This window comes from uncultured Veillonella sp. (genome assembly GCF_963522475.1).
Classification (GTDB): Bacteria; Bacillota; Negativicutes; order Veillonellales; family Veillonellaceae; genus Veillonella.
Map to the genome: position 1 here is coordinate 57,672 of NZ_CAUQYW010000005.1, position 57,671 is coordinate 115,342.

Genomic DNA, 57,671 nt, shown 5'->3' on the forward strand with positions numbered 1-57,671 from the left:
TACTCGTATCTTGAATCCTGATGTTATGATTACTGATGATCCAGATGTGTACAAGAAAAATCTTAAAGCACAATGTGTTATTGATGATGCTTTCACAATCTGTATGGAATGTGGTTTCTGTGAAAAACATTGCCCAAGCCGCAATTTAACATTGACTCCTCGTCAACGTATCGCTTTATTGCGCGAAACTAAACGTCTTGAAAACGAAGGCAACTTCACATTGGCGTCTGAACTTAGAAAAGGTTACGAATACTTTGGTGTTGAAACCTGTGCAGCTTGCTCTATGTGTAAAGGCCTTTGCCCACTTAGCATCGATACTGCTCAAATCGCATTATCCATGCGTCGCATCGATCCACCTGCACCAGAATTGGCTAAGAAAATTTATGATAACTTCTCCACAACACTTCAAATGTGTCGTGCTGGTGTGAGCCTTGAAGGTATTGCAGGTTCCATCATTACACAAAAAGCAATTTCTAAGATTACTGAAGGCTTACATGGCGTAACTGGTGTTACACCATATGTTCCTAAAACAACACCTAAGGCTAATCGCTACAAATTGAAAAACCGCATTAAACCTACAAACTTTGAAAAGGTTGTATACTTCAGTACATGTGCAAACCGCGCATTTAAACCTAACCAAGGTTATGACGATGATCGCAGCTTACAACAAGTTGTAGAAAGCCTCTGTAACAAGGCTCATATCGATATTATCTATCCAGAACATATCGAAAACCTCTGCTGTGGCTTGAGCTTTGAAAACTACGATGACGTTCATGAACGCGCTGTTAAAGACTTGCACGATGCATTGATGAAAGCATCTCAAAATGGTAAATATCCAATCGTGATTGACCATAGTGCGTGCTTCAATCATGCTTTCAAACACATGCCAGACTTAGAAATCAATGATATTTCTGAATTCTTGTGCAAATATGTAGTACCTCATCTCGACATCGAAAAATGCGATGAACGCGTAATTGTACATAAACAATGTAAGATTAAATCTTTAGGTAAATCTCAATACATTGAAGACTTGGCTCGTCTATGCACAGATCATGTATTCAATATCAAATCCTTCGCATGCGACGGCTTTGCTGGTCAAAAAGGTTTCTTCACACCAGAACTTAACAAAGCGGCTACAAAAGACTTGGCTGGTGAAATTGCTGAATACGGTGCAACACTAGGCGTAAGTTCCAGTTCCACATGTGAAATTGGTCTTGGTGAAAACGGCGGCATACCATTTGTAGGCGTTGCATTCCTATTAGATCGTTGCTCTACAGCTAAAAAATAATATTACTTGAATAAGATTCTAGTATTATCTATTAGGGGTTTATTTTTCTATTAAGTATGATATACTATACGTAGGTAGTAGAGTGTATGAAATTACCTACAATATAACAAAAAAGGACGAGTGGTAGCTCGTCCTTTTTCTTATATCATTATGATATGCATCTTGGAGATATTATTTAAGAATGGAATATATAATATGAGAAGACTTTTATCCATCCTGGCTTTACTTATATTTATTAGTGGTTGTGGATTAAATCAGAATACAAATAATAGTAATACAGAAAATAATACTAAGAGTTCCAGTACATCCAATCAAGACAGTAGCAAAATGACTAATCTAGATAGCCATTTAACTGCCGCTAAGCAAGCTCTATCCTCTGGTGATTATGCGAAAGCTATCGAGGAGGCAACAGCTTCTATTAAGGATAATCCAAATAATGCAGACGCTTATTCGGTTCGTGGCTTTGCTACGGCTTTAAATGGAGATACTACTAAAGGTTTAGCAGATACTAAAAAGGCCTATGACTTAGATCCAAATAATGTAGCTAATTACTACAATATGGCCATGGTGTATAAACTACAAGGCCAATTAAATGAGTCTAAACAATGGTTTGAAAAGGTATTAGAAAAGGACCCTAGTAACACCTGGTCCGTCTATGGCATTGCTACCATTTATGCAGACCAAGGGGACGATACTAAGGCCCTTGATTGGCTTGAAAAAGCAATTAAAATTGATCCATCTGTGAAAGCTGTAGCCGCTGAACAAGACCATTTCGAACGCTTTCACAATAATGCGCGATTTAAAACATTAGTAGGCTTATAGATATGGATGTAAAACAGATGATTCGCCTTGTTATAAAGGTGATAGGATTTATATATTGGTTTGTTTTTTTATACCTTGGTGGTCGAATGGTCGTAGACTGGGCAGGGTTTATGTCCCAATATAATATAGAAACACCTCTATTCCTTACATATTTAGTGTTTGTAGGTTGTTTTGTAACGCCGTATATTATGCTGTACTGGAAGAAGCTGAATCCTAATGGGAAAGCTCCATTTTGGGTGTGCTATCTCTCCGAATATATGGCGCGATTAGAAGATCGTCATAGTATATGGTTTGATGTATTATATGTACTAAAATTATTGCTCTATTTTATAATAATTCTGTGGATGCTTTGTATCATATTACTCACCTTAGCAGTTATTGCTTGGACAGTAGTCCTAATTTTGCTAAGCAATTGATGGTGTAAAGGCTTTGCTCAATGGTGAAGCCCAGTAGCGCGTAATAAATTTACATTGTCTTTTCTACTAATGCTTCTTGTAAAAGCTGAGAAAAATTAATCCCTTTAGCTAGTGCTCTATCGTTAAGCCACGCAGGAATAGTTAATGTTTTCTTTACAGACTTACTATTTTTAGCCAGATCTATATCTGTTTGTACTAATGTAGGATAAGTTGTATCTGTACATGGTAAGTTTCGAATAGATGTAGGGGTTGGTAAACTTTCCCCATCTTCTAATGCTCCTAAAATATATAGCTCCATTGCTTCTTGAGCATTGGTTACGAGCTCTGTTAGGGTTGAGCCAGTACTGCTAGTATATTCTAAGTCTGGAAACTCAGCCCAGAAACCATCAGCGTCATCATGGATTATGGCAGGGTATATAAATTTCATAGGTCCTCCTCATTTTAGTCCTGTACGTTTTAAAATTGCATTTAATAAACCGATAGGCACATCTTTTCCGTGTACGGCAATCACTTCAACTTGCTCATCCTTTTTCAAACGATGATGACTACCGCGTTGCCGTACATCCTTCCAGCCGTTTTTTAGTAGCAGTTTTAGTAGATCTTTATCTTTCATACGCTCTCCTTTTATGATAACACGTATACACGTATAAAACAATTGACAGGAGTTATATTTCTTATATTTCTAGTCTAACCGTATATAAAGGAAAATAGGGGTGACCATTGGTCACCCCTGACTCTATTAGTCACTTGACACACTAGATATATGATTTGTGCGATTCGTACCTATATGGGATAAAAACAAGATAACGACTATAATCGTATGATTGAGGCCTATAACCGTTACATTTCTAATATGAATACAACCAATATGAATGAATTGGATCAATAGAGTCAATAAGGCTTAAGAGAGATACGTTATATATGAGTTAATATAAGTGTAAGTGAGTTTAAATGTTATATATAAAAAGCTGTATCGAATGAGGATATCATTTGATACAGCTTTTTTGTGTTTATAGAATAGATGGTACAGTGGTTGTTGCTAGTTTGTTATATTTTTTTTATTGTTGTAATTTGATTGGATAGAGAGAACAATACGAGTGCAACCCAGATACAGCCAAAGGCAATGAGCTGTGTTGTACCAAAACTTTCACCAAAGTAGAAGATAGCCAAGAAGAAGCCCATAGTTGGAGATAGGTATTGCAAGAATCCTAGTACGTTTAGTGGCAATAAACGAGCACCATATGAAAAAAGGATAAGTGGTACGGATGTAGTGAGGCCTGAACCAACGAGTAGTAATCCGGTGAGGGTTATATTTTCAATAAAAGACCATGATGTAGTATCTACTGTTAGTACATACCATAGAGCTATAGGTGTGACTAACCATGCCTCAAAAGCGATGCTAGAAAATGGGTGGATAGTGAGGCGTTTTTTGACAGCCCCATAGAGACCAAATGACAAGGCTAAGACAATAGAGACAATCGGTAAAGTGCCGAGTTCATAGGTCATCATAGCGATACCTAACAGGGCAATAGCGATACTTAATTTTTGAGGCCATAGCAATGTTTCTTTGTAGATTATGATACCAAGTAATACGTTGACCAATGGGTTGATGTAATATCCAAGGCTAGTATCGAGTACATGTTGGTTTGTAACAGCCCAAATATAGGTGAACCAATTGATACTAATCAGCACAGCAGCAAGTAATAATAGCCCTAATTGAGTAAGGTTGGTGCGTAAATAGTGGATATCGATACGTAGTTGTTGACGACTGGTGATGGCAACAAGGAAAAGCATCCAAATGCCGGACCAGATGATACGATGTGCCAATACAGAAAAGGAGGATACTTGGTTGAGTAGGGCCCAGTATAGAGGGAGTAACCCCCAAATTAAACAGCACAGTAAGGTGGAGCTAAGCCCCTTTTTGTTTATATCGTTCATAATGCGACCTCCTCGTACTAGAATTATTATATCATGGTAACAGATTTGTTAGTTAGCGTTACTTTTTCTGTTCTTTTTGTGATGGTTATGAGTTTTTATCATTATATATGTATTGTCTTTATAACCTAAAATTTGATAATTATGATTAACTGTCATGTTCATTGACTTTGTGCATAATCTTACACTATATTGGTCTTAGAACAACGAATATAGAGAATAGGTGTCGTAAGACTTAATAGAGAAATCGGTACAAGCCGATGCGGTCCCGCCACTGTAAGGACGAGCCTGCTTTCAAAAATGTCACTGGAGTAATCTGGGAAGGCGAAAGCAAGGTGATGAGCCCGAGCCAGGAGAACTGCCTATTTGATAATCACCGTTATGTACCTACGAGCGATAGGAAGGGGATTGGGGTATGCTGGTTTCAGTGTTTTTTTTGGGCGTACCTTTCAATAAGAAACCTTACGTGTCACTTTTGGGTGGCACGTTTTTTGTTGGTACGGTGCGCTGTTTCTCAGTATGGTTTCGAGTTGAAAAGGAGGCACACATATGTCTGACAAAAAGACTTCAAAGGATGCTGAACGCGATTTATTAGCTCCTGTATCCTTTGATGAATTTGAGAAACCTACGTATGAACGATGGCAGGAAGAGGTTGAAAAAGCTTTAAAAGGTGGCGATTTTAATAAAAAGATGTTCACCAAAACCTATGAAGGTATTACCTTGCAGCCAATTTACACACCTGCATTGCATGAAAAGGCTATTCCAAAGGGTGTATACCCTGGTGCAGGCGAGTTCTTACGTGGTACTAAGGCAAGTGGTTATATTAAAGAGTCTTGGGGCGTATCTCAATACGTAGATGATTCCTTACCTAAGGATGCCAATCATGCAAGTTTATACGAAATTGTAAAGGGTAGTACCATTCACAATATTCGTCTAGATGAAGCGACACGTCATGATCAAGATGTACAAGTAGGGGCATCTGTCGGTGTTGGTGGTACATCTGTATCTACTATGGATGACTGCAAACAATTAATTGACCGGTTCAATTTGAAAGAGAATCCTTTGTACATTGAAACTGGTGCTTCTGCAGCTATCTTACTTGGTATGTTGGCAGCTACTGTAAAGGGGGCTAAAAAACAAACATCTGACTTAAAAGGTCTCGTCGGTGCAGATCCTATCGGTGTTTGGTCTAAAGATGGTGCTTTGCACATTTCCTTAGATACAGCCTTTGATGAAATGGCACATACTGTTGTATGGGCTAAGGAACAAGCTCCAGAGCTTAAAACAGTGCTTGTATCTGGTGATGTATACGCTAATGGCGGTGCTAATGATGTACAAGAGGTTGCCTATGCTTTGGCAACAGCGGTTTGCTACGTGCGTCAATTGGTACAACGGAACATCGATATTCATACCATCGCTCAGAGCATGATGTTTACATTCTCTTTAGGGGCTAACTTCTTTATGGAAATAGCTAAACTACGTGCATTGCGTGTTATTTGGGCTCGCATTATGGAAGCTTTTGGTGCTGAAGAAGCGGACCGTGCTGTTCATGTACACGGCAGAACATCTGCTTTTACGAAAACGGTATACGATCCATATGTAAACTTGTTGCGTAACACAACACAAGCATTTTCTGGCGTTGTAGGTGGTTTAAACAGCCTTGAAGTGTCTCCGTTCGACCAACCAATTCGCAAGTCGGATGATTTCTCTCGTCGTATTGCTCGTAACATTCAAGTTATGTTGCAAACTGAATTCGAGTTGCGTCAACCTGTGGACCCTGTTGGCGGTTCTTGGTATGTAGAAACATTGGCTGCAGAGTTATGTGAAAAAATTTGGAAGGAGTTCCAAACTATTGAAGGTAAAGGTGGCATCATTGCTGCATTAAAAGATGGGTATCCACAAGCGCAAGTTAAGAAAATTCTTGATGAGCGTTTTAAAAACCTTGCATTCCGTAAGGATGTAGCTGTTGGTAACAACATGTATGCGAACATGACAGAAGAGCTATTAGATCCTAAACCAGAAAATCAAGAAACATTGCGTCAAAAACGGGTAGCTCAAATTGAAGAATACTTGGCGAGTGCGGAGCCAGATGCTGTTATGAAAGCACAGGCTACTCTGGAAGCAAGTACAACAGAACCAGGTGCATTGATTGGTCTTATTGAACTTGGGGCTTTACATAAATTGACAATGCGTCAAATTCGTAAGTCCTTAGATGCCGGTGATATTGCATCTGAAACTATTGAACCAATTACAGCGCATCGTTGGACTGAACGATTTGAAGCTCTTCGGATGCGTACTGAGGACTATAAACAACGTACAAAAGATAATGTTAAGGTATTCTTGGCCAATATGGGTCCTATTCCTCAACATAAACCTCGTGCAGATTTCTCTACAGGCTTCTTTGAAGTAGGTGCTTTTGAAGTTATTAAAAATGATGGCCACGAAACAACAGCTGATGCGGCAAAAGCGGCTCGTGAAAGTGGTGCAGATGTAGTTGTTATTTGTTCTACAGATGCTACATATCCTGAATTGGTACCACCACTTGCTAAAGAATTGAAAGCTACTATGCCGAATGTAACGGTCGTTTTGGCAGGGGCACCTTCTAAAGAGCTAGAACCTGTATACCGTGAAGCCGGTGTAGATGAATTCATTTCTGTTCGTGCAAATTGTTACGATATTCTAAATGCGTTACAAGATAAGAAAGGGATGTGAGCTCATGTTAAAAAATCCAGACTTCTCCTCTCTTGACTTGGGATCTCAGTCACCAACATCTCGCGATGCATGGCTTGCTGAACTAAAAAAAGAAACAGGGAAAAATTTTGAAGAGCTATATAATACAACGATGGAGCAAATCCAATTAAAACCTCTCTATACAGAGATGGATTATGAAGGAATGACACATCTTGACTATATGGCCGGTATACCTCCATTCTTACGTGGACCTTATTCTACTATGTACGTAACTCGTCCTTGGACAGTTCGTCAGTATGCTGGTTTCTCCACTGCCGAAGAATCCAATGCGTTTTACCGTCGTAACTTAGCCGCTGGTCAAAAAGGTTTGTCCATTGCCTTTGACCTTGCTACACATCGTGGCTATGACTCTGACCACCCTCGTGTAGTCGGTGATGTTGGTAAGGCCGGTGTTGCGGTAGACTCCATCCTCGACATGGAAATTCTATTCTCCGGTATCCCTCTTGATCAAATGTCCGTATCTATGACTATGAACGGTGCCGTATTGCCTGTTATGGCCTTCTACATCCTAGCTGGTGAAGAACAAGGTGTTGATAAAAAGGTTATGGCTGGTACAATCCAAAATGATATCTTGAAAGAATTCATGGTACGTAATACCTATATTTACCCTCCAGCTACGTCCATGCGTATTATCGGTGATATCTTTGCGTACACATCCCAGTACATGCCTAAATTCAATAGTATTTCCATTTCTGGCTATCATATGCAAGAAGCAGGTGCTACAGCAGATATCGAATTAGGTTACACATTGGCCGATGGCCTTGAATACATCCGTACTGGTGTAAATGCAGGCCTTCACGTTGACCAATTCGCACCACGCTTATCCTTCTTCTGGGCAATCGGCAAAAACTACTTTATGGAAGTAGCAAAAATGCGTGCAGCCCGGATGTTGTGGGCTAAGATTATTAAGAGCTTCGGTTCTGAAAATCCTAAATCCATGGCACTTCGTACGCATAGCCAAACATCTGGTTGGTCTTTGACAGAACAAGATCCATTCAACAACGTAGCTCGTACATGTATGGAAGCGATGGGTGCTGCGTTGGGCCATACTCAATCTCTACATACCAATGCGCTTGATGAAGCTATCGCGTTGCCTACGGACTTCTCTGCTCGTATTGCCCGTAATACTCAGCTTTATATTCAAGACGAAACTAAAGTATGTAAGGTTATTGATCCATGGGGCGGCTCCTACTATGTAGAAGCATTAACTGATGAATTGATTCGTCGTGCTTGGGGCCATATCCAAGAAATCGAATCCCTTGGTGGCATGGCGAAAGCAATTGACACTGGACTTCCTAAGATGCGTATCGAAGAAGCAGCAGCTCGTCGTCAAGCTCGTATTGACTCTGGCCGTGAAGCTATCATCGGTATTAATAAATATCGTTTAGATAAAGAAGATCCATTGGATATCCTTGACGTAGATAATACAGCTGTACGGGAAGCGCAAATTCGTCGTCTTGAACAATTGCGTGCCAACCGTGATGAAGATAAGGTTCAATCCTGCCTTGAAGCGATTACAAATGCAACAGAATCCGGGGAAGGCAACTTGCTTGCTCTTGCCCTTGAAGCTGCTCGTGCTCGTGCATCTTTGGGCGAAATTTCCTTTGCTGTTGAAAAAGTTTGTGGCCGTCATAAAGCCGTTATTCGTTCCATTTCTGGTGTATACTCCAGCGAGTTTGAAGATGACGATGTTATCAAAGAAGTACGTCGAATGGCGGATGACTTTGAAGAACTCGAAGGTCGTCGTCCTCGTATTATGATTGCTAAGATGGGTCAAGACGGTCATGACCGTGGCGCTAAAGTTATTGCAACATCCTTCGCGGATATGGGCTTTGACGTGGATATCGGACCTTTGTTCCAAACTCCAGAGGAAACAGCACAAGATGCGGTGGATAATGATGTTCACATCGTTGGGTTCAGTTCCCTTGCAGCGGGTCACAAAACATTGTTACCTCAACTTGTGGAAGAACTCAAGAAACGTGGTCGTGGAGATATTTTGGTTGCCATCGGTGGCGTAATCCCTGCTCAGGACTATGAATTCCTACGCGAACATGGCGCAGTGGCTATCTTTGGCCCTGGTACAGTCTTGCCTGTAGCGGCTAAGAAATTACTAGAAACATTGATTAGTCACATTCAAGACGAAGAGTTTAATGACTGATACTTACCGTCCCGATTGGGTGCCAGAAGAAGCTAAGAAAGATGATACTTATGCGTGTCGCGTAATGAAAGGCGTCAAAGAAATGCATGATGGCCTCTTGTCTAGCTCCGCTCATCTGGCTCCGTCGGTACGTCCCGTACAGCGGCGAAAGAAATTAACTGTCGCTGATTATGTACGCGGTATCGAGCAGGGGGACCGCGTTATACTTTCACGGGCTATCACATTAGTAGAAAGTAATAATAAGGAACACTTTAAATTAGCTCAACAAGTATTACAAGCTATATTGCCTCGCACAGGCAAGGCGTTACGCATCGGTATTACTGGTGTGCCTGGGGCCGGTAAAAGTACATTTATTGAAGCCTTTGGTAACATGCTTATTGAAGCGGGGTACAAGGTGGCCGTACTTGCTGTAGACCCTACGAGCCAAGTTACAAAGGGTAGTATTTTGGGCGATAAAACGCGGATGGAAACGTTGACGAAACATCCTGAAGCCTATATTCGTCCATCGCCGGCTGGTGGTACACTAGGTGGTGTGGCACGTAAAAGTAGAGAGACCATGTTACTTTGTGAGGCTGCTGGGTACGATATCATTCTCGTCGAAACTGTTGGCGTAGGACAAAGTGAAGTCACTGTGCGATCCATGGTAGACTTCTTTATGCTTATCGTATTAACTGGTGCAGGCGATGAACTACAAGGCATCAAAAAAGGCGTTATGGAGCTAGCAGATGCCATTGTGGTCAATAAGGCTGATGGGGATAATCTCAAGCGAGCTCTCATCGCTCGTAGCGATTACGATCGGATGTTACATTATATTCGTCCCGCTACTGAGAAATGGAAAACCCAAGCCTATACATGTTCAGCCGTTACAAAGGATGGTCTCGATGAATTGTGGGATGTAATCCAAGAATTTGCTGAACAAGGCAAAGAAAATGGCGTGTTCTTAAAACGCCGTCAAGAACAATCTCTTCGTTGGGTACGTGATATGATTGACGAACATTTGCACAACCTATTCTTTAACAATGTAGTCATTCAAGGGCGTATGGGCGAAGTCGAAGAAGCCGTCTTAGACGGTGAAATGAGCGAATCTCAAGCCGTTGAGGAATTAATCGGCGTTTTCGACAAGTCTATTAAATAAGTAGATAGCTACATATTTAATTGATAGGCTGGCATAACTTATCTATTAAGACACTCCAATTAGCTATCATACTGATTTAGGCATATAAGATATATCAATAAAAGGCATAGTATAAACATTACTATTGGGTTTACACCAATGAAGATGTATACTATGCCTTTTTATATGCCTATGAAAGTATATTCATGAAATAAACTTCATGATATTCATGCTTAATACTTTCGAAAAAATCATATATGATATATAATTTAATCATAGATTGTTACTTGTGTGTGATTAAAAAAGAGAGGGTCACTTAAATGAGCAAAAAAATGTTGTTACCGGTAGGTGTAGTAGTTTTAATTATTGGCATTGTTATCTTACTATTAAATCCAGATCCTGCTACAACAAATTTGGAAATTGCAAGAAATGCTACTAATGCACGAGAGGCAGCTAAAGCGATTTCTTCCAATAATCAAACTTATGCGTGGATGTATTCCATCGGTATGTTCTGTAGCGGTTTTGGTTTGTCCTTAACAATCGGCGGCATACTTGTAAAAATCCTTAAAAAAGATTAATAAACCATACGAATGCTGAGGCCATGCTATGATTACATCATGACAGAATTTAGGCAGAGTAAAGGCAAAATGGAAGTAGAGTAAAAGCAGAATAAAAGCAAAATAAAAGGTTATACTAATATGTGTATCATTATTAGTATAGCCTTTTTTTGCCCCATACATATTTTTAGATACCTTAAAACGTGATATAATGAATTTTAATAGGGCCTAGAGGGTAGAGGCTTTTGGAGGTTAGTATGAGTAGCATAGCGCATTTATTTGTGGCTGGTGGATTTGTTATGTATCCGCTAGTAATTTTTTTGCTCTTTGCGTTGATGATTGGCATTGAGCGCATCGTTTTATATCGTAAGTTTACAAAGGACTTGCGTCGCTTTAATAAGGCATTAGAAAAGAATCAAAGCTGGGTTATGTTGCCGAGTGTATTGGAACGTGACACATTGGAGCTAGGTTCTTTGTTTGCTCGTGCCATTCGTAGCGCTAAGAACTACAATAGCTTGGAAAATCGTTTGCAAGATATCGTATCCTATGCAGATGAACGCTTAAAACGCGGCCTTAGCTGGCTTAGTATGATTGTAACAATGGCTCCATTATTGGGCCTGTTGGGGACTGTGCTTGGTATGATTCGCGCCTTTGCTGTCGTAGGCGGCGATATTGGTGCTCCTACTATCATTACTGGTGGTGTATCCGAAGCCTTAGTAGCAACGGCGACAGGCTTGACGGTAGCTATCATTGCTCTTGGCTTTCACAGTTACTGTGCGGCTAAGGTGAACGATTCTATTGCTACATTAGAGCATGAATGTGGAAATATCCTCGATGCATATAACGAGGACCATGATCTATGAGACGACGCACATTAGGGGTTAAAAAAGAACCGACAATTATGATTATCCCTATGATTGATATCGTATTCTTTTTACTGGTATTTTTCATGGTGGGTACGCTGTATATGAACACAGAGCAGCAAATTCCGCTTAATTTACCATCTGCATCGACATCTACGGCAAAATCTATCGAGCCTATTACGATTACCTTAACCACAACACATACGTTGTATATTGATAATCAAGAGATTTCTTCGGAACGTTTGGCAGAAGAAGTGCGGTCTATCGTTAAACAAGCACCGCGACAAGCCTTTGTTATCCGTGCATCTAAAGATGTATATTACAGCGAGGTTATTGCTCTGTTAGATATGCTCAAGGTAAATGGCGCTAAATATATTAGTGTCGCAACGGAACGGAAGTGATTCTATGTTTGAATCGCATTATCTGAAACCGTTTATTGTGTCCTTGGGAATTACGACGATACTTATCTCTGGAATGGGGCTTTCTTTACGAGGTATGACAGGAACTGGTGCAGCTAATGATGCGGCTGAAATCAGTTTTGACTTGCCTGACGATAGTGAAAGTAGTGTAGAGGTGGCGGAACAAACTCCAAAACCTGAGGAGAAGGTGGCGCCAGTAGAAGCTGCGCCGGAAAGTGCAGCGCCAAAACCTCAACCTCAGTCACAAACTATACAGGAAGACGTGAAGCCCGATGATAGTGAACAAACTAAAACAATAGACGCTAATACTAACACACCAGAGCCACGAAGAGAATGGACTGTTCCTAAAGCAATCGAATCTGAAGCCACTGGTGGCGAACAGGCTGTAGTAGCTCATGAGAAACAATCAAAGCCTAAAGAACAACCTATAGGTAAGGATATTACATTAGACCCCAATGCAAATGGTAATGGTCGTACAGAATCGGCTGATTTGTCATTCTTATCGGATCTTGCATGGAGTTTATTGACCCCAGGTCAGCAAGAGTTGTTGCGCCAACCTGCGATTAATCCGAGTGCATATTTGCGCCGTGTACAAGAACAGGGGGCTGCGTCATCTGTAACAGGTACTGTTACGGTGAAGGTGAATTTTGGTGAAGATGGACATGTTATCGTTGCTCAAAATACACCGCGTATAGTCGTTGATGGCGTACCGCCTGATGTTATGGAAGAAGCATTGCGCATTGTTAAAACCAGTGGTAGCATTGTTAACAACTCTGGACGCATACAAACCTTAACCATTCCTGTCGTTATGGGACAATAAAGAGGCATATCACATACAATTGTATGTAAGATATGCCTCTTTTAGTTTTGTATTATTTTGTATTATTAGTTATTTGTAGAGTATTCTGTATTGTTTCTAGCTTATTAGTTGTAGGCTATTAATCCTGATTGGTAAGCATAGTTTTTGTAGAATTAAACACCGCAAGGTATACGATGGCACCACCGATAAATAATGTGACTTGCATAGATGCACTAAACTGATTGACACGCCATAAAGCAAAGGCGTAAAAGAACATAGTCACTAGCATGATAAGAAATGCAATAATAACGCGTACATTTGTGTTAACCACTAAGGAGGTAGTAATGCGAGACTTGTTGAGTAAGACATACATTAAGGATACGATAATATCTGCTGTAAAAATAGAGAATACATAATTGAGATCAAATTCTCCAAATAATACTATCGCCAATCCAATAAAGCTGAGTCCAAAGAATAAGCGTAATAGAATACCTATAGTGTTAGATTCGTTGCGCTGTGCACGACGCTCTTTGCGATTTAAATTTGCCATGAAAGCCTCCCTAATTTTCATAGTAGATTTGGTCTGTATGTTTATTATATATCACAATGTAGAGCTATGATACAGTATTAGTGAATTTATTTAGTACCTATCCAAAAATGATCAAAAGAGTTCAGTGTATCGATGAAAGTATAGAAGTGTACGATCTGCAAGAGAGCTTTATGTATAATAGACTATTAAAAATAGGCATTATAAATACGAACAATTAGTGAAATTAATATAATTATCATTCGGGAAACTTGGCTTCATTCATTGAATGGAGCTTTTACATATGGTACAATTATCGTATAGAAAATCTAGCTTTTATCATGCAAAGGAGACATCATGATACCACGTTATACACGAGAAGAAATGGGCCATATTTGGAGTGAACGCAACGAGTTCGACACAATGTTATTAGTAGAAACATTGGCATCCGAGGCGCAAGCTGAGTTGGGCGTTATCCCTAAAGAAGCGGCTAAAGCCATTCGTGAAAAGGGCAATTTCGACGTTGAACGCATTCATGAAATCGAAAAGGAAACAAACCACGATATCATTTCCTTCGTAACAGCAGTGGGCGAATACGTAGGCCCTGAAGCGGCTAAATACATCCACCTTGGCCTTACATCCACTGACGTTAAAGATACAGCGCTTGGTTATATGATGAAACAAGCATGCGATATCTTGATTGAAGATTTGAAACGTTTGCACGAAGTATTGCGTCGTCGCGCAGCTGAGTTCAAATATACACCTATGATTGGTCGTACTCACGGTATTCACGGCGAACCTACTACATTTGGCTTGAAATTAGCATTGTGGATGACCGAAGTAGAACGCGACATCGAACGCATGGAACATGCTCGTAAAAGCGTAGCTGTTGGTAAATTGTCCGGTGCTGTTGGTACATATTCCAACATCGATCCATTCGTAGAACAATATGTATGCGAAAAATTAGGTCTTGAACCTGTTAAAATCGCTACACAAGTCGTACAACGTGATCGTCACGCTGAATTGTTGTCCACTATCGCTGTTGTAGGCGGTACATTGGACAAAATCGCTTTGGAAATCCGTCATTTGCAACGTACTGAAGTGCGCGAAGCGGAAGAATATTTCAGCCCTAAACAAAAGGGTTCCTCTGCAATGCCTCATAAACGTAATCCTATTACATGTGAAAGAATCTGCGGCATGGCTCGTTTGCTTCGTGGCTATGCTCAATCTGCTTACGAAGACCAAGCGTTGTGGCATGAACGTGATATTTCCCACAGCTCTGTAGAACGTGTCATCTTACCAGATGCAACAATTGCATTGAACTACATGCTTCATTTAACAATCTGCACTATCGATAAATTGTTGGTATATCCTGAAACAATGCTTAAAAACCTTAACCTTACAGGTGGTCTTGTATTTAGCCAAACAATTTTAACTCACCTTGTAGACAAAGGTGCAGTACGTGACGAAGCATATCGTTGGGTTCAAAAATATGCTATGGAACGTTGGCTTGAAGGTAAAGATTTCGCCACAGGTCTTAAATCTGATGAAAATATCAAGAAATATATGACTGCTGAAGAAATTGATGCATGCTTCGATCCACATAAATTGTTGAAACATGTTGATACGATTATGGCTCGCTTTGGCCTATAATTGTAGGGTGATTCCCACATAACATATGAAAGATTAGGGTAGGTATAGACCAACAGCCTATGGTACATGCATTAGGAGTTGGCTGTGCCTACCTATTTTTTATTTAGGAGGTTATATGAAACGTATCATACGCGAATACGGACCACCTATTTTTCATTGTATTAATGACTTTGGACAAGGTTCTTTAGCGGCACTTATACCGTTTTTTATCGCTAATTTTGGGCTTAATTATTATCAATCGGCTTCTATTATTTTCTGTAACACCGTGGTAGCTTCTGTAGCGCAGCCTGTTTTGGGGTATGTGGCGGATCGTTGGCGCGTGCCTTGGTTCATTCCGGTAGGATTTTCCATAACATTAGTCTCCATTAGTGCTATTGCATTGGCTACGAGCTATGAAATGATACTTGCTCTATCGCTCATTGCAGGTCTTGGGGCTGCATTGTTCCATCCTGAGGCGGCGCTTCTCGTAAATCGCATGCAATCTCATGAACTGGGTAATGCCATGGGGCGCTTTGCGGTAGGTGGTAGCGCTGGCTTTGCATTGGGGCCCCTCCTTGCTGGGGGCGTTTATGTCTTTGGGGGACAATTTCTTTGGCTATTTACCGTTATTGCTTTGCTCGGTGTATTGCTATATCTCTATGCCTTTACGGGCGAGGCTGATACGACTAATGCTGGTGAAAGTAAAAGCTCTGCTATATCTACTCATACGGGTACGAATGATTGGGCTAGCTTTGGTAAGCTATTCTTTGTAATTGCTTCACGATCCATATTGTTCTCTGTACTATCTATCTTTATTCCTATCCTGTACATTACCGTTATAAACGGTGAAGCCAGTGCCTCTAGCTTGGCTCTCACTATGTACTTTGCGATGGGCGCAGTCCTTACCTATATGGGTGGGGATTTATCTGATAAATTAGGCTTCCTTAAAACGGTACGCTTAGGTAATCTTATCTTCTTGCCATCTGTTTTAGTGTTTATATTTGTACCTAATATATGGGGCTTCTTCGGTGCCATGATACCGATGGCTTTTGGTGTATTCTCACAATACGGACCGATTACCGTACTAGGCCAAAAATATCTTGCTAAAAATGCAGGTTTCGCGTCAGGAATTACCTTAGGACTTGGTATTACTTTAGGTGGCCTTGTAGCGCCTTATATTGGACACTTGGCAGATATCTATGATGTACAAACCGCTTTGATAACACTGATACCTGTAGGCTTGATGGGGCTCTTAATGAGCTTCTGGCTAAAGGAACCAAAATAACATCTTTAAAGACTTTACAGAAAATCACTCATGCATTTGAAAAGAAACTAAAGATTGAATTTGTATAAATACTTTCACAGAATCCGAACATTGTTGTATAATGTTAGTGAATTATTTAGACTTTCACATGGAGGATATAGATATGGCAACAAGTATGGTTATCGGCACTCAATGGGGTGACGAGGGTAAAGGTAAGATCGTTGACTGGATTGCGGAACGTGCGGATGTTGTAGTGCGCAGTCAAGGTGGTAATAACGCAGGTCATACTGTTGTGGTAGATGACAAAGCATTTGCTCTTCGCCTTTTACCAAGTGGCATTTTGTATGATAACAAGCAAAATATTGTTGGTACTGGTGTTGTAATCGACCCTAAAGTATTGTTACAAGAAATTGAAGGTCTTGAAAAACAAGGTAAATCTGCAAAATCCCTTCATATTTCTGATCGCGCGCATGTTATTATGCCATATCATATCGCTTTAGATAATGCAGAGGAAGCATCCAAAGGTGATGCTAAAATCGGTACTACTAAAAACGGTATCGGCCCTTGCTATGCTGATAAAATTAATCGTATCGGTATTCGTATTTGCGATTTGTATGACTTGGAAACATTTAAACAAAAATTAGCATACAATGTAGAATTCAAAAATAAAATGCTTACTAAGGTTTATGATGCAGAACCTGTTAACTATGATGAAATCTTAGCGGATTACATCAAATATGCTGAAGCATTGAAACCATATGTAACAGACACTAATATTGCTGTTCTTAAAGCTATTAAAGAGGATAAAAAAGTGTTGTTTGAAGGGGCTCAAGCCACTATGCTTGACCTTGATCATGGTACATATCCATTTGTAACATCTTCTCATCCAATCGCTGGTGGTGCTTCTACAGGTGCTGGCATTGGACCTAATTACTTGAAAAATATCTTCGGCGTAGTAAAGGCTTATGCAACACGCGTTGGTGCAGGTCCATTCCCTACTGAACTTCTTGACGAAACTGGCGATAACCTTCGTGAACTTGGTCATGAGTTTGGTACTGTAACTGGTCGCCCTCGTCGTTGTGGTTGGTTAGATCTTATGGTTGTAAAATATGCTGCAGGCCTTAACAGCTTAGATTATCTCGCTATCACTCGTTTGGATATTCTTGATACTTTCAAAGAATTGAAAATCTGTGTAGGCTATAAATTGAATGGTAAAGAGGTAGAGGGCTTCCCAGCTAACTTGAAAGATCTTGAAGCATGTGAAGCTGTTTACGAAACATTACCAGGTTGGGAAACTGATATTTCCGGTATCCGTGAGTACGATAAATTACCTGAAAATGCTCGTAAATATGTTGAACGTATTGCGGAAGTAACAGGTGTACCTTTGGGTATTGTATCTGTAGGCCCTAACCGTAATCAAACTATTGATTTAGTGAATGTATTCTAAGTTATACGGATTTGGTATAGTATTATTTATAGAAAAGAGACTGTGATTTATCATTATAAATTGCTAGATTTCTTTACTATACAATCGGTTTATAGAATTATACATATAAGACCCCTCAATGAGGGGTCTTTTGTATTGAAAGTAGTTAGTGAGCAAAATAGTGTGATTTATAGGGTGCCCCTTTAAACTGCTAATACAGTGCGCTATATCGAAGTATGCTGTAAGGTCATTATAGATTTAATATATCGAAGAATTTATGTAAAAAGATTTTGTGAAATTATTATATATACATTTTGGTGTATAACTAAATAAATCTATGAGATGAAAATTTATTTAAAATATTCATACCAAATAGCCTATAATGTGCTGAAATTAGTTTATAATATGGTAAAAATTACCCATATATGCTTATTTTGTATTCATAATAAATTATTAAGATACAAATATAAAGAAAAAAATAGATTTACATTAAGAAATAGTATATAATAGTATCCATAAGTAGATTGACATTTTTTGATACGGATCTGAGGAGTTAAAGATATGGTTGAAGTTTCTTATGAACGTTTGGCTACAATTTTTAAGGCATTAAGCGATGAAACAAGATTACACATCATCGACATGTTGTCTTGTAATGAATTATGTGCAGCTGATATTTTAGCTAGCTTCAATTTATCCCAATCTACGTTAAGTTACCACATGAAAATCTTAATTGATGCAGGTGTAGTTAACTCTCAACGTAATGGTTTATGGACTCGTTATTCTATTAATGAAGCAACATTTGGCGACATTTTAGAAATCATTCCTCAATTATATAAATCTAAGGATGAATGTATTTGTGCACAAATCAAATACTGTCGTATTTCTGATCACGAAAAAGAAGCGTAGCAATGAGACGTTGGATTATGCATGTTGATATGGATGCATTCTTCGCGTCCATTGAACAACTGGATCATCCAGAATATAAAGGCCACCCCGTTATCGTGGGTGGTCTTTCTTCACGTGGCGTTGTTGCTACCGCATCTTATGAGGCTCGAAAATTTGGTGTTCATTCGGCCATGCCCATCTCGAGGGCCAAAAAGCTTTGTCCCGATGGTATCTACGTATATCCGCGCATGGATCGTTACAAAGAGGTATCTCATCAGATTTTCTCTATTATGAAGGAATTTACTCCTTATATTGAGCCTTTATCTATCGACGAAGCCTTTCTTGAAGTGAGCGGTATGTCTACTATGTATAGCGGGCCTAAAGCGCTAGGACGTGCTATTAAAGACCGTGTGTATGAAGAAACAGGCCTTATTATTTCTGCCGGTTTGGCACCTAATAAATTCCTTGCTAAATTAGCTTCAGATTTAGATAAACCGGATGGGCTGGTAGTGATTCCCTATGGGCGTGAAAAAGAAATCTTAGCTCCACTGCCGATTAAACGTATTTGGGGTGTTGGGCCTCATACGGAAAAACGATTGAAATCAGGGGGCTTTCACTTGATGCGTCATATTCAAGAATTGACTGATGAAAGCAGTTTGATTCCTCTTGTGGGTAATCAGGCACGACGTATATGGGAACTAGCAAATGGTATTGATGAAAGGTCTATAGAGACAGATCGTAAAATACAATCCATTGGAGCTGAAGAAACCTATGAAGAGGACCTTATCAGTGGCAGTGCTATTGAATTAGAATTTAGATACTTTGCTAATCGTTTATCAAAACGGTTACGAAAACGTAATCTTTTGGGACAAACTGTATCAATAAAGGTGAGGTATGATGACTTCACTACAGTGTCGAGACAAAAGCGTTTAGATACGCCTTCAGACCATGAACATGTCTTTTATGAAACAGCTCTAATTTTGTGGAATAAGCTCATGCAAGATAAGATGAGCAAACAGCCTAAAGGTACAAAGAAAGATGTGGAAGTACTGGGGACTACTACAAAGGTAAAGTCTACACATTTTCAACCTAGTAGTTTTAAACATAATAGTTTTGATGGAATCACTTTTACGAATCCTCCAGGTCCTATACGTTTATTAGGCCTTACTATTAGTGGATTAGATGAAGAAGTACCTATGCAAGATAGCCTTTTTGAATCTCCTCAGAATGAAACGGAAAATAAGCTGGCTGGTGTACTGGATTCCTTAGAGTCTAAGTTTGGTGAAACTGCTATTATGAGCGGGGCTCTATGGCAGCGCTTTCACGGCGATAATGGGACGCGTAGGAAACGGTCGGAACTAAAGGCCTCAGTGGATGCACAATCTACAAAAGAGGATGTATAATCCACTAGAATAGATTTAGTTTAGGATGTAGATGAATAGGCTATATAATAGGATGGACAGTGCTATAAAATAGACTTATAAACTTTATATTGAATACTTTCGCTAATGTAATTATTCGTGTTACAATATGGATATAGTGTTTAGAAAATTACCGCAAGAGAGGTATAGATATGAGTTTATTTCGTGTAGCCATCCATTATGGCATCAACAGCAATGGTTTCTTATCTTATGATACAGAAGCAAAAACAGTGTCCGTAGAGTTACCAGAGCAAGAGTGGATCGATAAAGTACTCGCTTACTTAAACGATGAACACGCTATTGAGCATGCTACTAGTATTGATACGTACGAACGCTTGAATGTTAAACCTTTGGAATCTTTGGATAATCTTAAATTAGCTTTAACACGTATGTGGGACGCTATCGACGTACAAGTCGACTGGAGCCGTCCAGCGTAAACAGAACGACATAAATAAAATGCACCTTGTATCCTATTATCGTAGGAACAAGGTGTTTTTTATTTGTCTTATTTTAGTAGATCCTTATGCAGTAGATTAACCTAGTTAATCATAAGAGAGAGTGACCCACTAGTCAGATATGATAAATTGATTCTCGATTTCGTATTATAAATGATAACATGTATACACGATTTATACAGAATTAGGATTGTTTTGTTTGAAAATATATGATAAGCTAAAAATAGATTAGCGGATAATGATTATCCGTTATTGACTGTCTTCTAATAATCATTATTTTATTAAGATAACATGATGTAATGAATTACGTGAAGAAAACCATTGTTATATTTTTATTTCTAAGTAGGAGTTTATAACATGAGTGATGAAAAGAAATTAACAACAGCCTTTGGTGCTCCTGTACCAGATAATCGTAACTCTGCAACAGCAGGAAAACGTGGTCCTGTATTGATGCAAGATGTTTGGTTAATGGAAAAGTTAGGTCATTTTGCGCGTGAAGTAATCCCAGAACGCCGCATGCATGCTAAAGGATCCGGCGCATTTGGTACTTTCACAGTAACAAATGACATTACAAAATATACAAAAGCAAAACTTTTCTCTGAAGTGGGCAAGCAAACACCATTATTTGTACGTTTCTCTACAGTTGCTGGCGAACGTGGTGCCGCTGATGCAGAGCGCGATATTCGTGGCTTTGCTGTAAAATTCTATACAGAAGAAGGTAACTGGGACCTTGTAGGTAACAACACACCTGTATTCTTCATCCGTGACCCATTGCAATTCCCTGATTTAAACCGCGCTGTAAAACGTAATCCTAAGACAAATCTTCGCGATGCGACAGCAAACTGGGATTTCTGGACTAGCTTGCCAGAAGCAATCCACCAAGTAACAATCGTAATGAGTGACCGTGGTATTCCTAAATCCTACCGCACAATGCATGGGTTTGGTAGCCATACATATAGCTTGATTGATGAAAACGATCAACGAGTATGGGTTAAATTCCACTGGGTTTGCCAACAACCGATTGAAAACCTTTCTGATGCTGAGGCGGCTGAGCTTGTGGCAAATGATCGTGAAAGTCACCAACGAGATCTATTTGATGCTATCGAACGCGGTGATTTCCCTAAATGGAAACTATGTATCCAAGTAATGACAGAAGAACAAGCTAACAACATGCCGTACAACCCATTCGATTTAACAAAAGTATGGTACCACGATGAATTCCCATTGATCGAAGTCGGTGTCATGGAGCTTAATCGCAACCCTGAAAACTACTTCCAAGATGTAGAGCAAGCTGCATTTGCACCGTCTACTATCGTTCCTGGCATATCATTCTCTCCTGACAGAATGCTTCAAGGTCGTTTGTTCTCCTATGCGGATGCTCAACGTTATCGCCTTGGTGCTAATTACCATCAAATTCCTGTTAATGCGCCTAAATGCCCTGTAAATAGCTACCATCGTGATGGACAAGGCCGTGTAGATGGTAACCATGGATCTACTATTGGCTATGTACCTAATAGCTTTGGTGAATGGGCTGAACAACCGGAATTTAAAAATCCTGGTCTAGATGTATCTGGTGCAGCATACCAATACGATTTCTATGAAGACGATTCCGATTTCTACACACAACCAGGCAAATTGTTCCGTCTTATGAGCCCTGAAAAACAACAAATTTTATTTGAAAATACAGCTGCAGCTATGGATGGCGTGCCTGAATTTATCAAAGAACGCCATGCAAAACACTGCTACCAATGTGATCCTGCATATGGTGAAGGCGTAGCTAAAGCTTTGGGCATGAACATCGACTTTAGCGATGTAAAATAAACCAACCAATCTCTCAAACTAATAAATCCCTTATAAAACTCTCTCGTATTTACATAAATAGTTCTATAAACTAATACAAAAAGAATCCCTTAAACTTGCATATATAATTCTTATATATTTATGTAAATAAATTCCCAAAAGAGCCTATACAATTGCCTAAATCAAATCGATTTAAGGTATGTGTATAGGCTTTTTTGCTTTTAGCAATATATAAATACAAAGAGGACTTTAGTATAATTATGTAGAATTACATTGTGTATTGGATGTATACAGAGAGCAAATGTGGTTAGGAGGTAATTATGAAACGTAGTAGTTTGGTAAGGTATGTAGCAGTGGCTTGCCTTGGCGGTAGTCTTTGTATTGGTTCAGTAGTACAAGCAGATTCTTCGATGGCAGTGAAAGCAAATAGTGTAGTCCCTACATCAATAGTAACGCAAGCTCAATCGACTCAATCTGTTAATATTACAGCGGCTCAGACGACTGTAGCTAATAATGAAGGTGCAGATGATGTGGCAGCACAAGCAGCACTCAAGCAAAAACAACAGTATCAAGCTGAAACAGAAACGATGGGATTATTATGGATGCGCACCTCTGCGGAGTACAGAGCATTAGCATATCAAGGGTATAATGTGGCAATGAATGCCGTTAAGATGGCTGTTACTGATCCATCTCATCAAAGAAAACCTTTAGCTATCGTTCTTGATGCAGACGAAACGGTGGTAGACAATACAAAATTGATGGGTGATAGCATTGCTAACGGCAATGGTCGATTCGATGCACCTTGGTGGCGTCAAGCTGTGCATCAAGGTAAATCACAAGCTATGCCAGGTGCTGCTGAATTCCTGAACGAAGTACATAAACAAGGTGTAGAAATCTTCTATGTTTCAAACCGTTACGCACCTGTAAATCTTGATGTAACGATACAGAACTTTAAAGAACTAGGATTCCCATCTGTCGATAAAGACCATGTACTACTATTCGAAAAAGACTCTGATAAACAACCTCGCTTTGATATGATTGCTAAAAAATATTATGTCGTTGTATACATGGGCGATAACGCTGGTGATTTTCCAATCGGCACAAAAGGCAAGACCCTAGCCGAACGAAATGCTATCATTGACACTCATAAAGAGGATTTTGGTACTACCTTTGTAGTATTTCCGAATCCTGCTTACGGATCTTGGGTAAGTGCATTAGCAAAAGGTTACCAAAACCTAAGCCCTGAAGAACAAAAACGAGTAAATAACCAATACCTACAAAAATAAGGATGTCTTGCGTATACTTTATTAAAAACGATATAATAAAGTATACATGCGTCTATAGCTCAGTAGGATAGAGCAGCAGTTTCCTAAACTGCGTGTCACTGGTTCGATTCCGGTTAGGCGCACCAGTATAAATGCAGTAGGCATAAGGCTTTTAATGGCCTTATGCCTTTTAGCTTTTATGAAAATATTGGTATTATGCTAGCAAAAAGGGGCTGACTAGCATAAATAGAAGATCAGAATCAATACATTGTTATATGGAACGAACAGAAATTAATTGCTGTATACTGTAGAGAAATTTTATAACTGGTATGCTGTATAGATATAACGCATCTATACAATAAAAGTATATTTATTTAGTGAATAAAATAATTTTATATTTGTAGAAAAACAACTATAATATGCTATTTATTTAAGAAATTATCTTGTGTTTTCATGATTAACGTGCTATTCTTTTTTTATGGGTACATACCATCGTTTATACTTTGTTGAGTATGCGCTTTGCATATATTTACATGTTGTGATTTCGTATGTTTTAAATCTTGTATGTTTTATAATACAAATATTGATTTTACATATTAAGGCTATAAGTATTTACGTTATGTATTTGCTTTATTTTGTATATATATTATAAAATGCCTAACTGGTTTGGTTAGGCATTTTCTTTATTGTAGACGAAACAGGTATTTGCTACCTAACGATAGAGTTATAGGTCGTAACAGTTTCTATAGAAAGAAAATTTTATCTAGTAGCGTAATATCTATATTAAAATCTAAAGGTATAAAATGATGAAGTTTAAGACTAATTTGTGGATTAGTAGTATTGTTATTGGTATGTCTATTTTAATCCCTTTTTATACACCCTTTAAATTGGTTATACCACCTGCATCTTATATATTATTTAGCTATATTCCAGTTTTTCTGGCTCTTTATTACTCATGGCGTCTAGCATTAAGTGCAGTGCTTTGTATGGCTATTGCATTATATAGTGCACATTTTCCACTTAGCATAGTAGCTGAATGCCTTTCACATTTATTGTTAGCTATTATTGGTTCCACCTATATTAAGAACCATGCTGATGTATTGAACTCTGTTCGGTCATATATACCGTTTTGTATACGAATGGCCTGTTTGGTTGCATTGGGAGAAATGGGTGTATCCATGCTTATTTTCTTTATAAAGCATGATATTACTCCTAATACCGTTTTTGTAGCCTTAATTTTAGTTGGTGGAGTGGCTTTGGTTCATAGTTTTATTGAGGGCATGATTGGATATATCCTGTATAAAGTGATTAATAAAATATGGGGATCATGTTCGCGTAGAAATCACGCTAATACTTAGTACGGGAATCTTAAAAAATATAATTAGGTTATCATCGAAATTAGAAACAATATTCTTTACATGATTGGGCCTATAATTTAATTATAAAGAGATTAAATTTCTTGATTGAACAACTATATATATTATATTGACGTAGAAAGGGTACGCATATGGAACGGTATTTAAAACAATTTGCTACTTCAAAATGGTTTGATTTGGTGGGTGTGGTACTTGTTGTTGGCATAGCAATTTCTGCAGGTTATCTCAACTCACGACTTGAGAAATTTGTGGACTGGGGTCCTTGGACCGCTTTGGTTCCATTTGGGGTTATTTCTGTTATCAATGTTGGTATATCAATGTTGTCTACCCGTTTTACAGGTCAATTGAATAAATGGGGTAATTACTTAGGAATTGTTAATACTGTTTTATCAGGTGTAATTGATTTTATTTTAGGAAATAAAGCAGCTATCATCACGTATCCTGTAACATTCATTATTTATACTTTTGCTATAAAAAAATGGAAAGCCTCTCATGATGGGATTCCTAATACAATGAGTGTATCTCAAAAAAGATTGGTTGGCGTGTGTGTTACAGTGCTTGCTTTTATTTTTTCAATCATTGCTAATTTTGTAGGGTTTAATGGTCATATTAATTTCTTAGCTATTCTTACGACGATTGTGTTTGCCTTATCATTGATAGCTAATATTTTTAATGCTCTAAAATTAAATACACAATGGCCGTTTTGGATGATCTATAATATTATTCAGCTTATTAAGGCTTTAACACAAGGAAACTTTGCTAATGTTGGTAAATATATTTTTTATATTCTTAATGCTATAGGTGCCTTATTATTTTGGAATGATAAAAAAGAAGAGAAATAATGTTAGCTATATTCCTATAGTGAAGAAGCTTTAATTTAGCTGTTTCAAAACTATTGGAAAAAGCGTATTTTGATGTTGTTGTATTCTTGCAATTTGTAATGAGCAGAATTATAATAAAAGTAATATTCATACAATATTCATGTTTTAAAACGTAAAAAGTGTATAAAGAGTTGTAAAGAGATTCAGGTTTTACTAGATAAATTTGAATCTTTTTGTGTTTACAATTAGGGTGTGTCTTAAAAGGGATAAAATACATGAAAAAAGAATTACTTTTAACTGCTATGATTATCGCAAGTGTTACTACAACGGGCTTTGCAGCATCCAACTTAGATATTAGTGCTACAACTGCTGCTCCATTAAGCATGAAAAATTCTATTGCATATGGTGGGGATAATAAAATTGAGAGCGGTATTGGATCTCCTGTAGCAAATATATTGCTCGGTGGCGACAAGAATACCATTCGAGCTTCTGCTTCTAATAGTATCACTTCTGGTATTAATAATACTGCATCTGGTCCTGGTAGCATCGTAGCAGGCTGGTATAATCAAAACTCTGCTACTCACAGTTTGGTAGTAGGTACTAGCAATACTGTTGGTGGTACTAATAATATCGTAGGCGGCTTTAACCATGCTAATAATGATAATGCGATTAATTCTTTATTAGTTGGTACACATAATAGTATTGACGGACATGACTCTGTGGCTTTGGGTAAGAATAATACCATTAAAGGTAATAATGCTTTAGTAGGTGGTACTGGTGCCAATGTTCAAGGTAATAATGCTATTGCCTTTGGTGATGGTGCTAAAGCAACATACGATGATGTGTATGCGATTGGTCGTAATGCAGAAGCAACTGCTCAAAATACCGTTGCTATTGGTAACAATGCAACTGCCGCTGGCATTGATTCTATTGCTATCGGCAAAGCAGCTAATATTGCTAAAGCTGGGAGCATTGTAATCGGCAGAAAGACAACAGCTGGTGAACTAGCTGTGTCCGTTGGTACTGATTCTGAAGCAATGGGCTGGGGTGGTACTGCAGTAGGTACTATTTCTAAGGCAAGTGGAGTTCAATCTACAGCTATTGGTAACAATGCACAAGCATCTGATACGTATTCTACAGCACTTGGTATTTCTTCTGTAGCATCTGGTAGAGCAGCTAATGCAATTGGTCTTTCTAAAGCGACAGGCTATGCATCTAATGCTATTGGTTTTGTAGCGGAGGCTTCTGGTAAAAGCGCTACTGCCATAGGCGATACAGCTAAAGCGCTTAATGAAAATTCTATCGCTATTGGTACGAATGCGAAGGCTGCCACAGACAATAGCATTGCCCTAGGTGCTAAGTCTGTTACTGGTACAGCCGTATCTACTAGTTCCGGTGTCATCGGTGGTAGAACCTATAACTTTGCTGGTGGAAATGCAGTAGGTATATTGAGCATTGGTGATAGTGGTGCAGAACGTACCATTACAAATGTAGCGGCAGGCCGTGTATCTGCTACATCTACTGATGCAGTCAATGGATCTCAACTACATGCTATTAAAGATGTGGTAGATAATCATGAAAACCGTATCACTACCATCGAAGGCGATATTAATACGTTAAATAATCGTATTATTAATGGTGGAGCGAATAGCTTGAATGAAGCTAAGGCGTATACGGATCAACAAGTATCTAGCGTAGCGGCGGCTTCTGCAGCACTTGCTGGCTTGCATCCATTAGATTTCGATAAACATGACAAATGGTCCTACTCCGTTGGCTTTGGTAATTATAAAAATGCTAATGCAGCAGCTTTAGGTGCCTTCTACCGTCCTAATAAAAATACAATGTTTAATGCGGCTACTACCGTTGGTAATGGTCGTAATACAATTAGCTTAGGTGCTAATTTCAAATTTGGTAAAAGCTCCGAAGAGGTAACTACTGAAGATGCGGCACAACTCAAGAAAGATATGAAAGACCTATCTGAAAAGTATAATGAATTAGAACAAAAATATACTGAATTGGCAGCTAAATTAGAATCTAAATAAGAATCCAAATAGTGTGATTAATACCCCTATAAGACGTATCTTGTAGGGGTATTTTTTCTATTAAATATGAAAGTACAGTGTCTTTATAATATGTATTTCTTTTAAATGTAAAAGTGAGGTGCTTTTATTATAAGTATTCCTTAATAATGATATAATTAAGATACATATTCAGTTACATAGTCAGTTAAACATTATATGTAAGCAACAGTATATAGTGGAGAGTAGTATATGAGCTTTTACAATTGGATCCAAGAAAAACTATTTGATGATTACGAAGAATGGCATATGAAGTGCCCTGATTACAATCGGAACGGTTTTAACATAGTAGGTATCGATAATACATTAAAGGCTATGCATGATGGATATTTCATGTATGTTGAATTATACCCACCTCATGCCATCGATGGATGTACAGCCATGAAAGCACGTGTAGGTAAAAAGCAGGATGCAGTAGATTTATTCTTAGATATAGATGGCAAGACCTATCGTATGGTTGATGTAAGTTATCCTGACGCAGTGAAGATGATGCGGGCTTTTGTGAAAAAACGCAGAGTACCTGATTGTAGTTTGTGTGTAGAAGTAGCGTATCTAGATATCGATCAGATGCGATCTACATTTACAGAGTTAGCAACGTTGTTGCTAGGCGATGCTAAACAAGCCAAATCATTCATGTCCAAGGCAAAGTTACATTCCATGGAAGAACTAGAAGATAGCTGGTGGAATCTCTATGAGAAGTTGCTATCTACTGGTCGTGCTGTAGAGTTATCTTTGAAATTCGAATTAGAGGATTTTCTTTATAATGTGCAGAAGTTAATCCATAATAAAAATTTATCTACTGATGAAAATTTAGCTGAAGATGTATCTATTGATACAGCCGCATTTGATGATAGTCAATGTATTGGGGACTGGTGCGCACATCTTAATTCCACGTGGAAAAAATATAAGTTAGTAGGCATGGATATCGGTACAGATAGTTTGGTGCTTATGGTACTTTCAAATGAGGAATTCAAAAGAGCCAAAGAACTAGCGAAAGAATTATTACATAGAATAGATGTAGCTGAACGCTTGTGATGAATAGGAGAGAGTATTATGAGTATTGTACGTCTACCAGAATATGAAGCAGAGTTTGAGCCGGAAGTATTTGAAATCTATGCATTGCCGCGCAGTGATGCGCATGGGGCTAGTCCTTATTTGAAAACCCCTAAATACCTTCATACTGACAGGGGTGACTTCCTGTTAAATCGAGAGTATCAATATTACACAGCGAGAATTGATGATTATGCATTCACCCTTGATGTAGATGAGGGGTCTGATGAAAGCTGCACCATTGCATTGAAGGCTTTCAATAAGATTGAAAATTTCAAAGAATTTGAACAACGAATTAGTGCATACATTAGTGAACACTTACTAGACCTTGCTAACGATTGGCTCGACAATGATGACCAAGATCCGATTACGGCAGAAATATTTGCGAAGCGCATTACTATGGGCGAATTGGCGTTCCGCAATGATGGTACCATAGAGGTCTATTATGACGATGACGATATTTTCTGGGGACACTGCATCATAGCCAATATTGATGCGGAGGGGAACCCTGTACATGCGGATATTGCAGGATAATGAACTAGCGGAGAGAGACGATGGAAAATCTGTATAAAGAATTAAGAAGCTTTTTTACCAATGATATTGATCTAAATGATTTATTTGATTCCGAAGCTATTATCTGGATTGACTGGCGCGAGTATGACGAAGATGTGGTGAACTATTTCAATGATATGATGGCTGAGCCTATCGATATTAAAACGGTTAGTAATGGCAAGGCTTATGGTGACGATATTGTGTTACAAAAAGGCGATAAAGAGCTGCAAATTCCTTACGGTGATGAGTAAGATCGAGATGTGACCATCAAATATTTCAATGACTTTGTTAAGCCTGACTATGAGGTGCGTTGGTTTGCTGAAAGCCTTGGAAACGATACGCTTGGCTTTACCGAGCTTTCAGGGGTAGAATGGGCCAATTTAGAAGATGAATTTGGTGCAGATACAGTTCGTTACTATTTTGAGCCTATCAATCTTGAAAGTAACATGTTTAATCTCGACATGGATGAAGTTTCTGCATTATTAGAATTACGAGAAAATAATAGATGAAATAACCGGTAATGAGCTGATAGAATAAGAGGTTATTAATATGGACTATTTAGAAACATTACGAAATGACGCTAAACTAGCTGAAGAGTTTGATGTGCTGTTTGATTTCTGTCTATTAGACGGGCTGGAAGAGCGAGATACTGCTGAAGGGCGATGCACATTCTCTTTGCCTGGAAAAACTTTTGCTCGTGATGGTGCCGGTGGCGAATATCATCAATTAGAGGATGGCTCTATCGGGTATATGAGTAGCGAAGGGGGATGTGGTCGTATAGCTGAAAGTGTAGATGATTTAATCCATTTATTGGTGTATAGCATTTGTTGGCATGATTATTGTGACGCTAGCCAATATACGGACATATCTACTCTCGAAGCCTATGCCAATGAGCGTCATGATGAAATTGCTTCTTATACAGAAATGGATGTATGGGAAACTGTTGTTCAGGCGCTAGGCATGCCTTTAGAAGCAAATGTGGCTGCTGAATTACAAAAATTCTATGACTCTGCACATCGAGCTCCTTTATATATTTGTTATTTCCATGAAGATGATGGAACCGTTACAGAATCACAAAATCTATTTTTCTAGACGTATTGCTTAAAAGGAGAATTATATGGCTATTGATGGAGTAAAAATCATAGATAGTGATGATGGCCATGATATTTATAATTTGATTGTTGAGCGCTATAGAGATGGCACTAGTATTGATACCATTGTTTCAGAAATTTTGGCTGAAGAGCAGAATTTTTGTACTGACGAATTCTATACAGAAATTTATTGGACTGCCGTAGCCTATTCGCTGTGGAAGATAGGTTATCTGCCGCAGGATATCAAAGAGAAAGTATTAGATATAATCGCGAAGGGCGCTCATGAGTTTTGGCTAGAAATTGATAGTAAGGCGCTCAAACAACGTCAAAAGGTGTTAGAGAAGTTAGCCACACAACTACAAAGTGAAAATCCAAAGCCTCTAAAGGTTCGTAAATCTAAAACAAAGCGAGAACCTCATTTTAAGGTGGGAGACGTATCAAATTTCGGTATCGATACCGACTGTTGGTTTAATCATAAAGACCTAGGCCTATTGCTAGAGAATTTAGAAATCATTGGGGCTGTTGAGCTATATCCGTGCAAGCTGTGGAAATTAGCACCAGCAGGCACGTTGGAAGATATCTATGAGGAGATTGCAGATAGTCCTAGGCTAGGAAAACTGCGTCTCATAGACACCTATGAACTGGTGAAAGAGGTTATTCAGAAATAATTATGGGGTAAACACATTACTATATGGGCGTACTTATAAAGGTAAAGGTATAACTATAATGGATAAAGCGCGTAAAAAGGAATTATTGAAAGACTATAAAGCTAAAGAAAAACAGAATTTTCAAGATAGCTTACCTATGGACGAAGAATTATTTTGGAATCTTTTTGATTATGTAGACGAGAAATTAGAAACAAATGACGGTTGCGATCATAGTTTGACTTTCACAAGAGAGTTTTTAGAAAAACAAAAGGTAGATGTGGAAAGTGTATTAGACTGGATTATCAACGAAGGTGGCGGTTGTGATTGTGAGGTTCTCTACAATGTAGAGGAACGTTTTGAAGAGTACTGTTAATAGTATTTTTTATAGTTAACTCCTTTTATTTGCAGGTGTTACCATAAGGGTATATAGTATAGGCATGTGATGTATGTATTCACATGTCTATTTTTTTTTATAAGGAGGACGCTATGCAACACGTTCAAACCCGCAGTACTACATCCGCGTTAGTACTCACAGCCGTATTGATTGCCCTCGCTACATTGCTTACAATGTATACGAAAATTCCAGTACCTGGCATACGCGGCTATTTCAATGTTGGAGATGTCGTTATTATGACGTCAGCTCTGTTATTAGGTCGAAAATATGGCGCCTATATTGGTGCTATCGGCCCGGCGCTAGCTGATTTATTCCTCGGCTACGTAGTCTTTGTACCAATCACTCTCGTGGTGAAAGGCATTGAAGGTTATTTTGTCGGTACTGTCTATAACAATAAGACAACTACCTCTGCCTTGGTGGCAACCATCGTAGGTGGCATTATCATCGTAGCAGGCTACTTCATCGCTGAATACTTTGTATTCGATCCAGGCGTAGCCATTGCTAGTATTGTGACCAATACTATTCAAGCCGTTATGAGCGTTATTATTAGCATCATTCTCTATGCCATTTTGCGTAAACGATTAGGATAGGATTGGTGATTCACAATTCATATACAAATTATGATATAATTTGTATATGAGGAGGTGCTTTTATGGGGTTATTACGTGAAAGTATCCGACCATCGTCGGATTTAAGAAATAAATATAATGAAATCTCTACAGTTTTGAAAACAGGGGACGAAGCTTGTATTATGACGGTAAATGGTCGTGGTGATACGGTATGTATGGGATATGAAACCTATAATAAATTGAAAGCACAGATCGAATTATTAGAGGCTATTGCATTGGCTGAGGAAGACGAACGAAAAGGTAGAATGGGTCCTATTGAGGATACTTTTATCAGCATAGAAGAGTTGTTAGCTGAGGCGGAATAGTTATGGAAGACACTGCTTATCGTATCATTATTATGGCACAGGCTGATCAGGCATTGCATCATATTGTTCTGCATGTAAAGCAATCTTTTTCCAATAAAATTGCCAAGGCTGTTTATCAAGAGATTAAGGATAGAATTCTTTTATTAGCGGATAATCCTTATATGGGCATGATTCCAAGACATACTGTTTTACGTAATAAAAACTATCGTATGTTGATCATTAATAAAAATATTATTTTATATCGTGTTTTTGATGATGAAAAAGAAGTGCGCATATATAATATATTTAGTCAACGGCAAGATTATTTACAACTTCTGCAAGGATTGTAGATGTTTAGTTGATTTGGTATAGATGGATAAAGGGAGACCCCGTTGTGAGTCTCCCTTTTGTAGTTATTTCCTTTGGAGCATTGATAGTGCTGATTTGTCGTAATAACGACAAATAGCCCTTCGTTACCAACTGGTAGCTGAAAACGAAAGGCCATTTCTATATGTTTTATAATGTAATGTATATTGAGGGATTCAATCGGAACCCCTCTCTTTTTATTGCAGTTCACTCTTTAATTCAGTATATTCCGTTCCTCAAAGACCGTTTTTACCATAAATAGTGCATTCAGTACGCGTGGAAATCCCGCATAGGGGATGCAGTGGGTACAGACCTCTACGATTTGCTCGGGTGCAATACCGACATTGAGTGCCGCATTGGTGTGTACTTTCAGCTGTGCCTCGCAGCCGCCCAGCGTTAACAGGGATGCGAGCGTAATCAGTTCCCGTTCCTTGAAATCCAGGTTGGGGCGCGTGTAGATGTCGCCGAACAGCTCGACCAATAAATCGGCTATGGCCGGTGAAATCTCTTGAATTATGTTATACACCTCCTCGCCGTGCAGCCCGTCAATTTGTTTCAATGTGTTCATACCGATGTTAAAACGTGTTTCTTTCATAATTATTACCTCCGTCTAGACGTATGATATATGCTCGAGTATACTTGAGGTCAAGGTGGTGAAAGTATGAAAATCGGTGAATTTTCAAAATTAGTGGGACTGTCTATTCCCACATTGCGATATTATGAGGATCAAGGGTTCCTTCACATCGAGCGGCAGAACGGCATTCGCAATTACCATGCGGAGGATGTGGGTTTTGTGCAGTTTATTAAACGCTTGAAAGATATGGGAATGCCACTTGCGAATATCAAACGGTATGCGGATTTAAGGTATGCCGGATCTCATACGGTCCATGAAAGAATGACACTATTACAAGACCATTATCGGTTTATTGAGGCCGAAATTAAACGATTAGAAGGCTATAAGAATAATCTAGAAGATAAATTGAAGTTGTATGAAACTGTAATAAAGAAAAAGGAGATCTAAATGGCAAATTTACCTAACTGCCCTAAGTGTGGCGACGAGTACACATATGAAGATGGTCATATGTTTATCTGTCCTATGTGTGGCAACGAATGGACAGCGGCTGACGCACAAGCTGCAGCTGAAGCAGGTATCATTCGCGATGCTAACGGCAAAGAGCTAGCTGATGGCGATACAGTTGTTGTTGTAAAAGACCTCAAAGTAAAAGGTGCGGGCATCTTGAAACAAGGTACGCGCGTAAAGAATATTCGCCTCACCACTGATGCAAGCGATGGCCACGATATCGATTGCAAAATCGATGGTTTCGGTGCGATGGCATTGAAATCTGAAATGGTTAAAAAAATCTAATCTAAGGAATCCCTACTGATACATTTGGTAGGGACTTTTTTTGTGGTATATTCATGAATTGCATCGCATGAATTATGTATTGGTAGAGAAAAAAGATATATGACTACTGTTGATATTATTAGGAATTGAGAGTATAACTAATAATATAGTGAATATTAATGTATTCTATGTAGACTTTATACAGGAGGGACTATGCAAAAGGTTCTTGTAGTTATCGATATGCAAAAAGATTTCGTAGATGGCGCTCTTGGTTCAGCTCAAGCACAGTTAATCGTAGATAATGTACGCAAAAAAATTGAGAACTTTGATGGGCCTATCATTTTCACTCGTGATACGCATGATACTGATTATCTTGAAAGCCAAGAGGGGAAGTTCTTGCCTGTTACACATTGTGTTAAGAATACAGAGGGTTGGCATATTGTACCTGGATTAATCGAGGCAGCAGAAGGTCGTCCTATCATGAGCCCTGTATCCTTTATAGATAAGCCAAATTTCGGATCCCTTGAACTACTATCTCGTTTAGAAGGTATGAACTCGGTAAATCCTATCGAGTCGATTACACTTGTTGGCTTATGCACAGATATTTGTGTTGTTTCTAATGCCATTATATTGAAAGCTGGCTTGCCAGAAATTCCTGTTTATGTAGACTCTAACTGCTGTGCAGGCGTTACAGAAGAATCCCACCAAGCGGCGTTAACAACTATGAAAATGTGTCAATGTATTGTTGAGTAGTTATTTTGTTATAACTATATTAGAGTGCTTTATATTGATTAACAAATCTTGGCGACATCGCTAATGTACCAGAGGACATCCGCCAAGCGGTTATCAACAACGGCGGTGGTCACAAGAATCACACCATGTTCTGGGAAATTATGACAAAACCAGATACTTCTAAATTGGAAGGCCCTTTGAAAGAGACTATCGATGCTGAACTTGGTGGCTATGATGCCTTTGTTGAAAGCTTCTCCGCTGCGGCAGCTACACGTTTTGGTTCTGGTTGGGCATGGCTTGTGGTAAATAAAGATGGCAAACTAGAGGTTACATCCTCTGCGAACCAAGATAATCCTCTATTAGAAAGCAAAAAGGCCATCCTTTGTCTAGATGTTTGGGAACATGCATATTACTTGCACTACCAAAATCGTCGTCCAGACTATATCAAGGAATTCTTCCGCATTATTAACTGGGATAAAGTGTCTGAAAACTACGAAAAAGCATTGCAACCACACCATCAATAAGAAGAGAACTTGAAAACTTGTAACGTTCTCGCAACTAGCAAGTTTCTTATAACTAGTAAATCCTAAGAACTCTTAAAGCTCTTAAAAATAAATACACAATCTAATAGATAACGGATAGTTGATATACTTTTCATCATGCTTGCGTGGGAATATATCCTTTATCCGTTATTTTTGTATATAAAAAATATATCTCGGAAAAAACTTTCAAAAGTATTGCCATGGATACAGATTTTCTAATCGATATCATTTATCATGGTGTCATAGGTTATGTTAGATAAACCTTTCATAGTATATATTGCCTTGTATACATATTGGTACGTATAGAGGGCTACTTACATAAGTAATACACAATATTTTTGACACGAGGGGATCAAAATGGAAAAGAAATTAGATTTGTCCAAATCCGTATATGATTTGGTAACAGAATATCCTGAAGTAACAGAGATTATGAAAAGCTTAGGGTTCAGTGAAATCACTAATAAGGTGATGTTGAACTCTGTTGGTAAAATCATGACCATCCCAAAAGGGGCTAAAATGAAAGGCGTATCCATGATGGATATCGTGAGTGCATTTATGAAAGCTGGTTTTACCTTGGAAGGTGAAATGCCAAATTTACACGGTGATGAAGCAGCATCTGCTAAAGATGTTCCTGTAGAGACTGCTGCTACTCAAGTAGAGGAGCTTAAAGCTAGTCAAAATACAGAAACTAATGAAGAGGATACTGTTACAGATAGCGAACGTGTAGAACAATTGAAAGGTTTCTTGAAACGGTTAGGTACTGGTGAAGAACTTGGTGCTGTTCGTGAAGATTTTGCGAGCCAATTCAAACATGTTGAGGCTAGTGAAATCATGAAAGCTGAACAAGGTCTTATGCGTGAAGGTACACCTCTAGAAGAGGTACAACAATTATGTGACCTTCACTCTGCGTTGTTCCATGGTTCCACCATTCATGAACAAATGGATGCAGAACATGCTAAGGTAGAAGCGGTTCTAGAGGCTCAAGAAAAGAGTAAGAGCGTTGTGACTTTGGTAGAGACTGCAGGTCATCCGTTAAACCGATTAACAGAAGAAAATAAAGCGCTCGACGAGTTGATTGAATCTATTCGTCCAAAAGTAGCAGATAAAACTGCCACTTATGATGATGTGAATACAGTGCGTCAACTATCTGTGCATTATGCTAAAAAAGGTGATTTATTATATCCAAAATTGAAAGTGGATTATGCAATCGGTGGTCCATCTATGGTTATGTGGACTGTTGATGGTGATATTCGCGACCAATTAGGGGACTTAGCAAAATCTAGCCAAAGCGTAGATGACTGGTATAGACGTTTTGACGAGCTTCTTACACGTGCCCAAGAAATGATCTACAAAGAACAAAATATCTTGTTCCCAATCTGTGCAGAAAACTTCAGTAAAGAAGACTGGTATCAAATCTACAAAGATACAGCACAATATGAAGACATCTTTGGTGTAACACGCATTGCTTGGCCAGAGGCTGATGCAGCATTAGCTGCACAAACTACAAAACCAAGTGGTGATAATAATGCTATCGGTTTGATTGGTGGTACGCTAACTGTAGATCAACTAGATGCTATGCTCAACACAATGCCAATGGAGGTAACCTTCGTTGACCATGAAGATATTAACCGTTACTTCAACGATGGTGAAAAGGTATTCAAACGTCCTACTACGGCTATCGGTCGTGATGTATACTCCTGCCATCCGCCAAAGGTAGAACCGATTGTACGCGGTATTATCGATTCCTTCCGCAAAGGTGATCGCGATAATGTGGCAGTATGGCTTGAAAAACAAGGCCGTCCATTCTATGTAAACTACATGGCTGTTCGTGACCAACATAATAACTATATTGGTACATTAGAACTCGTACAAGACATGCAATTTGCAAAGGAACATTTCGCTAGAATTAAATAAAAACTAGTGTAATACTAGTTATGTGATACAGTGAAACTTTGATACAAAAAGGCTGCTCTAACATTGAATGATGCTAGAGCAGCCTCTTTTATTTGTACGAAATGAATTCTCTAATATGATTAATGTATTCCCTGAATTAATGTATTTTTTGATAAGAGGTACCCATTAAGGGTGTACGTACTTGATAATATTATGGGTAGCAGTCTTAATATTTTCAAGGCTAGTAGCCAAGTTAAGTCGCACAAAGGTGGCGTAGTTTTCGCCTCCAAACCATTCGCCAAAGCTTGGTGCGATGCGACATTTATTTTCGAATAATTCGTGCATATCTTCAGCCTTAACATAGGCACCAAAATCAATCCATGCTAAATAGGTGCCGTCCATAGGGCTGATGCGGATTTGTGGTAATGCCGTACAAAGCTCTCGGCACAGATATGCATAGTTTTCACGTATAATAGCCAGTACATCGGTGAGCCATGCTTCCGCCTCTGGATGTGTGTAGGCTACAGTGATGGCCGTTTCGGCAATAACGTCGGAGTCTGTGTGGTATACCTGAGTTTTATAGGCATTGTATTGGCCTCTCAGTTTTTCGTTAGGAATGATAACCTCTGCATGATGCAAACTAGCCATATTAAACGATTTTGACAGGGAAGACATAGCAATAATATTATCGGCATAGGCACCGCTAACTACCGTTAGAGCCGATGTAAATGCCGTTGAACCTGTGATGAGGTCCTGATGGATTTCGTCACTAATGATGAGCACATTGTGTTGCTTACAGATATTGAATAGTCGATCCATTTCTTTTTCAGTCCATACATGGCCTACAGGATTATGCGGGTTGCAGTGAATAAAAAGTTTAACATCGTATTCAACTATAGCCTTTTCAAAGGCTTTGTAATCGACGGTATAACGATGGTCTTCGCCGCGTTTCATAGGGACGGTGATAATTTGTCGTCGGGCGTTTCTGGCACTAGAATCAAAGGCACCGTATATAGGACTTAGTACCGCGATGGCATCATTTGGTTTTGTGAAAGCCCCAATACACCACATAATGTCTGTAATGACATTTGGAGCGCTGGTGAGCCAGTCCTTAGAAAGTATACAGTTGTGGCGCCGCTTATGCCAATCTATGACTGCTTCAAGATAATTGGGATTTGTCATGGTATAGCCTAAAGGTTGGGCTTTTACATAGGTACAAATAGCCTCTTGTATGCACTGAGGCGGCATAAAGTCCATATCGGCCACCCATAGGGGTAATAAATCGGTGCGGCTAAATTTTAAGTGTTCGCCGTCCCATTTGCGAGAATGGGAACCGCGGCGATCGATATAGTATGTTTCAGTAAAGTCTATTGTGTTCATAGTGAACCTCTATACGTGTATGTTAATGTGGTGGGAATTAATTACTCTATCTATTATCAGTATACATGCATAGATATATATGTAAATATACCCTTAAGAATTGCTGTTACAGTATCTTTTGTTTCTATGCAATCCTTGCATGAATAGGGGCTATATTCGTATACAAAAGGTGTTATATTTGCTTGACTGTTACGACTTTCACAATTTAGAATATACTATAGAATAGTGTGTGTCTGACCAGTGACCACACGTCTATCGAATGGTTACAAAAGATAAATCTTAGCAGCATGTGGCGGCATCCCTATGTGAGAGGGTTCATCGGATTGCTCAGGTACATGCAACGCTGTATAAGTATAGTACTGGATCCTTGTTAGGAGGCATGTGCCATGAGTAACGAATTAAAACCACTACATTTTGATGCGGATTATACAATGGAGGAAGCGCTCGCTGAGGCGAAACGTTGTCTAAATTGTCCAAAACCATTGTGCCGTATGGGTTGCCCTATTGAAAACGAAATCCCTCGTTTCATCCAAGCTATTGCGCACGGTAACTTCGGTTTAGCCAACGATATCTTGGCAGAACGTACAAACTTGCCATCCATTTGTGGCCGCGTATGTCCACGCGAAAACCAATGCGAAGGCAACTGTATCATGAATAAGGCGAAGAAACCGCCTATCAATATTGGTAAATTGGAACGCTTTGCTGCCGATTTTGAAAGTATCAATGAACTTCGTAAACCTAAGAAAATTAAACAAGATCTTGGTAAGGTTGCCGTTGTAGGTTCCGGTCCTGCAGGCTTATCTGTAGCCGGTGATATCGCTAAACTTGGTTATGATGTAACGGTATTTGAAGGCCAATCTGAACCAGGTGGCGTACTTTTATTCGGTATTCCTGAATTCCGTTTGTCTAAATCCGTTGTACGTCGTGAAATCGCTCGTCTTGAAGGTTTAGGCGTTAAATTCGTATGTAATACATTTATCGGTCAAGATAAAACATTGGACGAACTCTTTGCTGAAGGCTTCGACTCTATCTTTATCGGTACTGGTACACATATTCCTCAAGAAGTGCGCATGGAAAACGATGAAGTACATGGTGTATTCCAAGCTATGTATTTGTTGACTAACGTACAACTCGTAGAAAATGGTGAGCTTGATGAAGCTCAAATCCCTGTAAAAAAAGGGGACCGCGTAATCATTATCGGTGGTGGTAATGTAGCGATGGATGCGGCTCGTACATGTGTACGTTTAGGCTGTGAATCCGTTACTGTAGCGTATCGTCGTAGCCAAGAACAAATGCCTGCATTGTTGTCTGAATACGAAGAAGCACGTGCTGAAGGCGTTCAATTCCAATGGTTCGCTTCTCCAGTAGGCGTAGAAGGTAAAGACAAGGTAGAAGGCTTCAAATATGAAGTAATGGCTCTTAACGAAGATGGCGCAGGTATCCACGGTACTGGTAACTTCCAAGTTATGCCTGTAGATAAAATCATCATTGCTGCTGGTCACAAACCAAATGCACGTCTTATCGGTGAAGGCAATAATTTGAAAGTAGACGAAAAAGGCTATATCGTTACATCTGAAGATCCATATGGCATGACTAATCGGGATGGTGTCTTTGCAGGTGGTGACGTTGTACATAAACCTGCTACTGTAGTATTGGCGATGCGCGAAGCTAAAAAAGCTGTTGATGGTATGGTTAAATATATGGAAATTAAAAAAGCACAAGAGAGTATTAACAAATAAGATTATATCTTATGAGTTTATAACCTATCGTTTTATAGAGATGTGGAAAGCGGACTATACATTGTATAGTCCGCTTTTTTTTGCTTTATATAGTGACTGATAATATTACTATTCAAGTTTATTTATAATGTATGAATAATGTATAGAAATTATAAAAACTTATATAATATAAACTTTCTTTGAATAACAATAGTATATTTTTAGTACTAATAATTTCTATATATACAAAAATTACACGAAATGATGAAACTGTTCATAATATAATGTACAAAGAAACATGACTCTATAGAGCTAATTTATACCTTAGTTTTTACCATGTATTTTTTGTTATCGCATTTCAACTACTACTATTCAGGATGTTAAGCTAGACGTATAGTAGAGGCATAAGTATGTGTTAAGTGTGAAAGTAGACAGAGGTTGTCATGAATTCTATCGTATGTTGTAGAGATCTTCAAATTCGGCAAGAAGTCCATAAGCTCGGCATATTGATTTTATTATGGCGTAGGCAATTGGGTATGACTCAATATCAATTAGCTGATAAGTCTGGATTGGCTCAATCTTATATAAGCGATCTTGAAAGTGGAGCTGTTGACCCTAGATGGTCTACAATTTATCGTGTTGTTAATGGCTTCGGACAGATGAGTATTCAAGATTTTTTGAACGGACCCGAAGCTATTAGAAGCCTAAAACTTCATTAATGATAATAACCTCTATGGTTTGCATGTTACGCATTTTTTGTAGTAGATGGTTAAGGCGTTACAGATGTAAGAAATACATCACGGCCCATGGTGCGTAATGCAGTGTCACGGCAATGCCTGTTTCAAAATAATGGGCTAAGAAAATAAATTATACTTTTACCTATAGGTTGAATTTGCTATAATAATAGTATTGATATGGCATAAGCCAATGTTAAGGAGGCAAAAATCGTGGACTTAATTCAAAAATTAAAAGACCAAGTAAAACCATTAGGTAAAAAAATCGTGTTGCCAGAATACAAAGATGAACGCGTATTGAAAGCAACAGAAATCATTTTGAAAGAAGGTTTTGTAACACCTGTTCTTGTTGGTAACCCTGCTGAAATCGCTGCGGCTGCTAAAGCTGCTGGTGTATCTGTAGAAGGTGCTGAAATCATCGATCCAGCTAACTACGATCGTTACCAAGAAATGGTTGATACATTCGTAGAATTGCGTGCTAAAAAAGGTATGACTCCTGAAAAAGCTGACGCAACTATGAAAGGTGATTGCTTATTCTTCGGTGCTATGCTTGTTCGTCTTGGTGCTGTAGATGGCATGGTTGCAGGTTCCGGTTGCCCAACTGCTAATGTATTGCGTGCTGCATTACAAGTAGTAGGTACTAAACCAGGTCTTAAAACTGTATCTTCCTCCATGTTCATGTTCACAAGCAAAAAAGAATATGGCGATGATGGTATGCTAGTATTCTCCGATTGCGGCGTATTGCCTAACCCAACTAGCGAACAATTAGCTGATATTGCAGAATCCACTGTAGAAAAAGCTCGCAAAGTTGTTGGTATGGCTGATCCTCGCGTATCCATGTTGTCCTTCTCCACTAAAGGTTCCGCTTCCACTCCAGAAGTAGATAAAGTGGTTGAAGCTGTTAATATCTTGAAAGAACGTAATGTTGACTTCAAATTTGATGGCGAATTACAATTGGACGCTTCTATCGTTCCTTCCGTAGCAGAAAAGAAAGCTCCTGGCTCTAATGTAGCTGGTAAAGCTAACATCTTGATTTTCCCTGATCTTCAAGCTGCTAACATTGGTTACAAATTGGTACAACGCTTCTCCGGTGCTGACGCTCTTGGCCCATTGATTCAAGGTTTAGCTAAACCAGTTCATGACCTTTCTCGTGGTTGCTCCGCTCAAGACGTTGTAGACGTTGCAGCTATTGCTGCTGTTGAAAGCATCTAATTTCCACAATAACTTCATTTGAACGATTTAATGAAATATAAAAAAGCTGATTCTTAGGAATCAGCTTTTTTGTTTTATACAGATATTGTTTGATATCTTTTGTAAATATATCTATTGTAAATAGATTGGTGAAAGCATATCTTGTTTGTAAGTTAATTTAGAATATAGCTTGTCAGAAAAATATAGTAGTTGTTTTAACTTGTATAGAAGGTGTATGATTAAATTGATAGTATTTGATTAATATATTTAATCAATGCTTGCGTGAATACACTTGATATGTACAAGTGTAATTGTGTTTAGAGTCGTGAAAAGGAGAGGGCTATGATTTCTGTATTCGACACAAATCCTGTTATTTTTGAAAGTAATGATCGTACTTTAACAATTAGTTACAATGGTGTGCTCTGTAAAGATGCCAATGGTACGGTTATCACTGATATTGATTTTGAGGACCTAAATGAGTTATGTCTTATAAGATATTTAAATTCAAATGGTAATTATACTATTCTCTTTAGAGATCACAATTGGAAAAATATGGAAGGCCAAGATTTAGATACGGACCGTACAGAATCTAATACTGGTCATAATATTCGTGAAACAAAAGCGATTCTTGCAGCCTTTGCTCGAAATAAATTGACCGCAGATTTTCCTGCGAACTTAGATACTCTTCAATTGCCATTAGACTCTTCCTTTATGGGTAAACGAGAAATTACCATTAAAAACGGCGTTATCTCTAATGGTAAGGTAGATATTCCTATTAAAGATATTCGTCGCGTAGTATGTGCATCTAATGGCACGATTAGTAAATTGCTAGTATACAAGGAAGAAAAGCCTAGCTCTTTCCTTAAAAAGATCTTTGATTCTCCTGATATGAAAATCACGTTGAACGCCATTACGTTACCATTATTGGAAGCCATCGTAACACGTAACACAGGTCATGGCATTGATTTTACTCGTGGTAATGGATTTGATCAAAGAAATTCCAACTATATCATCATTCGTTATCTTGATTCTGGCTTCTTCCTTGAAAAGGATGGTACAGCACCTACAGAATGGCAGAAAACAGCTGCTGAAACAACAGCTAAATTTAACTATGATGTGAAAACATTATTGGGATAACATTCGCTAACATAGAAACTTTTGTTAAGGAACTATGAAGTGTAAAAGACTGTATTACTAATACAGTAAATATGAAATAAGACACCAAAAGAACCGCTAGTTTTTACTAGCGGTTCTTTCGTATATCTAAATATATAGCTTAGTTTTGTACTGCTGTAAAGCGTTGGCGACCAAATTTGTGATTGTTGATTTCATCCACTAGAATTTGTGCAAATGTAGCATATGAGATATAAGGTTTGCCTTCTTTGTTCAAGATAACATTTTCATTACCTAATACATAGTCATTAGATTCAGGGCCTTCTGCATCTAAGATTGGTGGTGGGGTAAACATTGTCCAGTCTACATTGCTAAATTTACGCAAGATATCGTCAGATTTACCATGGGTTTTGGAACGAACTAGGAATTCTGGAGGAAACTCTGGTGTATCATTTAGTTGAACTGTGTGATCTTCGTCTACATAGAGACTGCCTGCACCACCTATAGCGATGAGGCGCGTATTTGTGTTAGCTAATGCTTTTACAAGCAACAATGTCAAATCTGCTGGTAAGTGATACGTATCTGGTGTGAAAGCGCTTGTAGCATTTACGACTACGTCAAATTGAGTTAGTTCTTGTTTTGTTAATTGTAACGCATCTTTTACGATGGTTGGTATTCCTTCAATAGCACCTTCACGGCGAACAAGGCCTGTTACTTGATGACCTGCTTTGAGGGCTTTTTCTACTATACGATGACCTGCTTTACCATTTGCACCGATTACTAAAATGTTCATGTTGATTCTCCTTTTGTGAAAGTCTCTTTTATTGAGAGCATAGTCCTTTAAATGTAATTGAGTATTTCATATCCATATACATGTTAGTAAAGTTTACTCAGCAATTGTTATTGTATTCAGCTGATGACCTTATTATATAGGTGTGCAAATGTTTTGAGTAGTAGAACTATTTATGATAGGTACTATCAAAAGTGATAGAATTATGATATTTACTGACTAAAAATTTTTCGAAAAAAATTTGTACCCTAAAAAAAGATACTGTAAAATGCTTGCAATATGATAAATTTGTGATATGATTTGAACTACATTAGAAAGACATATTTCTAATCTTGAAATGGAAATAGTAGTATAGCTATACATAGTTGAGCTTAGCTATAGAGGTTTAGCCTTGTTATAACGAGCTACTTAAGCTATATAGAGAAGGAGAAATATAATGGCAGAGCAACTCGTAAATGTTCATGATTTAGTGGGCCGCTGTCCTTTTGCAACGAGTCAAAAGTTATTAGCCGGCAAGTGGTCTTTATTGATTATGCACGAATTAGCCGAAGGACCAGTGCGTTTCCGTGAGTTAGAACGACGCTTACATCCTATTACTCAAGCTACATTAACAAGAGCATTACGTCAGATGGAGGATGATGGTCTAGTACACCGTGAAGTATACGGCACCATTCCACCAAAGGTTGAGTACAGCCTTACTGAAGTGGGAGCAGGGTTTAAGACTGTTCTAGCATCCCTTGAAACATGGGGAAATCAATATATTGATTATATGAAAGCCGCTGGCCGCATGTAAGAAATGCCAGCGGCATTTCTGCCCTTATTATGATTATAAACATGGGGCACTATATATTTGATAAGGCTTTAAAAAGACCTTTATATATGCCATGAATAGTCATTTGTTTATGCCATGTATTAAGAAAAATATGGTATAATAAACAATACGAATGATATAAATTCTCAATAAATAAGAGGTACTGATAATAATGTTAAATGTTACGTTTTTAGCGCATAGCGGCTTTGTCGTAGATGATGGTAAGCGTTGCTATGTGTTTGATTATTATAAAGATCCTAATAATATAGTTTGGCAATTAGCGAAACGCGGTCGTGAGCTTTGGTTCTTTGTGAGTCATACTCACGGTGATCACTTTAATCCGTCTATTACAGAGTTTGATGGTCCCCGAACGCGCTATATTTGCCATCAAGATGTTCCGTTAGAGGGCAAGGTAAAGAAATGTATTACTATGCGCCCTGGCCAAGATGCCACATTAGATGATGTAGGTATCCATATGTATGGCAGCACTGATGAAGGCGGTTCTTTCTACGTAAAGACAAATACGGAAAATATCGATTCTGATTCTATTTTCCATGCAGGTGACCTCAACTGGTGGCATTGGCTTGGCGATACTCCGGAGAACAATGCTGATGCAAAACGCATGGCATGGCGTGAGTTTAAGGAATTAGACGGCTTATCTGTAGACGTGGCGATGTTCCCGGTAGATAATCGTCTAGAAGATGCTATGGAGTGGGGCAGTATTGAGTTCTTGCGCCGTGTAGAGATAAAAAAAGCCTTTATTCCTATGCATCTAAATGGTCCACTATGGACACCATCCGTGTATTTTAAAGCACTCTTTGGCGATGTTCCTGTATGGGAGCCTCAAAAAGATGGCGATGAATGCACATTCTAAATATACTTTCACAAGTTGTAGTTCGTGAAAGTTCGTGACCTATGTGGTCACTACGTTATATGGGGAGCGTCTGTATACGTAATTCAGTAAGTTAGGATCAAGTGATGATGAAAACTAAACCAGTGGCAACCACCCTATTGGTTGTCATGGCTATTATATTTTTAATTTCATATCCACAACGGCAAGATATGTTTTGGGCGTTTATCATGCACGTATCTGGGGCTGCTATGATCGGTGGATTGGCGGACTGGTATGCGGTAACGGCACTCTTTACGAAGCCTTTGGGAATTCCTTTTAAGACGGCTATTTTGCCACGTAGCAAGGAGCGACTTATACAAATGGGGCGAACCATGCTCAGCGAGGAACTATTGCGCGTGCCTCAAATGTACTATGCCATCAAAAAAGAGCGCGTTATGGTCCGTATCATCGAATATGGCATGAGCGATGCAGGGCAAGGCCAAATGCGCGATATTTTGTATGGTGTAGGTAATCAGGTTTTGTCTCATATGGATATTGAACCTATGCGTCAGGAAATCAACAAGGCCATATATAAAGGTGTTACAAATTGGAAGGCGACACCTCTCGTTATCTTGTTTGGTCGCTGCATGTTAGAGCGCCAAACAGCAAGTGTTTTCTGGCTCTACTTTAACCGTACATGTCAGCGTGTCATTGTATCTAATCAAGTATATCCGTACTTATACCGTGTTATGCTAGACATTATGAAAACCTATACGAAAGACTCTTTCTTCCGTGAATTGGCTATTGCCTTTGGCGGCGATGGGCTTTCACCAGAACGATTGGTAGAAACGGTACAGAAAAAGGCTGTTCAATTCCTAAAGGATAACGAGTCTATAGATTCTGATTTAGGTCGTTACATATGGGGACAAGCCATTCGTTTCTTCAATAATTTGGAAACTAATGTAGAGTGGCAAGCTTTTATCGAAGAGCACAAAAATCAATGGATTAAAATGGTTCTTGAAGAATGGGAAGGCAAGCTCATTGACGGCGATACTGTGGACTGGAAACGCCTCATGGATATCGTTATCGGTCGCTTTAATGTGCTCGGTACGGAAATCTTGTTGAACCCAGATAAGCAAGCGCCCTTTGAACGGTTCTTCTTGCTTCGTAGCATTCCGTGGTTACAAAAATTGAATCCTCTTATTGATAAGGTGGTGGAGCAGGAACTATCTCACTATTCACCTGAGGAAATTACCCAAATCGTACGCGGCAAGATGTACTATGACCTTCAAATGGTTCGTATTAATGGCTCTCTCGTAGGGGCTGTTTTAGGTGGTATATTCTACGGTTTATACCTTTTGGTAGAGGGGGTGCTCAAATGATTCAGTATTTGAAATCCCTCACTTTACGACAACGTGCTAATAGTATTCTTGGTTTGACTGCCGTATTGTACTGTTTTGTTTTCATAGGTCAATTTTTCTATGGCCGTGAAAGCTGGTATCAACCTCTGTATTGGGCTGTACAGTCTGCGCTCATCGGCAGTGTGGCAGACTGGTTTGCTGTAACAGCCTTATTCCGTAAGCCACTAGGCTTTCCGTATCATACAGCGTTAATTCCTCGTAATAAAGATCGACTCATCAACGGTGTTATTAAGCTTGTTGAGACAAAGATGCTCACTAAGGAACGTTGTAAAGTATTGTTGAGCAATGTTCAATTTGTACCATTGTTTGAAAAATTCTTGTTATCTCCAGAAGGTCAACGGGCAGCACGCCTAGTAATTCATCAAGGGTTACATTTATTATGGAAGTCTCAAACGACTGAGGAATGGGCTCAATGGGGGGCAGAACGCATTCGTGGATTGCTTCAAAAACATTCTCTAGTACCTGTTTTGAAACACGTGTTGCTCGACTTATGTGAACATAATCGCTATGAAGCCATGGTTGTACAGGTATTGAACGTAATTCAAGAACGTATTAACCATCCCGCTATGGTTACGTGGCTTACAGCTGTTGTAGCAGAAGAGGCTTATAAGAAAAAAAGAAAGGGATTCTGGTCTGATTTCCTTATCTCAATGTCTGAAGCTACGGATGTGGTGAACTATGAAGAGATGGCACAAGCTATTGTTCAAGAGGCCTATGCTATGCTTGAAAATTGGAAACGACCGAATAGTCCTGAACGGACTGCATGGCTTCGCCAATGGGTAGATCCTATTCGGCATATAGAAGAGAACCGCGAGGTTTGTGATGCTCTTGATGAAGCGTGGGAGCGGTGGATTCACGAACAAGACTGGGAATCTGTCATTGAAAACCATTTATGCCCTTATGTAGAGGAATTGTTACTCGTAGGGGATGAAAATGGGGAAACGCCAGCTCAAGTTCTTGTGAATATTGCTCTTGAATTGTGGACTGTATATGGTCAATCCGAAGATTTAAGAAATCGTATAGAAGATACATTGCACAATATTGGTATATATGTGCTTGAACAAGGCTATGATCTCATTGAAACCATTATACGCCAAGTTCTGGGCGGCCTAAGCACAGAGAAGTTTATTTACTTTATCGAATCTAAGGTAGAGGATGACCTCAGCTGGATTCGTATTAATGGAGCCATTGTTGGTGCTATAGCAGGGCTTGTTGTGTGGACTTTTCTAGAATATGTATATATGCCATTGTGGCAACAATTTATAGGCTAAATAATTACGCGCTAAACAATATAAAAACGCTAGCAACGAGAATTTCTCTGTGCTAGCGTTTTTGTTTATTCTTCAGTTCTTTTGTACGGTAATCGTACTGTAAATGTAGTTTTAACTTGTGGTTCACTTGTGGCAGTTACTGTGCCGTGGTGTAAGTTAATAACTTTATTTACAAAGTATAGACCAAGGCCAATGCCATGGTTGGATTTTTTATTTCGAGATTGTTCTGTTTGATACATACGATCCCAAATGTGCTCAAGATTTTCTGGCTCGATGCCAATACCGTTATCTGTTACTGTAATAACAAGTTCACCACCTATAAGCTTAGCAGAAATGTCAATGGTGGAAGTTGTAAACTTAATAGCATTATCTACTAGGTTTGTGATGGCACGACGTAAGGACACTTCATGTGCAACAATATTCATATTGGGTTGAATATTAGATGTGATGGAAATCTTTTTTTCTGTATTCTCTGCACAGAGTCGTGTGTAGTCATGAACCATGTTTGTTAACATTAATGATACGTCTACAGGGGCTAGATTTAGTTCGTGAGCATTTTCAAGGCGTGCTACATCGAGTAATTGACTTACAAGGCTTGTCATAAACTTAGCTTGTTCTAAGATATGTGTGAGACCTTCTCGTAAATCATCTTCTGTACGTCCATATTTTAAGGCAAATTCACTTTCTGCCTTAATAACAGCAATTGGTGTACGTAGTTCATGGGATACATCCGAACTAAACTGCTTTTCCCGGTTTGAAGAATCTTCAAGACCTGAAATCATGCGGTTAAAGGTTGTTGTTAGTTCGTAAATTTCATCTCGTGCAGTGCGAGATGGTATATCAATACGACGACTCAAGTCATTATTCTTGCCGATAACCTTAGCTGTCTTGGTTAAGACTCGAACCGGTTTGAGCCCCTTTTTGATGAATAGATAACCACCTAACGATGAAATTAATAAGAAAATAACATCGCCTAGTAATAAACTATATAATAAGTTTTCTGTCTTTTTAGAGGCCGTTTTTACTTTTGTAACAGCACGTAAAATACCACGATAATTCGGTTCATTAACCGGTGTATCGTAGTAGTAGAATGTATCTTCACCTACGGCGATTTCTCCAACCTGTCCTAAGGAGAGAACTGTTTGGTTTGGAAACCCATCAGGTAAGGCGCCTTTAATAATATAGCCGTCTTGCGTAGACACAAAGAAAAACGTGTTGTCTTGGTACGGTTTGAATTTGCGAATATCTGTAGCCATTATCATTGCCTGTTGCTGCAAACGCTCACGTACTTCTTTATTATCAGACTCATGAGTATATGCATAAATCCATGCGGATGCAACCATCAAGATAATAAGCAAAAAGATAGTATACCAAGACATAATTTTAAAAGTGAGGGGCAGACGATTAAATAAATCGGTAGCTGCCCCAGACATGGTGTCTAGATCTCGATGAGGATCATTAGTTTTCTGTTTTGAGGACATACCCTACTCCACGAACCGTTTGAATGAGTTTTACATTCTCATCAGTATCGATTTTCTTACGTAAATCTTTGATGTATACATCGATAAGGTTAGAGTAGCTTTCATAATCATATTCCCAAACGTGATCAAGAATTTGTTGACGAGATAATACAATGTTTTCGTTACTTGCTAAGTAGAATAAGAGGTCAAATTCTTTTGCTGTTAAAGTAATTGTTTCCCCGTCACGTTTAACAGTACGTTGAGATACATTGATAGTAAGTGGGCCAACGTGAATATCGTTTTGAGCATGACGTGCGTTACGGCGCGCCAATGCATAAATACGAGCAGTTAATTCTTCTAAATCAAAAGGTTTTACAAGATAATCATCGGCGCCTGTATTGAGGCCTGTAACTTTATCTTGCAAGGAATCTTTTGCTGTTAAAAGTAATACAGGAGTTGTATTACCGTCATTACGCATTTGTGCAAGAGCACTAATACCATCAAGAATTGGCATCATAATATCCATAACGATAACGTCATAGCTGGATGTGTTTACATAATCAATCGCTTGTTGACCGTTGAAGCATGTATCAACCGTCATATTCTCTGCACGTAAATATTTGGCGGTAATGCCATTCAGCATTTCTTCGTCTTCTACAAGTAAAATTTTCATTCTCTGTTCTCCTTATGTATGAGTTAAAAATATAGCTCTCCAACTACATTAATATAGTCATTATATATATATATGCTTTCTTTTAGGTGAAAGCCACAACACCATATAAGGGTGACTATATATATAATATTATATAACTTATTTATCTATTATCATACCTTATACAACAGGAATGAGCAAAAGATGAATGTATATGCGAGTTTATAAGGCCTTTCTTCATATTTTTGGTAGCAAAAAATTGCAAAAACTTGAAATTTAATGAATTCTACTAATGAATGAAGATGAACTATATCGAAGATTGCTGTATGCGCATAGATAAACCTATTTTTGCCAATTTTAATGAGTGTGAAAGAAATCACTAAAAAAACTTGTGATAATAATTATCAGAGAGATAAATACCAATGGTAGATGTAGAAATTTAATGATTTTAGATGGTTAAATTCTAGGCGATTTTAGTAGGAATTTAAAGAATATTAAGTATTATGAACGATATTGACCTCTTATAAAGCTAATATTAATAAGGATTCTTGCGTACCTGGAAGAGATAAAAATATATAAAAAATTCGGAATCGAATTACTTTCGTAATATTCTTAACTTCTTGTAAGAAATATTCATATATCTATGTTTAAATGATTGAATATAAGTACAAAAAATAATAAATGAAATAAATTATCAATTAGATTAATCAAAATTAATTATGCATAATAAGGTTTAGACATCACACTAAATGCTCTCTATAATTATATGTAAAGCTATAAGAAAAGTCGCATAAGTATGGGACTTTTCTTGAAAGAAAAATGATTAGGTTATCAAAAATTTTTATGAGTTTTTGAAATGAGATAGTCTAACAAATTTTCTTATTAAAGGTAGTTATGAGGAGGTCATTATGGAACAGTTTGATGTTCTAGTAGTAGGTAGCGGTGGCGCTGGTCAACGCGCGGCTCTTGAAGTTGGTCGTCGCAAAGGCTTAAATGTAGCTCTTATTACTAAAATTTTCCCAACTCGCTCTGCAACAGCGATGGCGCAAGGCGGTGTAAATGCATGTTTGAATAACGTTGCAGCTGAAGATACAGTTGAAACTCATACTTTCGACACAGTAAAAGGTTCTGACTATCTTGGTGACCAAGATGCGATCGAATTCTTCTGCTCTCGTTGTCCAGAAGGCGTACTTGAAATGGACCACATGGGTGCTCCATTCTCCCGTACTGAAGAAAACAAAATTGCGCAACGTAACTTCGGTGGTCAATCCTATCCACGTACTTGCTACTCTGCGGATAAAACTGGTCACGTTATTTTGCACACAACTTACGAACAATGCTTGAAAGAAGGCGTACACTTCTTACAAGAATGGTACCTTTTAGATCTTGTTAAATCTGCAGACGGTCATGTTGGTGGCGCTGTAGTTTGGAACATGAAAGAAGGTCGCGTAGAACAAATTAAAGCGAAAGCTATTATCTTGTCTACTGGTGGTGCAGGCCGTATCTTCTGGACTCGTACTACAAACCCATTCCTTTCCACAGGCGATGGTATGGCAGCAGCATTCCGCGCTGGTAATGCATTGAAAGATATGGAAATGATTCAATTCCATCCAACTGGTCTTGGTCGTACTGGTATCTTGATGTCTGAAGCGGTTCGTGGTGAAGGTGGTTACCTTCTTAACGCTGAAGGCGAACGTTTCATGAAAAAATATGCGCCTAACAAAATGGAATTAGCATCCCGTGACGTTGTAGCGAAAGCAATCGAAGATGAAATCGCTGCAGGTCGTGGTTTCGGTTCTGGTCTTAACGCATATGTAGTGGCTGACCTTCGTCACTTAGGTCCTGAAGTTATCATTGAAAAACTTCATGGTATCCGTGACTTGGCTATGACTTTCGAACATTGCGATCCATTAGTACAACCAGTACCTATTCGTCCTACATGTCACTATACAATGGGCGGTATCGACGTAGTTGATTACAAAACTTGTGCATGTGAATTGCCTGGTTTGTTCTCCTCCGGCGAAGCTTCTTGTATCTCCATCCACGGTGCTAACCGTTTAGGTGGTAACTCCTTGGCAGACGGCGTAGTATTCGGTAAAGTATCCGGTGCTGGCGCAGCTGACTATGCTGAAACACATGAACAAGCTAACGTAGATGCAGAATTAGCTGCAGCTGCAAAAGCTTGGGAAGCTAGATTCACTGAAGTAACATCTCGTGAAGGCGGTCGTCCTGTAGTTGAAATCCGCGATGCATTGGCTGATGCAATGTGGAATAAAGTAGGTATCTTCCGTAATGAAGAAGGTATTACTGAAGCATTAAAAGAAATCGATCAATTAATCGAAGATTACAAAACTTGTTATGTAGGTGACCCTGAACGTACTTACAACATGGCATTCGTTAACTATTGTGAAATCGGTTCCATGTTAACAGTAGCTAAAGCTATTGCTATGGGCGCTTTACACCGTCGTGAATCTCGTGGTGCTCATATCCGTGAAGACCATCCAAAACGTAATGATGAAAGATACTTAAAACACTCTTTGATCAAATTGGGTGCTAATGGCGAGTACGAATTGACTGAACGCGACGTAGTGTTCACTAAATACGAACCACAAGAAAGGAAGTACTAAGATGAGACAAATCACCTACCATATTCACCGTTACCAACAAGGTCGCGCGTTTGTACAGACTTTCAAATTTGACTATGAAGCTGACCGTACAATTCTTTGGGGCCTTCAAAAAATTAAAGATACTCAAGATCCAACATTAACATTCTTGGCAGCTTGTCGTTCCGCAGTTTGTGGCGCTTGCTCCATTCGCGTAAATGGCGAAGCAATGCTTGGTTGCGAAGCTAAAATCGACGAATTAACAGAACGTTATGGTACTGATGAATTGACAATTGCACCAATCGGTAACTTCCGCGTTATCCGCGACTTAGTTGTTGACTGGGAAGCAAAAGTTGATCGTTTGAAAACAGTTGCTCCTTGGATCTTCCTTAAAGCAGAATTCAACGAAGGTGACAAAATCGTTCGCCAAACTCCAGCTGACTTCAAAAAATTCGTTGCTGGTACAGAATGTATCCTTTGTGGTTGCTGCGCATCTGAATGTAACAAATTGACTGCACGTCAAGATGACTTCTTAGAACCATATGTATTCACAAAAGCTAACCGTTTCGTATTGGATAGCCGTGATGATGCACCTATGGCTCACATTCAACCTGCATTTGACAATGGTCTTTGGAAATGCGTTCACTGCATGAACTGTATCTCCCGTTGTCCTAAACACTTAAAACCGGCTCAAGATATTTCCAACTTGCGTAAAGAAGCTACAAAAGCTGGTCTTACTAACAGCAAAGGCGTTCGCCATGCAGTTGCTTTCAAAGACGATCTCTACAAAACTGGTCGCTTGAAAGAAGTTTCTATGAGCTTGAAATCTGATGGTGTTGTTGATTCCGCTAAACAAGCATTCTATGCTTTACGTTTGTGGAAACACAGCAAAATCAATCCATTCGAACTTGTAGTACCTCAAAAACCTGTAAATGGTATTGATGGTGTTCGCAGACTTATGAAAGCAGCTGAGGAGGTAAGCAAATAATGAAATACGCATTTTTCCCAGGTTGCGTTCTTGAAAGCGCTGCCAAAGAAGACTACTTAGCAACAGTTGCTGTAGCTAAAAAATTAGGCATCGAGTTGGAAGAGCTTGACGGCTGGACTTGCTGCGGCGCATCCCACGTTCAAGACATCGCTCCAGAAATTACACTTGCTACAAATGCTCGTAACATTGCATTGGCAGAAGAAAAAGGTTTGAACCTTTTAACTGTATGTAATACTTGTACTTTGATGCTTCGTGAAGCTAAAAACGAGCTTGATAAAAACGAAAAAGAAAAGAACGAAGTTAACAAAAAATTAGCTCAAATTGGTAAACAATACCGTGGTACAACTGATATCACTCATTTCTTATGGGTATTGATTCGCGATTACGGTTTGGACAAATTGAAAGCTAAAGTTGTTAAACCTTTAACTGGTTTACGTGTAGCTGAATACTATGGTTGCCATATTCTTCGTCCTCAAACTGAATTGGGATTCGAAGATTATCAAATGCCTACATCCTTAGCAGATTTGATTTCTGCTATCGGTGCTACACCAATCGATTTCTCCCGTAAACTTGATTGCTGCGGTTTCCATGCTGTATACCCTGCACATGATTCCGTAATGCAAATGACTGGCTCCATCAACAAAGATGCAGCTACAGAAGGTGCAGATTGCGTAGTAACTCCTTGTCCACTTTGCCAAATGCAACTTGATATGTTCCAAAAAGAAGCAAAAGAAGTTGTTGGCGGTGGCAAAGATATGCCAATCTTGCACATGTCCCAATTAGTGGGTCTTGCTCTTGGCATCTCCCCTGAAGAAATGGGCATGCCTAAACGTCACTTAACTGATACTGCAGCAGTGACTAAATTTGTTGGTTAATTCGTTTGATTTAGACATGACCTCAGTTGGTCCTCGTATTGTCTTAAATCTAAACCTATTATCATAATTACCAGAAGAACCCCCTAGCTTAGGCTAGGGGGTTTTTCTATTAAGGTTAAATATTTTCTATTTTAGCTGTCAGAAATATCTATATAGCAATATTTTGTAATGTTCCTTAGTAAAAGGTAGAGTAGTTATTGCGTTAGTTCAGCAATCTTATCAAGATAAATGCTAACAGCTATGATCCTCTCCTTTAATGATAATTCTATTATATAATAATATTATTATATAAATGAACATACTAATATCCAAGTGACAAAAGTTTTTCATCTTTCTATTTGATAATTCTCCATAAATATAGTAGATTGAATTGAAAGATAAATCAAATATTTTTGATATGAGGTGGTTATTATCAAAAGTTTTAAAAAAGATGCTCAAATTTTTAAAGCTCTAGCTGATGAAACGCGATTGTTGATATTGGACTATTTAAAAAGCGGAGAGACTTGTGCCTGCGTTCTTATAGATGAATTGGAAATTGCCCAACCTGCACTATCTTATCACATGAAAATCCTTTGTCAGTCTGGTATTGTTACTAGTCGGCAGGAGGGAAAATGGAAATATTATAGCATCAGTGAATCAGGAAGGAATAGTGTGTTAGAGCGGTTTGTAGTGCTTACAAATATACAAATAGTTGTTGAACGAAAATGCAGTTGTTAAAAAAGTCATCTTAACTATGACTTTTTTATTTTGGACTACACATCAAAAATATTTGATATGATGAATGATAGTAACTAATAAAGATGTTGTATCTTCTGGAACAGTGTCAACAATTGAAGAGGTGAAGAAAATCATTAGGGAAGTACCATATGTTGACTAGTTTAAAGGTATTGAATAATAGAGGAGATTTTTATGAAAAATAATGATATAGGTTTCTTTGAGAAAAATTTAACTGTGTGGGTATTACTTTGTATGATAGTCGGAATTCTTATTGGGAGTCTATTTCCAAAAGTGACTTCTACACTAGCAGAATTGGAGGTTTATAATGTTTCAATACCTACAACTATCTTATTATGGGTTATGATTTATCCTATGATGTTGAAAATTGATTTCAAGAGTATTAAAAATATAAAAAATAATCCTAAAGGACTGGTTATTACTTGGATAGTAAACTGGATTATAAAACCTTTGACAATGTATTTTATAGCTTATTTCTTCTTTTTTGTTGTATATAGTCAATTTATAAATGAAAGCTTAGCTGCGGAATATTTAGCAGGTGCTGTATTATTAGGAGCGGCACCGTGTACTGCAATGGTATTTGTATGGAGTAAACTAACAAAGGGGGATAGTGCTTATACTCTAGTTCAAGTGGCGAGCAACGATTTAATCATACTCATAGCATATATACCAATAGTTAGCTTTTTATTGAAAATAGGCAATATAAATATCCCATGGGGAACATTATTGTTATCAATTATCTTATTTATAGTGGTTCCCCTATTATTAAGTATTATTACAAGATATATTATTATTAAAAATAAGGGAGAGGAATACTTAATAAAAATATTTATACCCTCCTTTGATAAATATACAATGATGGGACTTCTCATAACTTTAGTCATTATTTTTTCTTTCCAAGGGGAAAAAATACTTGTACAACCAATAGACATTATTTTAATCTCAATCCCATTGATTGTTCAAACATTAGTAATATTTGGATTAACATTTTTAATAGCCTATCTAGTGAGATTACCATACTCAATAGCGGCGCCTTGTGGTATGATAGGAGCCTCAAACTTTTTTGAACTTTCAGTAGCAGTGGCAATATCTTTATTTGGTTTATCCTCTGGTGCGACCTTGGCAACTGTTGTAGGTGTCTTAGTGGAAGTGCCTATTATGTTATTGCTTGTAAGATTTGCAAATTCTTTACAAGATAGATTTGAAAATTAACCGATCTACCATCATAAAATAACTAACAAAGGAGAATATATGAATCAAGTGTCCCGGAATTTGAGAAACTTCATTTACAAGAAGCTAAATAGGAACAAGATATTATAGACGCGATGATGATAGAACCAATTTTGATAAATCGTCCAATTGTCGTAACGGAAAAAGGAATGCTATTATGCAGACCACCAGAGAGAGTATTAGATGTTTTACCTAAATCATTGGATAAAGATTTTATCAAAGAAGACAGTGAGAATATTTGTAGTATCCGATAAATAGATAAAAGCCCTGC

At 38.5% G+C, this 57,671-nt stretch carries 58 protein-coding genes, 1 tRNA gene, 2 pseudogenes and 1 riboswitch (1 of these 62 only partly in view); of the genes and pseudogenes, 51 read left to right on the top strand and 10 right to left on the bottom strand.

The annotated features are described in order from the left end of the window. The 3 genes from RWP19_RS04285 to RWP19_RS04295 all read left to right on the top strand — a co-directional run. On the top strand, nucleotides 1-1,288 hold the 3' portion of the coding sequence (locus RWP19_RS04285) for an FAD-binding and (Fe-S)-binding domain-containing protein (RefSeq protein ID WP_295209188.1). The gene continues 1,535 nt to the left of window position 1, outside the view; the window shows 1,288 of its 2,823 coding nt (coding positions 1,536-2,823); its start codon lies beyond the left edge, outside the window; the stop codon is at nucleotides 1,286-1,288. A gap of 195 nt (nucleotides 1,289-1,483) precedes the next feature. Then, nucleotides 1,484-2,110 (top strand): TPR end-of-group domain-containing protein, encoded by a 627-nt coding sequence (locus tag RWP19_RS04290; protein ID WP_314356597.1) that lies wholly within the window; start codon nucleotides 1,484-1,486, stop codon nucleotides 2,108-2,110. A gap of 2 nt (nucleotides 2,111-2,112) precedes the next feature. Next, a complete protein-coding gene (locus RWP19_RS04295) occupies nucleotides 2,113-2,526 on the top strand; it encodes a hypothetical protein (protein ID WP_314356598.1) in 414 nt (137 codons plus the stop codon). 49 nt (nucleotides 2,527-2,575) lie between these two features. Here RWP19_RS04295 and RWP19_RS04300 read toward each other — a convergent pair whose 3' ends face one another. The 3 genes from RWP19_RS04300 to rarD form a co-directional block, all read right to left on the bottom strand. Continuing rightward, entirely contained in the window at nucleotides 2,576-2,953 is a 378-nt protein-coding gene (locus RWP19_RS04300) for a type II toxin-antitoxin system HicB family antitoxin (RefSeq protein ID WP_005384984.1), read from the bottom strand. A gap of 9 nt (nucleotides 2,954-2,962) precedes the next feature. Continuing rightward, complete coding sequence (locus tag RWP19_RS04305; protein WP_303881491.1) at nucleotides 2,963-3,139, bottom strand: type II toxin-antitoxin system HicA family toxin; 177 nt, start codon at nucleotides 3,137-3,139, stop codon at nucleotides 2,963-2,965. A 434-nt stretch (nucleotides 3,140-3,573) separates the two neighbouring features. After that, a complete protein-coding gene (gene rarD, locus RWP19_RS04310; protein ID WP_314356599.1) occupies nucleotides 3,574-4,464 on the bottom strand; it encodes an EamA family transporter RarD in 891 nt (296 codons plus the stop codon). A gap of 201 nt (nucleotides 4,465-4,665) precedes the next feature. Continuing rightward, nucleotides 4,666-4,842: riboswitch (cobalamin riboswitch) on the top strand. A gap of 168 nt (nucleotides 4,843-5,010) precedes the next feature. Between rarD and RWP19_RS04315 the strand changes: the two genes are divergently transcribed. From RWP19_RS04315 to RWP19_RS04345, 7 genes are all read left to right on the top strand, one after another. Beyond that, entirely contained in the window at nucleotides 5,011-7,173 is a 2,163-nt protein-coding gene (locus RWP19_RS04315; RefSeq protein ID WP_314356600.1) for a methylmalonyl-CoA mutase family protein, read from the top strand. Nucleotides 7,174-7,177: 4 nt separating this feature from the next. Further along, nucleotides 7,178-9,370, top strand: coding sequence for a methylmalonyl-CoA mutase (scpA, locus tag RWP19_RS04320; RefSeq protein ID WP_314356601.1), 2,193 nt, complete (start codon nucleotides 7,178-7,180; stop codon nucleotides 9,368-9,370). Then, entirely contained in the window at nucleotides 9,363-10,505 is a 1,143-nt protein-coding gene (gene meaB / locus RWP19_RS04325) for a methylmalonyl Co-A mutase-associated GTPase MeaB (protein WP_314356602.1), read from the top strand. The genes scpA and meaB overlap by 8 nt, the downstream gene beginning before the upstream one ends. Nucleotides 10,506-10,804: 299 nt before the next feature. Continuing rightward, nucleotides 10,805-11,062 (top strand): hypothetical protein, encoded by a 258-nt coding sequence (locus tag RWP19_RS04330; protein ID WP_314356603.1) that lies wholly within the window; start codon nucleotides 10,805-10,807, stop codon nucleotides 11,060-11,062. Nucleotides 11,063-11,298: 236 nt separating this feature from the next. Continuing rightward, nucleotides 11,299-11,904, top strand: coding sequence for a MotA/TolQ/ExbB proton channel family protein (locus tag RWP19_RS04335; protein ID WP_295209852.1), 606 nt, complete (start codon nucleotides 11,299-11,301; stop codon nucleotides 11,902-11,904). Further along, nucleotides 11,901-12,305: a biopolymer transporter ExbD gene (locus RWP19_RS04340; protein WP_005385002.1), complete on the top strand. Its 405-nt coding sequence runs from the start codon at nucleotides 11,901-11,903 to the stop codon at nucleotides 12,303-12,305. Before RWP19_RS04335 ends, RWP19_RS04340 begins: the two co-directional genes overlap by 4 nt. A gap of 4 nt (nucleotides 12,306-12,309) precedes the next feature. Further along, nucleotides 12,310-13,143, top strand: coding sequence for a hypothetical protein (locus RWP19_RS04345; RefSeq protein ID WP_314356604.1), 834 nt, complete (start codon nucleotides 12,310-12,312; stop codon nucleotides 13,141-13,143). Between the two features lie 118 nt (nucleotides 13,144-13,261). On the opposite strand, the gene RWP19_RS04350 is transcribed toward RWP19_RS04345, so the two are convergent. Next, nucleotides 13,262-13,672, bottom strand: coding sequence for a CAAX protease (locus tag RWP19_RS04350; RefSeq protein ID WP_295209856.1), 411 nt, complete (start codon nucleotides 13,670-13,672; stop codon nucleotides 13,262-13,264). 333 nt (nucleotides 13,673-14,005) lie between these two features. Between RWP19_RS04350 and purB the strand changes: the two genes are divergently transcribed. The 22 genes from purB (at nucleotide 14,006) to RWP19_RS04460 (ending at nucleotide 33,068) form a co-directional block, all read left to right on the top strand. Then, nucleotides 14,006-15,301, top strand: coding sequence for an adenylosuccinate lyase (gene purB, locus RWP19_RS04355; RefSeq protein WP_314356605.1), 1,296 nt, complete (start codon nucleotides 14,006-14,008; stop codon nucleotides 15,299-15,301). 115 nt (nucleotides 15,302-15,416) lie between these two features. Beyond that, nucleotides 15,417-16,565: an MFS transporter gene (locus tag RWP19_RS04360; protein WP_314356606.1), complete on the top strand. Its 1,149-nt coding sequence runs from the start codon at nucleotides 15,417-15,419 to the stop codon at nucleotides 16,563-16,565. Nucleotides 16,566-16,707: 142 nt separating this feature from the next. Then, a complete protein-coding gene (locus RWP19_RS04365) occupies nucleotides 16,708-17,991 on the top strand; it encodes an adenylosuccinate synthase (protein ID WP_295209859.1) in 1,284 nt (427 codons plus the stop codon). A gap of 540 nt (nucleotides 17,992-18,531) precedes the next feature. Next, entirely contained in the window at nucleotides 18,532-18,876 is a 345-nt protein-coding gene (locus RWP19_RS04370; protein WP_295209861.1) for a helix-turn-helix transcriptional regulator, read from the top strand. A 2-nt stretch (nucleotides 18,877-18,878) separates the two neighbouring features. Then, nucleotides 18,879-20,258, top strand: coding sequence for a DNA polymerase IV (gene dinB, locus RWP19_RS04375; protein ID WP_314356607.1), 1,380 nt, complete (start codon nucleotides 18,879-18,881; stop codon nucleotides 20,256-20,258). Nucleotides 20,259-20,428: 170 nt separating this feature from the next. Beyond that, complete coding sequence (locus tag RWP19_RS04380; protein WP_314356608.1) at nucleotides 20,429-20,713, top strand: hypothetical protein; 285 nt, start codon at nucleotides 20,429-20,431, stop codon at nucleotides 20,711-20,713. A gap of 375 nt (nucleotides 20,714-21,088) precedes the next feature. Then, on the top strand, nucleotides 21,089-22,552 hold the full coding sequence (locus tag RWP19_RS04385; RefSeq protein ID WP_314356609.1) for a catalase: 1,464 nt from the start codon (nucleotides 21,089-21,091) through the stop codon (nucleotides 22,550-22,552). 299 nt (nucleotides 22,553-22,851) lie between these two features. Further along, a complete protein-coding gene (locus RWP19_RS04390) occupies nucleotides 22,852-23,817 on the top strand; it encodes a 5'-nucleotidase, lipoprotein e(P4) family (RefSeq protein WP_314356610.1) in 966 nt (321 codons plus the stop codon). 48 nt (nucleotides 23,818-23,865) lie between these two features. Further along, nucleotides 23,866-23,942 (top strand) — tRNA-Arg (locus tag RWP19_RS04395). 657 nt (nucleotides 23,943-24,599) lie between these two features. Beyond that, nucleotides 24,600-25,154: a hypothetical protein gene (locus RWP19_RS04400; protein ID WP_314356611.1), complete on the top strand. Its 555-nt coding sequence runs from the start codon at nucleotides 24,600-24,602 to the stop codon at nucleotides 25,152-25,154. A gap of 149 nt (nucleotides 25,155-25,303) precedes the next feature. Continuing rightward, the gene (locus RWP19_RS04405; protein WP_314356612.1) at nucleotides 25,304-26,014 is read left to right on the top strand and encodes a nicotinamide mononucleotide transporter family protein; all 711 of its coding nucleotides are present in this window, start codon (nucleotides 25,304-25,306) and stop codon (nucleotides 26,012-26,014) included. A gap of 254 nt (nucleotides 26,015-26,268) precedes the next feature. Further along, nucleotides 26,269-28,035, top strand: a complete 1,767-nt coding sequence (locus RWP19_RS04410; RefSeq protein WP_314356613.1) for a YadA-like family protein — start codon at nucleotides 26,269-26,271, stop codon at nucleotides 28,033-28,035. A gap of 228 nt (nucleotides 28,036-28,263) precedes the next feature. Next, a complete protein-coding gene (locus RWP19_RS04415) occupies nucleotides 28,264-29,106 on the top strand; it encodes a DUF6630 family protein (protein WP_314356614.1) in 843 nt (280 codons plus the stop codon). Between the two features lie 18 nt (nucleotides 29,107-29,124). After that, entirely contained in the window at nucleotides 29,125-29,655 is a 531-nt protein-coding gene (locus RWP19_RS04420; protein ID WP_314356615.1) for a DUF2262 domain-containing protein, read from the top strand. 20 nt (nucleotides 29,656-29,675) lie between these two features. After that, a complete protein-coding gene (locus RWP19_RS04425) occupies nucleotides 29,676-29,924 on the top strand; it encodes a hypothetical protein (protein WP_314356616.1) in 249 nt (82 codons plus the stop codon). A gap of 9 nt (nucleotides 29,925-29,933) precedes the next feature. Beyond that, on the top strand, nucleotides 29,934-30,182 hold the full coding sequence (locus RWP19_RS04430) for a hypothetical protein (protein WP_314356617.1): 249 nt from the start codon (nucleotides 29,934-29,936) through the stop codon (nucleotides 30,180-30,182). 40 nt (nucleotides 30,183-30,222) lie between these two features. Continuing rightward, the gene (locus RWP19_RS04435) at nucleotides 30,223-30,765 is read left to right on the top strand and encodes a hypothetical protein (RefSeq protein WP_314356618.1); all 543 of its coding nucleotides are present in this window, start codon (nucleotides 30,223-30,225) and stop codon (nucleotides 30,763-30,765) included. A gap of 25 nt (nucleotides 30,766-30,790) precedes the next feature. Then, complete coding sequence (locus RWP19_RS04440) at nucleotides 30,791-31,432, top strand: hypothetical protein (protein WP_314356619.1); 642 nt, start codon at nucleotides 30,791-30,793, stop codon at nucleotides 31,430-31,432. Between the two features lie 58 nt (nucleotides 31,433-31,490). Further along, nucleotides 31,491-31,784: a DUF2695 domain-containing protein gene (locus tag RWP19_RS04445; RefSeq protein WP_060923750.1), complete on the top strand. Its 294-nt coding sequence runs from the start codon at nucleotides 31,491-31,493 to the stop codon at nucleotides 31,782-31,784. A gap of 113 nt (nucleotides 31,785-31,897) precedes the next feature. Then, on the top strand, nucleotides 31,898-32,395 hold the full coding sequence (locus tag RWP19_RS04450; RefSeq protein WP_314356620.1) for an ECF transporter S component: 498 nt from the start codon (nucleotides 31,898-31,900) through the stop codon (nucleotides 32,393-32,395). Nucleotides 32,396-32,457: 62 nt separating this feature from the next. Continuing rightward, nucleotides 32,458-32,739, top strand: coding sequence for a type II toxin-antitoxin system Phd/YefM family antitoxin (locus RWP19_RS04455; RefSeq protein ID WP_288187596.1), 282 nt, complete (start codon nucleotides 32,458-32,460; stop codon nucleotides 32,737-32,739). Nucleotides 32,740-32,741: 2 nt separating this feature from the next. Beyond that, complete coding sequence (locus RWP19_RS04460; RefSeq protein ID WP_314356621.1) at nucleotides 32,742-33,068, top strand: type II toxin-antitoxin system RelE/ParE family toxin; 327 nt, start codon at nucleotides 32,742-32,744, stop codon at nucleotides 33,066-33,068. Nucleotides 33,069-33,298: 230 nt separating this feature from the next. Here RWP19_RS04460 and RWP19_RS04465 read toward each other — a convergent pair whose 3' ends face one another. After that, a complete protein-coding gene (locus RWP19_RS04465) occupies nucleotides 33,299-33,679 on the bottom strand; it encodes a carboxymuconolactone decarboxylase family protein (RefSeq protein WP_314356622.1) in 381 nt (126 codons plus the stop codon). A gap of 66 nt (nucleotides 33,680-33,745) precedes the next feature. On the opposite strand from RWP19_RS04465, the gene RWP19_RS04470 reads away from it, so the two are divergent. The 5 genes and pseudogenes from RWP19_RS04470 (at nucleotide 33,746) to RWP19_RS04490 (ending at nucleotide 37,617) form a co-directional block, all read left to right on the top strand. Next, on the top strand, nucleotides 33,746-34,105 hold the full coding sequence (locus RWP19_RS04470; protein ID WP_295210992.1) for a MerR family transcriptional regulator: 360 nt from the start codon (nucleotides 33,746-33,748) through the stop codon (nucleotides 34,103-34,105). Beyond that, on the top strand, nucleotides 34,106-34,450 hold the full coding sequence (locus RWP19_RS04475) for a zinc ribbon domain-containing protein YjdM (protein WP_314356623.1): 345 nt from the start codon (nucleotides 34,106-34,108) through the stop codon (nucleotides 34,448-34,450). A 192-nt stretch (nucleotides 34,451-34,642) separates the two neighbouring features. Continuing rightward, nucleotides 34,643-35,182 (top strand): cysteine hydrolase family protein, encoded by a 540-nt coding sequence (locus RWP19_RS04480; RefSeq protein ID WP_295210987.1) that lies wholly within the window; start codon nucleotides 34,643-34,645, stop codon nucleotides 35,180-35,182. Between the two features lie 47 nt (nucleotides 35,183-35,229). Beyond that, a pseudogene (locus RWP19_RS04485) lies at nucleotides 35,230-35,685 on the top strand (superoxide dismutase); the annotation flags it as partial. A 375-nt stretch (nucleotides 35,686-36,060) separates the two neighbouring features. Next, nucleotides 36,061-37,617 carry a DUF438 domain-containing protein gene (locus tag RWP19_RS04490; protein WP_314356625.1) on the top strand — a complete coding sequence of 519 codons (1,557 nt, stop codon included), beginning with the start codon at nucleotides 36,061-36,063 and terminating at the stop codon, nucleotides 37,615-37,617. 165 nt (nucleotides 37,618-37,782) lie between these two features. Here the strand turns inward: RWP19_RS04490 and RWP19_RS04495 are convergent, their stop codons facing one another. Beyond that, nucleotides 37,783-38,976 (bottom strand): aminotransferase class I/II-fold pyridoxal phosphate-dependent enzyme, encoded by a 1,194-nt coding sequence (locus tag RWP19_RS04495; protein ID WP_314356626.1) that lies wholly within the window; start codon nucleotides 38,974-38,976, stop codon nucleotides 37,783-37,785. A 386-nt stretch (nucleotides 38,977-39,362) separates the two neighbouring features. Here RWP19_RS04495 and RWP19_RS04500 point away from each other — a divergent pair, with 386 nt between their 5' ends. Together RWP19_RS04500 and RWP19_RS04505 are read left to right on the top strand one after the other, a co-directional pair. Continuing rightward, nucleotides 39,363-40,715, top strand: a complete 1,353-nt coding sequence (locus tag RWP19_RS04500) for an NAD(P)-dependent oxidoreductase (RefSeq protein WP_295209844.1) — start codon at nucleotides 39,363-39,365, stop codon at nucleotides 40,713-40,715. Between the two features lie 422 nt (nucleotides 40,716-41,137). Continuing rightward, on the top strand, nucleotides 41,138-41,413 hold the full coding sequence (locus RWP19_RS04505) for a helix-turn-helix domain-containing protein (protein WP_295209843.1): 276 nt from the start codon (nucleotides 41,138-41,140) through the stop codon (nucleotides 41,411-41,413). Here RWP19_RS04505 and RWP19_RS09435 read toward each other — a convergent pair. After that, a pseudogene (locus tag RWP19_RS09435) lies at nucleotides 41,391-41,479 on the bottom strand (lactate utilization protein); the annotation flags it as partial. The gene RWP19_RS04505 and the pseudogene RWP19_RS09435 sit on opposite strands and share 23 nt — an antisense overlap. Before the next feature lie 162 nt (nucleotides 41,480-41,641). Here RWP19_RS09435 and pta point away from each other — a divergent pair. Then, nucleotides 41,642-42,640 carry a phosphate acetyltransferase gene (gene pta, locus RWP19_RS04510; RefSeq protein WP_295209838.1) on the top strand — a complete coding sequence of 333 codons (999 nt, stop codon included), beginning with the start codon at nucleotides 41,642-41,644 and terminating at the stop codon, nucleotides 42,638-42,640. Nucleotides 42,641-42,961: 321 nt separating this feature from the next. After that, nucleotides 42,962-43,756 carry a hypothetical protein gene (locus tag RWP19_RS04515; protein WP_314356627.1) on the top strand — a complete coding sequence of 265 codons (795 nt, stop codon included), beginning with the start codon at nucleotides 42,962-42,964 and terminating at the stop codon, nucleotides 43,754-43,756. 139 nt (nucleotides 43,757-43,895) lie between these two features. On the opposite strand, the gene RWP19_RS04520 is transcribed toward RWP19_RS04515, so the two are convergent. After that, nucleotides 43,896-44,525, bottom strand: coding sequence for an NAD(P)H-binding protein (locus RWP19_RS04520; RefSeq protein WP_314356628.1), 630 nt, complete (start codon nucleotides 44,523-44,525; stop codon nucleotides 43,896-43,898). 433 nt (nucleotides 44,526-44,958) lie between these two features. Between RWP19_RS04520 and RWP19_RS04525 the strand changes: the two genes are divergently transcribed. The 4 genes from RWP19_RS04525 to RWP19_RS04540 all read left to right on the top strand — a co-directional run bounded on the left by RWP19_RS04525 (nucleotide 44,959) and on the right by RWP19_RS04540 (nucleotide 48,857). Beyond that, nucleotides 44,959-45,315, top strand: coding sequence for a helix-turn-helix domain-containing protein (locus RWP19_RS04525; protein WP_105085146.1), 357 nt, complete (start codon nucleotides 44,959-44,961; stop codon nucleotides 45,313-45,315). 190 nt (nucleotides 45,316-45,505) lie between these two features. Then, the gene (locus tag RWP19_RS04530; RefSeq protein ID WP_314356629.1) at nucleotides 45,506-46,207 is read left to right on the top strand and encodes an MBL fold metallo-hydrolase; all 702 of its coding nucleotides are present in this window, start codon (nucleotides 45,506-45,508) and stop codon (nucleotides 46,205-46,207) included. A 104-nt stretch (nucleotides 46,208-46,311) separates the two neighbouring features. Next, nucleotides 46,312-47,547, top strand: coding sequence for a DUF445 family protein (locus RWP19_RS04535; RefSeq protein ID WP_295209825.1), 1,236 nt, complete (start codon nucleotides 46,312-46,314; stop codon nucleotides 47,545-47,547). After that, nucleotides 47,544-48,857, top strand: coding sequence for a DUF445 domain-containing protein (locus RWP19_RS04540; protein WP_314356630.1), 1,314 nt, complete (start codon nucleotides 47,544-47,546; stop codon nucleotides 48,855-48,857). The genes RWP19_RS04535 and RWP19_RS04540 overlap by 4 nt, the downstream gene beginning before the upstream one ends. A 65-nt stretch (nucleotides 48,858-48,922) precedes the next feature. Here RWP19_RS04540 and RWP19_RS04545 read toward each other — a convergent pair whose 3' ends face one another. Continuing rightward, nucleotides 48,923-50,338, bottom strand: a complete 1,416-nt coding sequence (locus tag RWP19_RS04545; protein ID WP_314356631.1) for a HAMP domain-containing sensor histidine kinase — start codon at nucleotides 50,336-50,338, stop codon at nucleotides 48,923-48,925. Continuing rightward, nucleotides 50,316-50,990 (bottom strand): response regulator transcription factor, encoded by a 675-nt coding sequence (locus RWP19_RS04550; RefSeq protein ID WP_314356632.1) that lies wholly within the window; start codon nucleotides 50,988-50,990, stop codon nucleotides 50,316-50,318. The genes RWP19_RS04545 and RWP19_RS04550 overlap by 23 nt, the downstream gene beginning before the upstream one ends. An 887-nt stretch (nucleotides 50,991-51,877) precedes the next feature. Between RWP19_RS04550 and RWP19_RS04555 the strand changes: the two genes are divergently transcribed. The 6 genes from RWP19_RS04555 to RWP19_RS04580 all read left to right on the top strand — a co-directional run bounded on the left by RWP19_RS04555 (nucleotide 51,878) and on the right by RWP19_RS04580 (nucleotide 57,654). After that, nucleotides 51,878-53,596: an FAD-binding protein gene (locus tag RWP19_RS04555; RefSeq protein WP_314356633.1), complete on the top strand. Its 1,719-nt coding sequence runs from the start codon at nucleotides 51,878-51,880 to the stop codon at nucleotides 53,594-53,596. 1 nt (nucleotide 53,597) lies between these two features. Then, the gene (locus tag RWP19_RS04560; RefSeq protein ID WP_005385096.1) at nucleotides 53,598-54,560 is read left to right on the top strand and encodes a succinate dehydrogenase/fumarate reductase iron-sulfur subunit; all 963 of its coding nucleotides are present in this window, start codon (nucleotides 53,598-53,600) and stop codon (nucleotides 54,558-54,560) included. Further along, nucleotides 54,560-55,435: a CoB--CoM heterodisulfide reductase iron-sulfur subunit B family protein gene (locus RWP19_RS04565; RefSeq protein ID WP_060923769.1), complete on the top strand. Its 876-nt coding sequence runs from the start codon at nucleotides 54,560-54,562 to the stop codon at nucleotides 55,433-55,435. The genes RWP19_RS04560 and RWP19_RS04565 overlap by 1 nt, the downstream gene beginning before the upstream one ends. A gap of 402 nt (nucleotides 55,436-55,837) precedes the next feature. Further along, complete coding sequence (locus tag RWP19_RS04570; protein WP_314356634.1) at nucleotides 55,838-56,152, top strand: metalloregulator ArsR/SmtB family transcription factor; 315 nt, start codon at nucleotides 55,838-55,840, stop codon at nucleotides 56,150-56,152. A gap of 192 nt (nucleotides 56,153-56,344) precedes the next feature. Beyond that, nucleotides 56,345-57,382 (top strand): ACR3 family arsenite efflux transporter, encoded by a 1,038-nt coding sequence (gene arsB / locus RWP19_RS04575; RefSeq protein WP_314356635.1) that lies wholly within the window; start codon nucleotides 56,345-56,347, stop codon nucleotides 57,380-57,382. Between the two features lie 104 nt (nucleotides 57,383-57,486). Beyond that, nucleotides 57,487-57,654, top strand: coding sequence for an ArsC/Spx/MgsR family protein (locus tag RWP19_RS04580; RefSeq protein WP_314356662.1), 168 nt, complete (start codon nucleotides 57,487-57,489; stop codon nucleotides 57,652-57,654). Nucleotides 57,655-57,671: the final 17 nt, after the last annotated feature.

Bases quoted from the DNA above. Each gene is read 5' to 3' on its own strand.
- RWP19_RS04565 (WP_060923769.1), top strand. From the start codon at position 54,560: ATGAAATACGCATTTTTCCCAGGTTGCGTTCTTGAAAGCGCTGCCAAA.
- RWP19_RS04475 (WP_314356623.1), top strand. From the start codon at position 34,106: ATGGCAAATTTACCTAACTGCCCTAAGTGTGGCGACGAGTACACATAT.
- meaB (WP_314356602.1), top strand. From the start codon at position 9,363: ATGACTGATACTTACCGTCCCGATTGGGTGCCAGAAGAAGCTAAGAAA.
- RWP19_RS04315 (WP_314356600.1), top strand. From the start codon at position 5,011: ATGTCTGACAAAAAGACTTCAAAGGATGCTGAACGCGATTTATTAGCT.
- RWP19_RS04460 (WP_314356621.1), top strand. From the start codon at position 32,742: ATGGAAGACACTGCTTATCGTATCATTATTATGGCACAGGCTGATCAG.
- RWP19_RS04555 (WP_314356633.1), top strand. From the start codon at position 51,878: ATGGAACAGTTTGATGTTCTAGTAGTAGGTAGCGGTGGCGCTGGTCAA.
- RWP19_RS04535 (WP_295209825.1), top strand. From the start codon at position 46,312: ATGATGAAAACTAAACCAGTGGCAACCACCCTATTGGTTGTCATGGCT.
- RWP19_RS04385 (WP_314356609.1), top strand. From the start codon at position 21,089: ATGAGTGATGAAAAGAAATTAACAACAGCCTTTGGTGCTCCTGTACCA.
- RWP19_RS04290 (WP_314356597.1), top strand. From the start codon at position 1,484: ATGAGAAGACTTTTATCCATCCTGGCTTTACTTATATTTATTAGTGGT.
- RWP19_RS04455 (WP_288187596.1), top strand. From the start codon at position 32,458: ATGGGGTTATTACGTGAAAGTATCCGACCATCGTCGGATTTAAGAAAT.
- RWP19_RS04445 (WP_060923750.1), top strand. From the start codon at position 31,491: ATGGATAAAGCGCGTAAAAAGGAATTATTGAAAGACTATAAAGCTAAA.
- RWP19_RS04400 (WP_314356611.1), top strand. From the start codon at position 24,600: ATGATGAAGTTTAAGACTAATTTGTGGATTAGTAGTATTGTTATTGGT.
- RWP19_RS04505 (WP_295209843.1), top strand. From the start codon at position 41,138: ATGAATTCTATCGTATGTTGTAGAGATCTTCAAATTCGGCAAGAAGTC.
- RWP19_RS04330 (WP_314356603.1), top strand. From the start codon at position 10,805: ATGAGCAAAAAAATGTTGTTACCGGTAGGTGTAGTAGTTTTAATTATT.
- RWP19_RS04465 (WP_314356622.1), bottom strand. From the start codon at position 33,679: ATGAAAGAAACACGTTTTAACATCGGTATGAACACATTGAAACAAATT.
- scpA (WP_314356601.1), top strand. From the start codon at position 7,178: ATGTTAAAAAATCCAGACTTCTCCTCTCTTGACTTGGGATCTCAGTCA.
- RWP19_RS04470 (WP_295210992.1), top strand. From the start codon at position 33,746: ATGAAAATCGGTGAATTTTCAAAATTAGTGGGACTGTCTATTCCCACA.
- RWP19_RS04365 (WP_295209859.1), top strand. From the start codon at position 16,708: ATGGCAACAAGTATGGTTATCGGCACTCAATGGGGTGACGAGGGTAAA.
- RWP19_RS04305 (WP_303881491.1), bottom strand. From the start codon at position 3,139: ATGAAAGATAAAGATCTACTAAAACTGCTACTAAAAAACGGCTGGAAG.
- RWP19_RS04530 (WP_314356629.1), top strand. From the start codon at position 45,506: ATGTTAAATGTTACGTTTTTAGCGCATAGCGGCTTTGTCGTAGATGAT.
- purB (WP_314356605.1), top strand. From the start codon at position 14,006: ATGATACCACGTTATACACGAGAAGAAATGGGCCATATTTGGAGTGAA.
- RWP19_RS04420 (WP_314356615.1), top strand. From the start codon at position 29,125: ATGAGTATTGTACGTCTACCAGAATATGAAGCAGAGTTTGAGCCGGAA.
- RWP19_RS04480 (WP_295210987.1), top strand. From the start codon at position 34,643: ATGCAAAAGGTTCTTGTAGTTATCGATATGCAAAAAGATTTCGTAGAT.
- RWP19_RS04440 (WP_314356619.1), top strand. From the start codon at position 30,791: ATGGCTATTGATGGAGTAAAAATCATAGATAGTGATGATGGCCATGAT.
- RWP19_RS04545 (WP_314356631.1), bottom strand. From the start codon at position 50,338: ATGTCCTCAAAACAGAAAACTAATGATCCTCATCGAGATCTAGACACC.
- RWP19_RS04360 (WP_314356606.1), top strand. From the start codon at position 15,417: ATGAAACGTATCATACGCGAATACGGACCACCTATTTTTCATTGTATT.
- RWP19_RS04515 (WP_314356627.1), top strand. From the start codon at position 42,962: ATGATTTCTGTATTCGACACAAATCCTGTTATTTTTGAAAGTAATGAT.
- RWP19_RS04410 (WP_314356613.1), top strand. From the start codon at position 26,269: ATGAAAAAAGAATTACTTTTAACTGCTATGATTATCGCAAGTGTTACT.
- RWP19_RS04550 (WP_314356632.1), bottom strand. From the start codon at position 50,990: ATGAAAATTTTACTTGTAGAAGACGAAGAAATGCTGAATGGCATTACC.
- RWP19_RS04380 (WP_314356608.1), top strand. From the start codon at position 20,429: ATGAGTTTATTTCGTGTAGCCATCCATTATGGCATCAACAGCAATGGT.
- RWP19_RS04490 (WP_314356625.1), top strand. From the start codon at position 36,061: ATGGAAAAGAAATTAGATTTGTCCAAATCCGTATATGATTTGGTAACA.
- RWP19_RS04560 (WP_005385096.1), top strand. From the start codon at position 53,598: ATGAGACAAATCACCTACCATATTCACCGTTACCAACAAGGTCGCGCG.
- RWP19_RS04340 (WP_005385002.1), top strand. From the start codon at position 11,901: ATGAGACGACGCACATTAGGGGTTAAAAAAGAACCGACAATTATGATT.
- RWP19_RS04390 (WP_314356610.1), top strand. From the start codon at position 22,852: ATGAAACGTAGTAGTTTGGTAAGGTATGTAGCAGTGGCTTGCCTTGGC.
- RWP19_RS04525 (WP_105085146.1), top strand. From the start codon at position 44,959: ATGGCAGAGCAACTCGTAAATGTTCATGATTTAGTGGGCCGCTGTCCT.
- RWP19_RS04405 (WP_314356612.1), top strand. From the start codon at position 25,304: ATGGAACGGTATTTAAAACAATTTGCTACTTCAAAATGGTTTGATTTG.
- rarD (WP_314356599.1), bottom strand. From the start codon at position 4,464: ATGAACGATATAAACAAAAAGGGGCTTAGCTCCACCTTACTGTGCTGT.
- RWP19_RS04435 (WP_314356618.1), top strand. From the start codon at position 30,223: ATGGACTATTTAGAAACATTACGAAATGACGCTAAACTAGCTGAAGAG.
- RWP19_RS04335 (WP_295209852.1), top strand. From the start codon at position 11,299: ATGAGTAGCATAGCGCATTTATTTGTGGCTGGTGGATTTGTTATGTAT.
- RWP19_RS04450 (WP_314356620.1), top strand. From the start codon at position 31,898: ATGCAACACGTTCAAACCCGCAGTACTACATCCGCGTTAGTACTCACA.
- RWP19_RS04495 (WP_314356626.1), bottom strand. From the start codon at position 38,976: ATGAACACAATAGACTTTACTGAAACATACTATATCGATCGCCGCGGT.
- RWP19_RS04520 (WP_314356628.1), bottom strand. From the start codon at position 44,525: ATGAACATTTTAGTAATCGGTGCAAATGGTAAAGCAGGTCATCGTATA.
- dinB (WP_314356607.1), top strand. From the start codon at position 18,879: ATGAGACGTTGGATTATGCATGTTGATATGGATGCATTCTTCGCGTCC.
- RWP19_RS04350 (WP_295209856.1), bottom strand. From the start codon at position 13,672: ATGGCAAATTTAAATCGCAAAGAGCGTCGTGCACAGCGCAACGAATCT.
- RWP19_RS04370 (WP_295209861.1), top strand. From the start codon at position 18,532: ATGGTTGAAGTTTCTTATGAACGTTTGGCTACAATTTTTAAGGCATTA.
- RWP19_RS04345 (WP_314356604.1), top strand. From the start codon at position 12,310: ATGTTTGAATCGCATTATCTGAAACCGTTTATTGTGTCCTTGGGAATT.
- RWP19_RS04540 (WP_314356630.1), top strand. From the start codon at position 47,544: ATGATTCAGTATTTGAAATCCCTCACTTTACGACAACGTGCTAATAGT.
- RWP19_RS04295 (WP_314356598.1), top strand. From the start codon at position 2,113: ATGGATGTAAAACAGATGATTCGCCTTGTTATAAAGGTGATAGGATTT.
- RWP19_RS04300 (WP_005384984.1), bottom strand. From the start codon at position 2,953: ATGAAATTTATATACCCTGCCATAATCCATGATGACGCTGATGGTTTC.
- RWP19_RS04425 (WP_314356616.1), top strand. From the start codon at position 29,676: ATGGAAAATCTGTATAAAGAATTAAGAAGCTTTTTTACCAATGATATT.
- arsB (WP_314356635.1), top strand. From the start codon at position 56,345: ATGAAAAATAATGATATAGGTTTCTTTGAGAAAAATTTAACTGTGTGG.
- RWP19_RS04415 (WP_314356614.1), top strand. From the start codon at position 28,264: ATGAGCTTTTACAATTGGATCCAAGAAAAACTATTTGATGATTACGAA.
- RWP19_RS04500 (WP_295209844.1), top strand. From the start codon at position 39,363: ATGAGTAACGAATTAAAACCACTACATTTTGATGCGGATTATACAATG.